This window comes from Limosilactobacillus pulli, from assembly GCF_947381555.1.
Lineage (GTDB): Bacteria > Bacillota > Bacilli > Lactobacillales > Lactobacillaceae > Limosilactobacillus > Limosilactobacillus pulli.
The window spans coordinates 1-57,671 of sequence record NZ_CANCWQ010000002.1; the positions used below are offsets into that span (position 1 = coordinate 1).

Below are 57,671 nucleotides of genomic sequence, written 5' to 3' on the forward strand. Positions count from 1 at the left end.
CTTTTTGTTTTTTGTCACTTATGAGTCTGACTATGTTGGGCTTTTTTTGTTAAATATTACGAACTAGCAATTCGCATTCTTCTTTTCAAAATTTATTTATTAAACGAAACTTTATAGAATAAAAAATTTTTCTTATTATAGTTAATCTTAAATTCCATAAATCATATAATTTTAAATTATGATTCAAAATAAATGTTTCTTGCAAAATGTCTATTTTTTCTGAAGGATATCCTATTTTTTCTAAAATTTGTATTAGCTCTTTTTCCGAGCTAAACATAGCTTGACTATTGCTAGATAAATTACCAAGAAACGTTGTTTTGTGATAGTAAACAATTTCTTCATTAACAGCAAATCTAGCACCTTTATCATAAAGTAATAACCATAGTAATAGATCATCAGCACCATTTATTTTCATAATGGAATTAATCCAGTCAACAGGGATTATGTTTCTTCTAATCAAGCATTGTCCTGGAGACGTAATCATATTTACATATTCTAATAAAGTTTTTTCTTTTATTGCATCTACCATTGCTTTTCTATTTCTGAAGACTTTTTTTTTCTTATTGTTAAAATCTATATATAAATTACCAACTACTATATCCGCACTCTTTATTTTATTTAATTGTGAGATATAGTTATCAACAATAAGCTCGTCGTCTTGGTCTAAAAAAATAATATAATCACCCGTTGACTCTTTTAAACCATTTACACGTGACTGTTGTATTCCCAAGTTATGATGATTTTCAATTAATTTAAATATAATTTCATGGGGCATTTTAAAATTTAATATATCTCCTGGTTTGTCATTTACACAAACAAGCTCAACTTCATAATCATATTTTTTTACATTAAAATTCAATTTTTTTGCATTTTCGATAATTGATTTAACAAATTTACTTCCATTATATAATGGAGTAATAATTGATATTCTTTTCATTTTTAGTCTCTATTCACTAATTTTTGTTTTCGTTGTATAAAAGATTTTTTTCAATATGTATATAGTAAAATAAATAATCGGCACTTCTATGAAACAAGCTAACATCCAAGAAGCTCTTCCATAATAAGCTGTTCTAAATATCTCAATAACAATTGGTATATAAAAATATCCCATATATTTTTTTGAACTATTATGTAATATCCATCCCATAATTATAAAAAATACAATGTTCATAATAACTGTGCCCACAAGGCCAAAATTCATCATGGGCTCTGCAAAAAACAACTGTCCTCCCATCGTTTCCGGATAAAGAAAATGTAACATAGTCTCTGAAGAATAATTAGAATGTATACCAGGAATTAATCTGTATAAATAATCCAAATAAGTTACTCCATTTACTTCCAACCCTTTTTTCCATAGATCTGTAGCACAGTTAAAAATATATGTTACATCACCAACAGTTCCTTGCGATAAAAAATTAACAAAAAAAGAAGAAATAGTAACCTTTGAATTTCCCATTCTAGTCAATCCTATATACATAGCAAGCAGTATAGTAATGATTATTATTACATAAAAGATTTTTTTCATTTTCTTATAAGTTTTTTTATTTAAAGAAAATTTATAAAAATTTATTGATTTTAAAACTATATATGATAAATATCCTAATACTTCCACACGTTCAGCATGGCCAAAGCTCCAAAAAATATTAAATGCATAGAATACATAAAGAATCTTATGTTGAAAACTTTGTTCAACCGTTAGACTACTTAAAACTAAAGAAAATAGTACTAAACCATACAAACTACTTAATCCTTGAGTTCTACGGGTTACTAGATTTGCGGTAAACGTTGGTAAAGATGGAAAAACTAAAACCATAAGTATCGAAGAAATCAATGACAGAAAAATTGCCAACCCTAAAGGAATTCCTAGATTTAATCTATATATATTTTTTTCATTTGAAATAATTTTAGTAAATTCTAAAAAAAATAATTCTATTAATAAAAACGAAATCGTAGCAATAGAAAGTTCATCGAAATAAAAAGGCATATGTGTTCCTGCCCATGATAAAGTGTTTCCTGTAACTCCAACCGTTTTTTGAATGACCCCCTCAAAAAAGGCATACCATAATAATACTGATAGTTCACTAAAAAAAGACCATCTTGCTAATTTTATTATTTTAAATAATAGAAAAGTAGCCAGTAATATTAATAAATATGGATCTTTTACAAAAACTATAAATATGCTTATTACAAGTAAGCTTAAGTATCGTAATATATTTAATTGGTTTTCTGCCATATCTTTTACCTATCATAAACATTATCAAGTAATCTAGCACTGTCTTTAATATCAAATTTGTTTTTTTTAAGGAAATTAATAGCATCTTCCCTTTTTTCACTAAAATATTTTTTTTCTATTAAAGTTTTCCATTCATTAATATCATTAACCGATAAGAAAAAACAATTTGGCGTTACCCTCACTTCTCTAGTTATATTTTTAGAAAGCAAACAAGGCAACCCATTTCCTTGTGCTTCTATAGCACTTACTGGTAATCCCTCAAATCTAGATGGTAATAAAAATATATCCATTGCGTTCAATAAATCTGAAACACTATCTGTCTTGCCATAAAAAATACAACTATCATACACGCCTAATTTTTTAGCATATTTTTCTACCCTATTTTTGTTTTCTCCATCCCCTACAAATAGCAATGTATATTTACTATCGGAATTAATTTCCTTTAATAGATCAATTAAAAAAAATGGATTTTTTTGATATGAAAAATTCCCAATGGTACCTATTACTTTTGTCTTTAAATCTAAATTTAGACTATTACGTACACTTTTTCTTATCACTGGATTAAAAGCATACTTTTTTAAATCTATTCCATTGTTGACCATAACTACTTTGCTTTCATCATCAAACATCCATTTCGAAGCCAAATTAGAACATGTAAGAAATTCATCTCCATAATTTTTCAAAAATGGTTTACATAATTTATGAAGAATTAGTTTTATATATTTATAATTACCATTAACCCCACTTGAATGAGAATGAATTATTATCTTTCTTACACCAGCTTTTCTTGCTGATATGGCATATAACAATTCCTTATATGCCACATCGGCATTAATATGTATTATCTCATATGGATTTTTCTTCAAAAATCTATAAAAATGCCATGGTAGTAGCATATGACCTATAATTTTATGCTTTCGTAAATTATCCTCATATATTCTACTTCCCATTTTTTCAAGTTCATACGATTTGGTAGAACGAATAAAACTTCCAGTCCAATAGTAATCAAAAATGTATTTACTTTTTAAATGTTTTTGCAGTTGGTACATTAATGAAAAAGCACCACCTGTACCATCTAAATTAACTTGTAATATTCTCTTTTTCATGTTTCTCACCCAATTTATTTTTTATAGCATCCTGAACTCCCTCATAAAAAGACAATAAATATTCTTTCTTATTATCAAATAGCAATATTATTTTTAACCACTTTATTACTAAATTTACATATAGATTTAAACTCCTATACCTTCTTGCCACCCACAGTAAATTGCGAGCTTGATAGTAATATCTTAGGGGTGAAGCAACTCCATACTTTAATTTATACGGTCCTATATATTTTTCTTTAGTTATTGCAGGCTGATGCTCTAATATAGCCCTGTTAATGCGTATTAACTCAAGCCCATATTTTTTCATGCGTAAAAAAAATTCCCAATCAACTACATCTATAAATAATCTTTCATCAAAATATCCAATTTTTTTAAATACTTCAACGTTAAAAAGAGTCCCAGACTGCATAGATAAAGAGACTTTCTTTGTTCTATTATCTTTCTTAATTTGACAACGTCCAGTATTATATTGAGGAGTTAGCGCAAACGTTCGCTTATGCTCATTTATATAGTTTTGATATGTCAGTAAAAGTTCAGAGTTCAACTTACTATCTTGATCCATAGTAATTATATAATCTACAGAATTTAAAATATCTTTAATACCAATATTTAGAGCATGTGCTATCCCCATATTTTTTAGCAGTGGTATATATGTAACACTCTCACTTAATATAGATTCAAATAATTTACTATTATTATTTGGTGAATTATCTATTAATACCAGTTTATATAGCTTTGGATATTTCTTAATGTTATTAACCACTTGATAATTAGGTTTATATAAAACAATAATACAACCTATCTTCACTATTTTTATCTCCTAATAATATCTAAATAAGCCAGACCATAGTCTGGCTTTTAAACATTTTATTTTTATTGACCATTTTTAGCGTACTTGGCTTCCACAGCGGCTTTTTCCGCTTCCCACCAATCACGGTGTTCGGTATACCACTTGATCGTGTCCTTCAAGCCTTCACGGAAGTCCGTATACTTAGGTTCCCAACCCAGCTCTGTCCGCAACTTAGTAGCGTCAATTGCATAGCGCAGATCATGACCAGGACGGTCCTTAACGTGATCATAGGCATCTTTAGGTTGATCCATCATTTCCAGAATCAGCTCCAGAACCTCTTTATTGTTCTTTTCGCCATTGGCACCAATCAAGTACGTCTCGCCAATCTTGCCCTTGGTCAAAATCGTCCAAACCGCCCGTGAATGATCATTGGTATGAATCCAGTCACGCACGTTCTTCCCTGAGCCATAAAGCTTTGGCCGAATGCCACTCAAGATATTGGTAATCTGCCGTGGAATAAACTTTTCAATATGTTGGTAAGGACCGTAGTTGTTCGAACAATTGGAAATAGTCGCCTTCAGTCCAAATGAACGAACCCATGCCCGTACCAACAGGTCGGAGCTGGCCTTTGATGATGAGTAAGGACTAGATGGTCGGTATGGAGAATCCGGCGTGAACTTTTCGCCAGGCCCCTCACCATGACCTGGCAAGTCTTCACGCAGTGGCAGATCACCATAAACCTCATCCGTAGAAATATGGTGGAACCGCACGTCATACTTGCGGCAGGCTTGAATCAGCGTGTAGGTACCGACAATATTGGTTTGAATAAATGGATCCGGATTCTGCAACGAATTGTCATTATGGCTTTCAGCCGCGTAGTGAACCACGGCATCAGCTTTTGAAACCAACTGATCAACCAGTTCTTTGTCACAGATGTCGCCGACTACCAGTTCCACACGATCAGTTGGCAGTCCCGCCAGATTGGCCTTATTGCCGGCATAAGTCAGCTTGTCCAATACCGTGATGTGTTCTACTTCCGGATGGTTGTTAACGACGTAGTGAACGAAGTTGGAGCCAATAAAACCACAGCCACCCGTTACGATAATATTCTTAAATTCTGTCATACTTGCATCTCCTAGATTTCACCGTAGACAAACGGATTGTCCTTTTCGAATTCCGTCAGGGTTGGCTGCTTGGCATCTTTTTCAGAAGTAATCGCCTTGTCAAATTCGATTGGCCAGTCAATGTTGAGTTCAGGCGTCTTAAACGAGATCCCGCCATCAGCTTCAGCATCATAGTAGTTGTCGCATTTGTAGACAAAGTTGACATTGTCAGTCAGCGTCAGAAAGCCATGCGCAAAACCGCGTGGTACCAACAGCTGACGATGGTTGCTGGCGGAAAGAATGTAGCCTTCCCACTGCTTGTACGTTGGTGAACCCTTCCGCAGATCAACAATGACATCCAAAACCGCGCCGGTAACCACGCGAATCAATTTGGTTTGCGCGGCCTGACCACGCTGAAAGTGCAAGCCGCGTAAAACACCGGCTTGGGTGGACAGCGACTGGTTATCCTGGACAAAGTCAAAATCAATGCCAGCAGCTTTAAAGTCACGATCGGAGTAGGTTTCCTCAAAGAAGCCACGATGATCGCCAAAGACGGCTGGTGTGATAATCTTAACGTCTTGTAATTTTGTCGTTTGAACGTTTAATTTACCCATAATTATTTCTCCTCTGCCAAACGCAATAAGTACTGACCATAATCATTTTTCTTTAATGGCTGTGCCAGTTTAATCAATTCATCCTTATTTATGTATCCCATCCGGTAGGCAATTTCTTCAATTGCAGCAACCTTCAGATTTTGCCGTTTCTCAATCGTGGCTATAAAGTTGGCTGCTTCAAGCATTGAGTCGTGCGTGCCAGTATCGAGCCAGGCATAACCGCGACCCATCAACTGCACGTCCAACTGACCACGTTTTAAGTACTCTTTATTGACGTCAGTGATTTCTAATTCGCCCCGTGCCGACGGCTGAATATGCTTGGCAATCTCAACGACATCATTATCATAGAAGTAAAGCCCAGTTACCGCGTAGTTGCTCTTAGGCTGTTTTGGCTTTTCTTCCAATGAGAGGGCATGCATATTTTCATCAAACTCAACGACGCCAAAGCGTTCTGGATCATTGACATGGTAGCCAAACACTGTTGCTCCGTTTTCTTTTTGTGCGGCATTTTGAACTAGTGTTGAAAGTCCCGAGCCGTAGTAGATGTTGTCGCCTAAAACGAGGGCAACTGAATCATTACCGATAAAATCTTCACCTAAAATAAATGCTTCGGCCAAACCATTGGGATGTTCCTGTACTTGATAGGAAAAGTTCATTCCGATTTTTGAACCGTCTCCTAATAGTTCTTCAAACAGTGGCAAATATTCTGGCGTTGAAATTACCAAAACATCACGAATCCCTGCCAGCATCAAAGTTGACAATGGATAATAAATCATTGGCTTATCATAAACCGGAATCAATTGTTTAGAAATACCACGTGTAATTGGGTAGAGCCGTGTTCCGCTACCCCCGGCTAAAATAATACCTTTCATTAATTTATGTATTCTCCTAACTCCTAATATTTAAATCTATTTAATATTGGCCTTACATACGCTTGTAAAAAACCAAATACTTCTAGAGATAACCATTTAGGAAACTTATAAAATAATTTGTAAGCCAATCTTAAATAAGCAGGTTTTCTTTCACTTAATAAAGATTTATTTTTCCATGGACTAATATTTTTATATTTTATCCATTCTGAAGCTCTAGGATGATTAGATTTTTCAAACCATGGACGTATAATATTAAAACCACTAGTAAAATGTATAATATTTGGATTGTTTACTGCATCCATAATTTCATCTTTAGTATAGTAGTCTACGGGTTTTCTGTATTTTATTAAATCTTCGTACTCCATTTCAAACATCAGTGATAGAGCATTAAAATTCGGTCTTAAAATTTTAGTTTTATCTGATAAAATTGCATTCAAAACACCCTGATCACCTTGTTGAACCCTACCTTTTTTCGAAGTAATAAATTTTAATAGTTGTTCCTCAACATTAAAATTTCGCCACTTCTCCAAGTCAATTAACATAACGCCCGAATTAAACATTAATGCATCTTTTTTTAAATTTATATTATTCCGATATAACTTACTAAATGCATCCTTAAGTGCCGCAATAATATTGCCTTCTAAATCTAAGTTCCATAATCTTTTTAATGAAGAAACAACAAGGGTATCACAATCTAAATAAAGCACACGCTTAGTATCTCTAGAATATATATCTTTCAAAAATAATCTTGAATATTGAGATAAAGATCCACGATCTGTCTTTACAGATATTGATAACCTATTCTCAATATTAACGGCAGGTATCCATCTTGGATTACGACGATTGTACCTTCTGCAAATATCCTCTATTCTTTTTTTATCACTCCTTGTAATGCCTGAATCCAATATTGTCAGATTAATTTCTTCTGCATCTTTATTATTTTCAAAAAGCGAGATAATACTGGTCCCCATAATTGGTGTAAATAGATTATCTGCTGCATAAATCACTTCATACTTATCTTTATGAAATTGTTGCATTACTTTTATTCCTTAGACTAAAACGCACTGTTTGGCTTAATCATTATCCACACTGTTTTTAATATAATATAAAAATCAATCCAAATATTCATCTTATTTATGTATCGAATGTCCAAATATACCATTTCATCAAAATTAGAATCATTGCGGATCGTAGCTTGCCAAAGTCCCGTACAGCCGGGCGTAACCAACAGCCGCTGCTTGTCGTAATCAGTATATTCGGCGACCTCGCTTGGCAGCGGCGGCCGTGGTCCAACCAGACTCATATCCCCCAAGAGTACGTTTACCAATTGTGGCAGTTCGTCCAAGCTGTATTTGCGAATCCACTTACCAGTCTTGGTAACTCGTGGATCTTCCTTCATTTTAAACATCGCGCCTTCAACCTCATTTTGGTCGAGCAGCTGCTGCTTAATCTGATCGGCATTCTGCACCATTGAACGAAACTTGTACATTTTAAACGGCTTTTCGTTTTTCCCAAGCCGCGTCTGTGAGTAAATTACCGGACCACCATCTTCAAGCTTGATCCGTACTGCAATCACCAAAAACAATGGCGAAAGCAGCAGTAAGGCAAGCAAGCTGGCAATCATATCAAAGTTGCGCTTGAAGACTGGATAAAACAGCTGCTTTTTTACGCGCTGCTGATTGACGTATGGTTTAGTTTTTGTTGCCATCATCACACGATTCCTCCTCCCTTAATCATCCTCTATAGTCGAAAAGCGGGGCGAGGTTACCCCCCCCTCGCCTAATTTTCTTAACTAAAAGAACCAAAAACGTTTCTTTTTAGGCAGTGGCTGCCAATCTAAATTAACCTGATCCCCATTAATAATGTCGCGCGCGTTTTGTTCATATGTATCGGCCAGCTCAGCGCCAAATTCGCCACGCAGTTTCTTCAGCGCTTCGCTGAGCTCATATTCGCGATGACTCAAGGCATGCGCGTCAGAGGCAAAGATGGCTCCCTGCCCGGCCTTGATCATGCTGGTCGTCACCTTTTCAATCTTTTTGCCGAACCGACCCAGATAGCTGCTGGACGTCAATTGGGTCAGACATCCCTGTTCCAAGAATGGCTGCAGTCTTTCCGGATGTTCCAGCAGCTCGGCGTTTCGTTCGGGGTGGACGATAATCGGCACGATACCTTGCTGCCGCAGCTTAAAAACCATTTCCTTCGCGTACTGTGGCACTTCTTGGCTGGGAAACTCCAGCAGCATGTAGCGCCCGCCTTCATCCGCGAACAAAATATCGTCCTTACGCAAGGCTTCCAACAGCTCGCCATTAATCCGAACTTCTTGCCCCGGAAAAACCGTTAATGGAATCGCGTTTTCCTTTAAGGTTTGTTGAAAGTCCGCCGTCAGCTGCAATACATCGGCTTTATGATTGAGATAGTGCCCATTCATATGGTGCGGCGTCAATAATGCGTGCGTTACGCCATCATTAACCGCGTCTTGGGCCAGTTTTAAAGAAGTCGCGAGGTCCGGTGAACCATCATCCACGCCTGGCAACAAGTGACAATGCAGATCGATTAAAACCATCCTGATTCACCCTTCCTGCTTTTAATACGACTAGTTTTCCGATTCCTTTTCATAGCCATAACCGTAGCCATAGCCATAACCGTAGCCGTAGCCCGCGTCATCTTCTGGTACGACGTCATTCATAACGTAGCCTAATAGATGTGCGTGACTCATCTTCAACAGTTCAACGGCCCGCCGCACGCCGGCTTTTTGCGTAAGACCTTGGCGAACGACTAGCACCACGCCATCCACGCTGCCCGCGATTGTTTGCGTATCGGTAACTTCCAGCATTGGCGGCACGTCTAATACGACCAGATCGTATTGGGCCTGCACGGCTTCCAAAAGCACCTTCATTCGTTGTGAGCTCAGCAGCTCGACTGGATTTGGCGGTACCGCCCCGCTTGGCAGCACATCTAGTCCTTCAATGCCGCTTTCTTGAATCACAGCGTTCAAGTTAACTTCTGCCTGATCACTGCTCAAGACCGTTGAAAGTCCTTCTTGACCGGTTAGATCAAAAGTCGAGTACAGCGTTGGGCGGCGCATGTCGGCGTCAATCAGCAGTACGCTCTTGCCCTCTTGCGCCCAGACAATCGCCAGGTTGGCCGCGACGGTACTTTTCCCTTCACTGACATTGGCGGAGGTAAAAGCAATCGTCTTTAAGCGTCGGTCCACGGCCATGAAGTGAATGTTGGTACGCACGGTCCGAAACTGTTCAGCAGCCACGCTCTTAGGCTTAGCCACCGTGATCAGCTTAGCACCGTTTTTCATCGTATTATTGTCGACTCGCGACTTGCGTTTGAAGATCCCCATCATAACCCTCCTTTAGACTCGACGCATCTGCGTGTTTTGCGAACGCCGCTTGATTGAGAAACCGTCATCCAAGTTGATGTGCGTGATCGTTCCTAGATTCGTCAAGCCAACTTCATCAACCATAAAGTCGTTGTCTCGAACACTGGTATCCATCAGATCCCGCATCAAGACGATCATAAAGCTGAGCAGAAGTCCCAAAACGGCCCCCGCCAGCGTAAACAGCTTAACGTTAGGCGATGATGGCTTATTTGGCGTTGCGGCTCGCGCGACGATCGTGACATTGTTGACGTTCATGATCTTCTTGATTCTGTTTTTAAAGACCTGCGCAATCGTATTGGCGGCCGCTGCCGACTTCTTAGGATTATCGGTTTCCACGCTAACGGAGAAAACCTGCGAGTTGGTCTGCGTCTTGATCGTGATCGCGTTTGACAGCTGGCTGGTCGTTATACTGTAGCCTTGACCTGTGTGTTCCACCTTTGCTGGTTTGGCCGCGCTGACCAATCGCTTGGTCCCATCGGCCAGCGTCTTGTACTTAGCTGGCTGGGCCTTGCGAATGACCTTAACTGGGTTGGCCAGTTCTTTTTTGGTTTCCTTTAAGATCACTGGACTGGTAATAATGTCCTTGTAGGTATTGATGACCTGAATGTCGGCCTGTTGGTTGTTGTAGGCCTGACCATTGGCATTATTTTCGTTCTTCTGGTTAACCAGTAATTGCGTGGTTGCCGTGTACTTCGGCGTCATAATAAATTTTGAAACGATAAAGCCGGCCAACGCCAAAACAATCGTACAGGTAATCAAAAACTTCAAATGTTTACGACACAGATTGAACAGGCGTCGCAAATCGATCGTATTGTTGCTGCTGTTTTCCACTTTTTTCCTCCTTTAATCAGTCACGCTGACGTGTTTAAGCTGCAGGGCATCGCGAATCTCATCCGACACGCGCTGCATTTCGCTGGTTGGCACGATTTCAAACGACTCGCCGCCTTCACTGTCGCCATGGCCCTGCGCGTGGTCAGAAACCACTTTGCCATTGGCCTTGCGATACTTCATGGCTAACGTTGTCATGTCACTGAACGTCAGATTGGTCTTGGACTGATCAGCAATTGAATTTAAGAATTTTTGGTTGAGCACTGACTTATATGAGGCAGCTTCCTTCATTAAAGCCGTGATGACCAGGCGCTGGCGTTCTTGGCGGCCATAGTCGCCTTGCGGATCATCATAGCGCATCCGACTGAAGGCCAGGGCTTTGGCACCATTCATGTGGTACGTCTGGCCCTTTTTAAAGCTGTAGCCTTCATAATCAAACGTCAATGGCGAAGTCACGCTGACGCCACCAACTTGATTGATGGCTTTTTCCAGACCGCCCATATTGACCAGTACATAGTAGTCAATTGGCACGTTAAAGTATTTTTGAACAGTATTGATGGTTTCTTTAACCCCACCATATGTATAAGCCGCGTTGATCTTAGCCGGTGAATATTCCGCGTAGCCAGACAGATTAACCTTCATATCCCGTGGCAGGCTGACAATCGTAGTCGTCTTTTTTTGCGGATTGAGCGTCATCATCATGATCGTATCCGTTCGCCCTTTATAGTCACGTCCCAGCGCCCCCGTATCGGTACCCAAAAGCAGGATATTGATCGGCTTGCCTTGCTTGAGAACTTTATCAGCATTTCGGTACGTCTTGGCGCCTGATTCGCTATACATATTATCTGTAGCAACGTGGACGTTTCGCCAGGCAACCCCCGCGAAAATCAAAGCGAGAATCACCAAAAGTCCAATGAATGACCACAAAATCTTCAAACCTAATCGTTTCCGACGATGGTGATGATGATGGTGGTGATGGTGGTGCGAATGTTGCACCGGTTGATTTTGATTCGATTCTTCATTCATATTTACATAGTCCCATTTTTAAAAAAATTTTTACATCTACATACCTTAAAATTATCTATGCTCAGCCCCCAAAAATCAAGGCGCCAACCCCCTTATATACTGCTATATCAGGGATTAACGCCTTATTTGTTAAGCTTTTCATTTATTGTTTTATATGCACAGATGCATTACATTACTGCTCTACGTACGGATTATTTATAATTTATAAATAATTTTATTAAATAAATTTATTGGATAAAATTTTAATAGATTATTGACTAATTCCACGCACTGTTAAGTCTTTATCAATGGTTTGGTCGCCGTTATGCGCAGTAACGTGGTACTTACCCGGTTTTTTAAAGTTATAGGTCTGATCAGCGCCTTGTGCGTTGCCGTTTAAGGTCGTCACCACGTTGTTATTGCTGTCCTTGATTTCAAACTGGGTATTAGCTGGTGCCTTAAAGCTGACGGTCGCGTCTCCCGTCTTATTTAATGAAACATCGGTCGGAAAATCAACCTGCAGCTGACTGCTGGAACTCGATAAACTGGATGATGAAGATAATGAACCAGACTGTGAACTGCTGGCAGCCAAAGAAGCCGCCTTGGCAGGCGTAGAACTGGACTGAGCCTTGCTGATCTTGGTTGAGGCATGTTCGGTTGCTGATTGATGCTGCACCGTGCCGGTTGTTTTGCCGTCTGGTGCTGTAAACGTGCCAACCAGGCCAATTGCAAACAGGATGATCAGTCCCCAGTTTATCATTACCTGTCCTTTGCTGATTGATGCTTGGGCATTTCGTTTCAAGCGCCGGGTCTGGTAAATCCATACGGTAACAAAACAAATTGCGGCTAAAATCATCAACAAAATGAACAGTTTCTTCATTATTATATTCTTCCTTTTTTGAAGTTTTACTAATTAATATCCTACCATATTATCAGATAGTTTTTGACTGATTCAGATAACTGAAACAATCGGTATGCAAGTTAGGCCGCGTATTGCCAAAATTCTAAAGCAACCGTTCACAGCAAGCAAGCATATCGTCCTAGCCTGCCACATCATCACTAAAGCATAGTATTTAAGACAGTAAAAAAGCGCCGGTCATCACTGACTCAGCGCTTTTATTAATCAGAACTGCTTATTTGTAGTTAGGAGCAGCCTTGGTAATTTGAACGTCGTGTGGGTGTGATTCACGCAGACCGGCGTTCGTGATTTGTACGAATTGAGCGTTGTCGATCAAGGTTTGGATGTCCTTGGCACCAACGTAGCCCATCCCAGAGCGCAGACCGCCGACCATTTGGAAGATCACGTCAGCAACGTCGCCCTTATATTCAACCCGGGCTTCGATACCTTCTGGAACCAGCTTGTTGGCTTCGTTGACCCCACCTTGGAAGTAACGGTCAGAAGAACCATGTGATTGAGCCATGGCAGCAACTGAGCCCATCCCACGGTAACCTTTGTACTTCTTGCCGTTTTCTTCAAAGACTTGACCAGGGGCTTCCGTCGTACCAGCAAACATACTACCCAACATAACGGCGTTACCACCAGCAGCCAGGGCCTTTACGATGTCACCAGAGTACTTGATCCCACCATCGGCAATGATGGCCTTACCGTATTCATGAGCCACGGAAGCCGCATCGTAAATTGCTGTGATCTGTGGAACACCAACACCGGCAACCACCCGCGTCGTGCAGATTGAGCCAGGGCCGATGCCGACTTTAACCACGTCAACGCCAGCGTCGAACAGCGCCTTGGTACCTTCACCAGTTGCTACGTTACCAGCAATCAGCGTTGCTTCTGGGAAGTGTTCGCGGATTTCCGCAATCTTGCGCAGCACCCCAGCCGAGTGACCATGGGCCGTGTCGATCACGATGGCGTCAACGCCGGCCTTCAGCAGTGCTTCAGCACGTTGGAACGTGTCGGACGTAACCCCAACGGCAGCCGCAACCAGCAGATGGCCGTTTTCGTCAACTGCAGCGCGGTTGAAGTTGGAGTTGGCAGGCAGTTCAACGCCTTTAACCGTGGCTACTTCGCCGGCTTGAGCATCGATGGACATGTTCTTATGAACGACCCCCATCCCACCTTGCAAGGCCATCGCAATCGCCATTGAGCTTTCAGTAACGGTGTCCATCCCGGCACTGATAAATGGCACGTTCAGTTTAATATTCTTTGCCAGCTGCGTACTCAAATCGACTTCATTTGGCAAGACATGACTTTCCGCTGGAATCAGCAGCACATCATCAAACGTTAAGCCCTTCTTGGCAAACTTAGTATCCCAATTCGACATCAATCTGCACTTCCTTCTTTAAATATTAGCTATTACCTTACTAGGTTTTTAACGATTGGTCAACGAATAATCGTGATTCTAACATAATTCTAATAATATTTTTCAGATTGTTCGGATTTAACGCCTTTTAATCACTGTTTTAGGACCAAATCACAAATCTGTCGACGATAAATTCTGACGATTTAAAAAAGCATCGCGTTTCACGTGGAACCGCGATGCTGATTTTTATTGCCGTTGTTGACGGCGTGGTGAAAAGGCACTGGTAATGTGGTAGCGACCCCGCAGCCAAATGTCGATTGCAAAGGCAGCCACACCCAAGATCAGGTAGAACCATTGATTCAAGAGTGGGTTGACGCTGTTTGGCATCATAGCCGTCAGAATGTAGATCAAAATCCACATTACCAGACCGCTGACCACCGTAACGATTCGTGCCCATAATGGCCGCTTGACGTACTTACCCTCGGCGTTTTTGACCGGCAGCATGTACTTAGCAATCCAGCCAAACAGAATCCCACCGGTAATAGCCACCAGAATAATTGAGGTGATCCCCATGTTACCATTGTGGGCTACCTTCATTGCTTGTGGGGAGATCCAGTCCATCAGCCCGAACATGAAGGTAAAGATCGCAAAGAACATGATCCCGTTATCCAGGGCCATCAGCTTCAATGAGGTTTGCGTCTGTGCCTTTTCCGTTGGTTCTGGATGCAGCAGAGCGTGGGCCCGCTGCGTTGGCGTACCAAATAAGCCACGGGCGGTTTGACCAGACTTTTGGCCTTCTTGCAAAGCTTTGATCGTTTCTTCAAGCATGGCTGGCTTCTTGGCCGGGTCGGCTCCTTGAGCGTCCAGCTGCTTGTTTAGTTGAAACATAAATTCTTCGTTTTTGCGCGTCAGATTATATTGCGTAAAGGCCCGTGCCGTTTCTTGACGTTGGTCTTTGGCATATTCTTTTTGTCGCTGACCGGCAGCGGCATTACGTGGTTGTTGTTCTTTTGATTCAGCCAAGATGTTCTTCCTCTCTAGTTTAATGATTCAATGATTAGACGTTGAAGCGGAACTCTACGATGTCGCCATCTTGCATGACGTATTCCTTACCTTCCAAGCGCAATTTGCCGGCTTCCTTAACGGCCTGCGCACTGCCCAGCTCGTCTAAGTCGGCAAAGCTCATGACTTCGGCCCGAATAAAGCCGCGCTCAAAGTCAGAGTGAATGATACCGGCAGCCTGTGGAGCTTTGGTACCCTTCTTAAAAGTCCAAGCCCGCGTTTCGGGACCACCAGCCGTAAAGAAGGTTTCCAGCCCCAACAGCTTGTAGGCCGCGCGAATCAACCGGTTTAAACCGGGTTCTTCAACGCCTTCCATTTCCAGGAAGTCAGCCTTTTCTTCTTCATCCATTTCGGCGATCTGTTCTTCAGCTGCTGCCGCAACCCCGATAACCTCACCATCGCCTTTAACGTGTTCTTTGATGGCATCCATATACTTGTTGGCATCCGGATCTGCCATGTCTTCTTCGGCAATGTTGGCTACGTAAAGCACTGGCTTGCTGGTTAACAAGAACAGCCCCTTAACGATTTTTTGTTCTTGATCGTTAAATTCGATCGAACGAACGCTTTGACCGTTTTCCAATACTGGCTTGATCTTGTTTAAGACTTCCAATTCAGCCAAGGCATCCTTGTCACGACCCTTGGCAGCCCGTTGAACCTTAGCCAAACGCTTGTTGACGGCATCCAAGTCAGCCATGACCAATTCCAGATTGATCGTATCGATATCTTCAATTGGATCAACCTTACCCGAGACACTGGTGATGTCCGTGTCGTCAAATGCCCGCACGACATGGACGATCGCATCGGTTTGGCGAATGTTTTCCAAAAATTGGTTACCCAGACCTTCACCCTTAGAGGCACCCTTGACGATCCCGGCAATGTCGGTGAACTCAAACGTGGTTGGCACGATCTTTTTTGCGGGAATCAGTTCTTGAATCCGTTCCAGGCGCTTGTCTGGCACTTCCACCATCCCCACGTTGGGTTCAATCGTGGCAAATGGGTAGTTGGCCATTTCGGCACCGGCCTTGGTAATAGCGTTAAACAGCGTGGACTTGCCGACGTTTGGCAATCCAACGATACCTGCAGTTAAAGACATAAAACTAATTGCTCCTTTTTACTTAGTCTTCGTTTTCGGCGTGTTCCAGCACCTTTTTTAGATGCTTTTCAAAGTTTTGCCGTGACATCATGACGATATGGCCACAGCCCGTACACTGCAGCTTAACGTCAATTCCCGTCCGGATAATCTGCCAGCGATTCGTGCCGCATGGGTGCTGTTTTTTCATCTGCACGATGTCGTTTAGCTCATAGGTCTTCATTCAAATCGCTCCTCTCTAGTCAAACTTGACTCCCAATAGCTCCAAAATCCGCGTCAGGTCGTCATCCGAGGCATATGGAATCTCGACTTTGCCGCCTCGTTTGTTAGCCGTCATTACAACCTTGGTGCCAAAGCGGCTCTGCAGCTGTTCTTCAGCTTCACGAACGTAGGCTGGCTTTTTGGCAGTCGCCTTTTTCTTCGCCGGCCTAGCAGGCTTGACGGTTTGATTTTGTTCGGCCACCAGCTGTTCAAGCTGCCGCACGGTCAGATTTTCCTTAACCGCGCGCTGCGCCAGCTTAACTAACGCCTGTTCATTTTTTAGCCCCAACAGCGTCCGGGCCTGCCCCATTGACAGACGGTGATCTTCCAACATGTCCTTGACCGGCTGAGGCAGCCCCAACAGCCGTAGATAGTTGGCGATATAAGGTCGGCTCTTGCCCAGTTTTTCGGCTACCTGAGCCTGGGTCAGCTGCAGGCGATCCATTAATGACTGGTAGGCCTGAGCTTCTTCTAGCGGTGTTAGATCCTCGCGCTGCAAGTTCTCCAAAACGGCAACTTCCATCATCTGTGAGTCGCTCATCGTCCGGACTATGGCTGGAATCGTCGTCTTACCTGCCAGCTTGGAAGCCCGAAAGCGTCGCTCACCGGCAATAATCTCGTAGCGCGTTAGGTTTTCATCTGGCTGACGCAAAATAATCGGCTGAAAGACGCCTGATTCTTTAATCGAAGCAGCCAGTTCCTGCAAGGCGGCCTCATCAAAGGTACGCCGCGGCTGATATGGGTTAGGCCGAATCGCCGTTAGTTCAACTTCTTCTACGCTTTGTTCTTGGCCTTGCTTAGCATCGTTATCGCCAAACAGCGCCGCGAGACTAAAGCTGTGTTTTTTTGCCATGTATCGCTAGTCCTCCCTTAGTGCTTCGGAATGCGAATGGTAATCTCGTATGAATCCTCAGTATCTTTTTCACTGACCTTGGCTGCCACGCCGCTGTCTTTAACCATCTTGATGGAATGCTTGATGGTGTTGACGGCAATGCGTGGGTCATTGACCTTGATCGATTTAGGCTGCTTTTTCTTGGTCCGCGTTTTTTTAGCTGGTGTCTTAGCAGTCTGCTTTGCCGGTTCAGATAAAGCTTGAGCCGGTTCAGCAGCATCACTAGCTTCAGCTGCCTGCTCAAGAGCCTGTTGAGCAGCTTTTTCGGCACTGGTTGGCTTACCCAAGAGTCTAGCCACGGCATCTTCGGTTTCACGAACGTTCCAGTGCTGGTTGACGATCTCCATCAAAAGCGTGCGCTGCTGATCTTCGTCTAATCCCAGCAAGGCGCGACCATGCCGTTCAGTGATGCGACCATCTAAAATTGCATTTTGGACGGGTTTGATCAGTTTTAAGAGCCGCAGCTTATTGGCCACGAACGATTGACTCTTACCCATTCCCTTGGCCAGGGCTGCTTGAGTCAGGTTGTTGAATTCCATCAATTGCTTATAGGCCTGGGCTTCTTCTACCGGACTCAATTGAGCGCGCTGCAGATTTTCGATCAGCGCCAAGGAAGCCGATTCAGCATCACTCATTTTTTCAACGATTGCCGGAATCTTTTCCCACTCCAGCAGCTTAACGGCTCTGAACCGCCGCTCGCCGGCAATAATCTCGTATTCGCCTGGGCGAAACTTGCGCACTACGATTGGCTGCAGCAGACCGTGCTCACTGATCGTCTGGGCCAGCTCCTGAATCTCGGTCTGATCAAAAACCTTGCGGGGCTGATACTGGTTGGGCACGATGGCGGCAACCGGAATCTCAACGACTTGATTTTTGGTTTCGCTGGCGGCTTGGTGCTTGCCAAGGCCAAACAGTGAAAATGCCATGTTTCAGTCCTCTTTTCTACTCATCTACTCAATTGGCTGCTTGTTGGGTAACCCTGGGCGCCGAGGGTATTTTTTCGGCGTGGCGGCAACTTTTTCAATTACGATCAAGTTGCGTTCCTCATCCGTACCAGGCAGCGTCAGCTTAGTCGTATGATCAACCTGACCGCCCAATGCTTTGACCGCCTTACCGCCCTTTTGCAGCTCGTCTTTAGCGGCACTGGCCTTATAAGCGATAAACTCGCCGCCGACCTTGACCGCTGGCAGACACAGCTCGCTTAAAACCGACAGTCTGGCTACGGCCCGTGCCGTTACCACATCAAAACTTTCACGATATGGGCTCTTTTTGGCGCTGAAGGTCTCAGCCCGATCATGAATCAAGTTGACGTTGTTTAGCCCCAGCTTATTGACCAAGTCGTCCAAGAATTTGATCCGCTTGTTCAATGAGTCCACGATCGTAATCTTTAACTGCGGAAAAGCAATTTTAAGCGGCAGCGATGGAAAGCCGGCCCCCGCGCCAATATCGCAAAGCGTTAATGCTTCAGTCTGCAGACGAGGTTCAGCTAAGGCTCCCGTCAACGAGTCATAAAAATGCTTGAGATAAACTTCTTTTTGATCCGTGATGGCCGTCAGATTGACATGTTCGTTGGTGGCCACCAGATCCTCGTAATAAGTCGCAAATTGAGCCATCTGAGAATCAGTCAGTTCAATGCCGTGATCCTGCAGTGCCCGTCGAAATTCTTCCGGTGTCATAAGTCCTCCTTTGTGAAACAGGAAGATGTTTCACATACTCCATTACTTTACCCCAAAAAAGCCATTGTTTCAAGCACTCCAACGATTTCCAGCGGATTTTTAAATGCCGTCGCGCTAGCTCGATAAACCCGCTGTCAGCCCCGTATCCAGCAACGGTAACGGACCATTTTCAACGTTGGTTCAAGATACACAAAAAGCCGGTTGAATCGCGTTTGGCGAATCAATCGGCTTTTGATCTGAAAACTGGTCAGCCTTCAGATGATTATTTGGTTTTAGCGCATCTTGCCGACTTCTTCAACAAACCACTTGTTAAAGGCAGCCGCGTCGATGTCAACACATACCTTGGCGTTAGTCTTGCCGTCATGGTAGGCACCACGAATGTCGCCAACCATGGCACCGATTGCCGGACCATCAGTTTGAATGTCAATCCAAACGTCCTTGGTCGTAAATGCTTCTGGGTGCAGCAGGTAGAAGATCGTGTTGACGTCGTGCATTGGGTGACCGCCAGTTTCAGCGCTGACGTCGTTGTAGTGGCTGATCAGACCGTAAAGCATCTTACCAGTTTCATTCATGTCCTTGATGGCGTTCAGACTGTCCTGCGTCAGCAAGGCCTTGAGCGTAACGTCCAGACCAACCGTTACGATTGGCACGCCAGACTTGTACATGATTTCAGCCGCATGAGGATCAGTGAAGACGTTGAATTCAGCAACGCTGGTCATGTTACCGCCAGTCAGGGAACCACCCATCGCAACGATTTGCTTGATGTGGCTCTTAACTTCTGGGAATTCCTTGAACAGCAGCGCAATGTTGGTGTAGGAACCAGTTGGCACCAGCGTGATTTCGTCTTCGGCCAGGATGGCATCGCGCAGGGCTTGTACGGCGCTCTTTTCAATTGGGGCACCGTAGTCATTGCCAAAGTCGTAGCCTTCCATCCCCGACGCACCGTGGATCCGCGCGGCGTCTTCAAAAGGCTTAATCAAAGGTTCCTTGGCCCCTTCCGCAACCGGAATCTCGGCTTGCTTGCCAAAGAAGTTAACGATCTTCAAGGCATTGGCCGTCGTCTTGTCAACTGAAACGTTACCAGCAACCGCCGTAATCAGCTTCAAGTCAAGTTCTGGGCTGTTGATTGCCATCGTCAAAGCAGCTGCGTCATCAATACCAGGATCAGTGTCCATAATAATCTTCGTTGTCATCACGAATTCCTCCTTAAAATTACGATCAAGTGTCAGTAAGCGCTTTTACTTTTCTAGGAAACAAAAGGGCCAACCGGAATGGACGGCCAGCCCCCTTTTGACTGGCAAAACGCGTTAGGCGCATGCAGTCGTAGATCTTACCAAACGAACAGACCAACAAAGGCTGCAGACAGCAGTGATACCAAGATACCAGACAGCAGCAGGTAGCCAATGTTTTGAGCGATGTAGTCGTTGGTTTCCTTGTCGGCGATACCCTTGAAACAACCAATGATCATACCAAGCGTACCGAAGTTGGCAAAGGAAGTAACGAACGTGGTCAGAACGGCTTGCAGGTGGTGTGGGTAGGAAGCAATCTTGCCCGTAACTTCACCCATAACAACGAATTCGTTCGTAACCAGCTTCATCCCCATGTCTTGTGACAGCATCCATGCTTGGTGAACAGGCAGACCCAGCAGCCAAGCAAATGGGAACATGATGACACCCAGGATGCTTTCCAAAGACAATTGCTTCCAGAACAGAGCCAGGATGGCATCGATCAAAGCAGCCAGAGCAACGAAGGCAACAACGTTAGCAACGATGATCAGGATCAGCTTACCGGCACCCAGGATGGAGTCGCCCAGGAAGCTGAAGAATGGTTCCTTCTTACCGTCTTCAGAACTACCAACTTTTTCAATCGTGTCTTCTGCTTCAGTAACCGTAACTGGGTTCAGCAGGCTGGTAGCAACCAGTGAGTTAACGATGTTGATTGGAACGGCAGTCAGGATAAATTGACCAGGCATCATTTGGATGTAGGCACCCAGGATCGAAGCCGTAACACAGCTCATGGACATCATGGCGATGGTCAGGTTACGAGCCTTGGTCAGCTTACGGATTTGCATCCCGGAAACGGCCAGAACTTCCGTGTTACCCAGGAACATCATTTCAACGGCAAAGAATGATTCGAACTTTGGCTGACCCGTGATGAATGACAGACCTTTACCAATCCACTTGATGATCCATGGCAAGAAGCCGATGTAAGTCAAAATGTCGAACAGTGGAACGATCATCAGGATTGGCATCAACGCAGAACAGATGAAGTTCAGGTTCTTAACATTGTACCAGGCACCCAGGGCAAAAACAGTACCCTTAGCAGAAATATTGACGATCCAAGCAAAACCGTCGGCAGCGGCCTTAACGCCGGCACGACCAGCAGCTGAACCAGTCAGGAACCAGGCCAGGACCAGGTTCAATACGATCATGATAGCAATTGCTTTCCAGTTGATCGCTTTTTTGTCCTTAGAGAACAGAAAACCGATACCCAAGAAGACAAGCAACCCAAGAATGTTAATTGCAAGATACATGGATATAACACCTTTCTTAAAAACTGAATCTAACTTTTTCTCAATCGCAATTTCTTGGCATCTCAGAATAGCGGAATAATTGCAGTCGAACCAAGAAATCTTGCGTGCCATAATAATATACCCATCTTTTGTAAAACTGTAAACCGCATACATTTGCCAACTTTGTGAAACTATGAAACCGTTATCAGCAATGTTCGTAAGTAAATCGTTTTAAAACAAGGCAAAACTTAAAAGAATGTTAAAGAAGTGTGATTTAAATTTCACAAACTTTTTTCTGATTTCCTCGGTAAAACGTTTAAAGTTTCATATGTTGTTTGCTAGACCATTTAACCAGCCAAAAGAAAAACGAGACTGTAACCACTTACAATTAAGTGGTTATCAGCCTCGCTGCCCCTGCCAAGGATCTTTAGTATACCACGTCAAAATATCTTGATTGGCAAAAAATTAAACACTTAGTGAAAAATGCAAACGTTTGAAATTGAACAAAGTCCGTTATCAGTCGTATTGATGCAAGGCTTTTGAAAGTCGTTTCAACCCTTCTTTAAGCGTCTTTTCCGGCGCACAGTAGCCCAATCTGACGTGTCCCGGCGTATCAAACGCGTCCCCCGGCACCAGCAATACGCCCTGGTCAGCTAGCAGCTGCTCACAGAACTGGTGAATATTAACTGGTACGTCCAGCTTGGGAAATGATGTCGAAACTGCTTGTGGTATCACCACGCTGGCCCGTTCTTCATGTTCAATCCAGTCTTGATAGATCTTCAAATTACCTAAAACCAGCTTGCGATTGCGTACCAGCACCTGCTTTTTATGCCGCAGTATATAGGTCGCCAAAAGATCATTAAAGACTCCACCGCAGATCATCGTGTAGTCGCGATATTTACGAAAACGCTCGGCCAATGCGGCATTGGTAGCCGTCCAGCCGATTCTGATTCCCGGTACCGAATACGTCTTAGAAAGTGAGTTGGTAGCGATTCCTTTATCATACAGATCCACGATGGAAACGAACTTTTCGGGCTGATCCAATGGTAAATAGACCTCATCAACCAAAATGTAGGCGCCTACCTGGCTAGCCAAATCAACGACCTCTTGCAAAAAATCACGATCCAAAACGGTCCCGGTTGGATTGTTGGCATTATTTAGACAGATCAGCTTGGTATCTGGCCGTAGCAGTTTTTTTAGCTCATTGATGTCTGGATACCAATCAGCTTCTTCATGAATGTGCCAGTATTCAACCTCGGCCCCTAGCGACTTTGGAATGTCGTAAAGCTGCTGATAGGAAGGGTATTCGGCAATTACATGGTCACCAGGCTCTACCAGAGCATACAGTGCCAATAAATTGGCTCCCGTTGCGCCATTGGTCTGAAGAATATTGTGCGGATCTACGTGGCGATAGAGCTTGGCAACTTCGGTCTTAAAGCTGGGGGAGCCTTCAATCCAGCCATAGTTCATCTTTTGGGCATTAAGCATCTCATAAAATTCTGCGCCGTGATGACCGTCCAGATTCATCAGCTCATCCATCGTCATTGATGCAATCGTGCTCTGCGAGATGTCATAGCGGGCGCTTTTTTCCCACTTGTTTAACCAGGCTTCTACGCCAAATGGTGCAATCTCAACCATAATCCTTCCTCCTATTCAATTGGAATCGTCTTGTTTAATATCAAAATCAATGAAACAACGGCCAGAATACTGATTAAAGCCATTGTCAGCCACTCGCCTTTGGTTAATCGCTGCTTATGCAAACGGCGCGCCTGCCAATAGATCAAAAATCCCAGCAACAGACTCAACGACAATACCATCACTTGTCGCCAACCCGCCAAGGCTAGTGAAAGCAGCTCAAAAATCGTCAGCAAAATGCCAATAATCAATTGTCCGTAGTCATGCTCTTGCAGACTGTCTTTAATCTGATCCAGCCCCACGAAAAAGTAAACGATCAAGCCGGCTGCCGTACCCAGTGTATAGGCAAAACGATATGCATAAGTCGTAAACAGCAGTGAGAACAAGAACAGACACTGTACGATGGCCGTGACCCAAAGCCCAAACGTTGGGGCACGATGCGAATTAAGCCTGCCAAACACGCGCGGCAAGACCTGATCTTTTTCCATCATCAAAAATGCCTCGGCTGGCAGCATGGTCCAAGAAAGCCAGGCCACCAGCACTGAAATAATCAAACCAGTGCTGATTAAAGCCGCGCCCCATGGTACCACCAGCTGACTTAAAATCGTGCCCATAGCAGGTTGGGAAGCACCAGACAACTGTGATCTTGTCATGACCCCATAAGGCAATAATGAAACCAACAGATAGACAACCAATAAAATCAGCCAGCCGCCAAATGAAGCTGCTACGGCATCATGATGACGCTTGGCGCGGCGGGCCATGACCGAGGCACTCTCAACGCCCATAAACAGCCACATCATTACCATCAGTGAATTTTTAACTTGATGATAGATGCTCAGCGTCGGGTTGTCGTTTGATTGGGCAAGGCACCAAAAGTTATGAATAAATGTCGGCCAGTGAAATGCCAAAATAGCGAAAACTACAAAAATCAAAAGTGGGATCAACTTGGCAATCGTCCCCAATAAATTAAGCAGTGCCGTAGTCTCAACGCCGTAGCTGACAATTACGGTGAAAATGATCGTTAATAAAATCGCCAGCAAAATTGACGGCAGATTCTGACCACCCTTAAAAACCGTCCAAAACGTCCCCAACGCACTCATTACAATCGTAGCAAAGGCCAGGTTGCCCAGCCAAGAATCCAGCCAGTATGCCCAACCCGAGATGAATTCGCCTAACGGACCAAAGACCAGCCCCGCATAGGCAAAAATGCCAGCATCTTGTTTAGGATGACGGACCAAAAGATGATTCAACGAGGCAATCAGACACCAGACACCCAATCCCACGATCAGCCAGCCTAAGATTGCCGGTCCTGGTGCGGCAGCATTGGCCAGATCGCTGCTGATGCCAAAGATTCCCGAGCCAATCGTAGCCCCAACAATCAACGCCGTCAGCTCAAAGCGGCCAATCGTCTTTGTATTTTCCATTGCGTCCCCCTTAGTACAGTTTTGCCTAGATTCTGCACAAATTATCAATTTTAGGCAAACAGTTGCTGATGATTGATGTCAGTTTACCGATTTCTGGGCTGAATCTCAAGCGCTTACACTTAGACAAAATAAAAGACCCGGTGATGATCACCAGGTCTTTTGGGAAGAAGCGCTTGCCGTTGCCATACTAAATATCAAAACTCGATTATTTACCTTGCTTACTTAATTCGGTCTCTTTATGCCAAGAGATCTTATGCAACTTCAATTGTCGACGTTCTCAAATAAGGTTGTACATTAGATACGGCCACTAGATTTAGTTAGTTAACAAGCTTTCTTCAGGAAATTCAATTTATATTGTGTGATGTGGGATGTGTTATGCTGCCATCGCTCCAGCTATAGGCGATTGCTGGATACATTTACAATTTGCAACGGATGAGGTTTCTTCCATGCTTTTATTATAAAATCTCCACAGTTAAAAGTCAACTTAAACCGTGTCACCAAGGCAATGGAAGCGTTATCTTAATTATACGATTTTCCAATTTTTTTCGTTTAAATCAAATGATCTAAACAGGCTTTTTGATTTGGTATAAAATCTTTTTAATCTTTAGCCTGCTTACGTTTATCAACGACCGTATAGCCAACAAACAGCGCGATAAACCAGACAAAACTGATCAGCAATGGCAAACGAGTTGACTTAACAAAGAACAGAATTACCAAAATGGCAATAAAGAAGATAATCGTCAGCCAGCTGGTAAATGGGAATCCTGGCATGTTGAAAGCAGCCACGCCTTTAGGATGCTTTTTGCGATAAGCAATGTGACACCACAAAATGATCAGCCAGACAAAGACAAAGTTGATCGTTGAGACCCCAGAAACAATGTTAAAGATTCCGGCTGGCATGATGTAGTTCAAGATAACAACGATAAATAAAATCAATGACGAGAACTGCAAAGCGTTGTTTGGCACCGCTTGATTGCTTAATTTGGCAAATTTAGCCGGTGCGTTGTGGCCAGTTGCTAAAGCATACAGCGAACGGCTGGTACTAAAGATTGAACTGTTGGTTGCTGACATGGCAGCCGTCAATACCACGAAGTTCAAGATGGCAGCCGCCCCTGGAATCCCAACTGCTTGAAACAGCTGAACAAATGGGCTGGAGGTTGTCTTAATCATGTTCCATGGATAAACAGACATCATGGCAATCATCGAGCCAATGTAGAACAATCCGATCCGTACTGGCAGCGTGTTGATTGCCTTAGGAATGTCGTTGTTGGGATCCTTAGTTTCCCCAGCCGTCAGCCCAACCATTTCAATTCCGACAAAGGCAAAGACAACCATTTGAAAACTCATCAGAAAACCAAGGATACCTTTCGGGAAGAACCCGCCGTGCGACCACAGATTGGTAAATGATGCCGGATCAGCACCTTTGACTGGGAAGTGAACGAAAACCATAATCAGCCCGATAACGATCAAAGCCAGAATAGCAATCACCTTGATCATTGCAAACCAGCTCTCCATTTCACCGAACAGCCCCACGTTGATCATGTTGACCAGCATCAATAAGACGATGATGACCAACGGACCGATCCATTGCGGCAGATTAGGGAACCAGTAGCGCAGGTAGATCCCAGTTGCGGTCAGATCGGCCATTGCCAGACTCAGCCAGCATGACCAGTAAGTCCAGCCGGCCACGAATTCCATGCGGTCGCCCAGGTATTCCTTGACCGAATCAATGAACGAGTGCTTGGTAGTATCAGCTAAAATCAGTTCACCCAAGGCCCGCATCATAAAGAAGCAGAAGATCCCCACGATCAGGTAAGATAAAATGATCGAAGGACCCGCAGCGTGAATGGCCGAACCCGAGCCTAAGAACAGCCCGGTCCCGATTGCCCCACCAATGGCAATCATCGTGATATGACGGCTTTTCAGCGCCCGCGATAGTTTTTGTTCTTGTTGTTCATCCATACTTTCTCTCCTGTAAAACTCTCAATGACAAATATTCCTGTACAGGAGGGCGGCAACACTGACGCAAATAAAAACGTCCCTGACACTAACTTGTGTCAGGGACGTTTTTCAACGCGGTTCCACCCATCTTGCAGACATCTTATATGCCTGCCGCTCTAGCAGTCGATAGAGGAACCACCCTTTATTTCAACGTTGATGCCATAAGATCGATCCCGTGCTTGCAGCTGAGCAGCGGGTCTCTGTAAATCGACCAATAATTAAAAGTTACTAATTATTATAATGATTTTGCAACGTTTGTCAAACCTAAAATCCAGAAATATCGAACAAATCCTTAAACATTTAAGACTTTGTTAAGGAAATTCTGGGTATCTGGGTGCTGTGGATGGTCAAAGATTTGTTCTGGCGTACCATCTTCGCGGATCTTGCCATCATGGAAGAATACCACGCGATCAGCCACCCGCTTGGCAAAGCCCATTTCGTGGGTCACAACCATCATGGTCATTCCTTCTTTGGCCAGGTCCTGCATAACGCCCAAAACATCACCAACCATTTCCGGGTCAAGGGCACTGGTTGGTTCGTCAAACAGCATCACGTCCGGCTTCATGGCCAGAGCACGGGCAATTGCCACCCGCTGCTTTTGCCCACCAGAAAGCGTCTGTGGATTAACATTGGCTTTTTCTTTCAAACCAACGATATCGAGGTAGTGCAAGGCAGCTTCGTGGGCTTCTTCCTTGCTCATCTTCTTGAGTTCCACTGGTGCCAGCGTGATGTTATCAATCACTGACATGTTAGGGAACAGATTGAAGTGTTGGAACACCATCCCGATGTTTTGCCGTACCAGGTTGATGTCAGTCTTCGGGTCGGCAATGTCGTAGCCATCAATATAGATATGACCGCTGTTTGGCACTTCCAAGCGGTTCAGGCAGCGCAGAAACGTACTCTTACCCGAACCAGAAGGCCCAATCATGCAGACAACCTCACTTGGCTTAATGGCTAGATCGATCCCTTTTAAGACCTCATTTTCGCCATAGCTCTTGTGAAGGTCCTTGACTTGTACCTTGTATTGCTTGTCCATGCTATGCCTCCATTCTCTTTTGAACGTAATTCGACAGCCACGTCAGCAGCGTAATGATGATCATGTATATTACGGCAATGATCAGCCACATCTTGAACCCTTCCATGTTCCGGGCAATGATGACCGTCCCTGTCTGCGTCAGTTCCATGACCCCAATTGCTGAAAGAATCGAGGTGTCCTTCAGCGTAATGATCAATTGGTTAACCAAGGATGGCACCATGATTTTCAGTCCTTGCGGCGCGATAACCTTAACCAGCGCCTTGGAGTATGGCAGCCCCAGACTGCGGGCAGCTTCCCACTGACCAACGTCAACGGCTTCAAAGCCACCACGGACAATGGCACCAACATAGGCCCCTTCATCGAGCATCAAAGTCAAGACCCCAGCCGTAAACAGCGGAATCTTTTGGCCAATTACGTTTGGCAGCCCAATGTAGATAAAGAAGGCCAGCACCATCATAGGAATGCCACGGAAGATGTAGATAATCGTGCTGGAAAGGCCCTTCCAGAACTTGCCTTCTGCGATTCCCATAACCCCTAATACCAGACCGAACGCCAAAGCGCACAGTGAACCAATGATTGTCAGCTTAATTGTTTCCCACAGACCAGTCAGCAGGGCCTTGCGGTTGTTCTTGATTAAGCCAAAGATCGTGCGGTCCTTGCTGCTTTCCGTCTTGGTAGCACTGCCCTTGGTGTACTTGTTAATCAGCTTCTTCATGCGGCCAGTTTCTTGCATCCACTTGATCCCATCGTTGATCTTGGCTTGCAGTTCCTTGTTTTGCCCCTTCTTAAAGCCGATTGCAATTGGCGTAGCGTTGATCTGCTTAGTAACGATCTTCAAAGCCATCCCGTTGCGGATCCCGTATTGCAGCACCGGACCGTCATCAAACGTAGCCGCCCCGTTGCCGCTCTTAACATCGTTCCACATTGAGTTGGAAGTCGTAAAGTACTTAATCTTAAAACCGTACTTATCCTTGATAGATTCAGCATACAATGCCCCGGCCGAACCAGACTTAACGTCAACGGTCTTGCCCTTTAACTGGCTCATCTTGGTGATCTTGCTGTTCTTGCCGACCGCCATGACAATCCCGTCTTTGTAGTAGGAAGTTGAAAAGTCGATTGTTGCCTTTCGTTCGTCGGTAACACTCATCCCACCCATACCCGCATCGATCTGACCAGACTGCATGGCCTGCAGAATGGCGTTAAAGCTCATGATCTTGTATCGATACTTGAAATGCTCGTGCTTAGCGATCATTCGAATCATTTCTGGTTCAATGCCGGGATTCTTGCCGGTATAAGTCCCTTGTTTGTTCTGAATTTCAAAGGGAGCAAAGGTGTCGACAACCCCGATCGTGTATGTCTGTTCGGCATGCGCCACCTGCTTGTTGACAAATAATCCAGCGAACGTTGCCATCAGCATTACCGTGCAGCTGATGATTGTGCGTTGCAACCATGACTTCTTCAAATTCCTCACTCCTTTTTACTTATTTTTTAACCATTTACTAATATTCGCGTACTGAATACTTTATCATCTTTTTAATATAAAAAGAAATATAATCATGTCAAAACCATGAACAATTAACATTGTAAGGCCATAATAATTAATTAAAGAATGTAACTATTCCAAAAAACTTAATTAAGTAAATCTAAAATTCAATTAACCAGTTTTTTGGCAACTATTAACTTTTAATTTTGAAACCGCTGTCGATTTAACATTCTTAAGTGACTTGACTTTTTGCACAAATTCATGTTTAAATACCTCTAACTAAGACGCGCAGGAACTCAGTAGGCAGCGACTCCCTGTTCAAAGAAAACCGGCCCAGCTGAAAACCGGCACACAGTCGTTTGGCGAATTACAATCCTGCAGCAACGTCGCTGAACTGAAGTCAATGAGGTGCGTCATGCACGAAGATGGGTGGTACCACGAGCAATTCGTCCCAGAGCCGTTAAGCGGTTCTGGGACGTTTTTCGTTCCTCATGACATTTTTTGGAGGTATTTAAATGAATATTATTGATGAACTGACCTGGCGCGGTGCCGTTAATCAGGTAACTGACGAAGAAGGCCTGCGCGAACTGACGGAAAATGAAAAGATCGGCCTCTACTGCGGGACCGACCCAACCGGCGACAGCCTGCACATTGGCCATCTGATTCCGTTTATGATGCTGAAGCGATTCCAGCTGGCCGGCCACCATCCCGTTATCATCATCGGGGGCGGGACTGGTGCAATTGGGGATCCATCCGGGCGCAAAACCGAACGGACCCTGCAGACGGAATCACAGCTGGAGCACAACGTTAAGTCCCTGACCAACCAGATGATCAAGCTGTTCGGGACGGAAAACTTCACCATCGTCAACAACTATGACTGGCTGTCCAAACTGAGCATGATCGACTTTCTGCGCGACTACGGCAAGCTGTTCAGCGTAAACACGATGCTGAATAAGGAAGTCGTAGCCAGCCGTTTGGAAACCGGGATCTCCTACACCGAGTTTACCTACCAGATCCTGCAGTCCATCGACTTCCTGCATCTCTACCGGCATAATGACGTTCACCTGCAGATCGGCGGGGCTGATCAATGGGGCAACATTACTTCCGGGATTGATCTGATTCATAAGATTGAAGGCCCCGACGCCAAAGCCTATGGACTGACGATTCCGCTGATGCTCAAAGCAGACGGCACCAAGTTCGGTAAGACAGCAGGCGGCGCAGTCTGGCTGGATCCAGAAAAGACGACGCCATACGAATTCTACCAGTTCTGGATCAACCAGGACGACCGCGATGTCATTAAATACCTGAAGTACTTCACCTTCCTGAGCAAAGAAGAAATCGATGCCCTGGCCGAAAAGGTCAAGACCGAGCCATGGAAGCGCGAGGCCCAAAAGACGCTGGCACGCGAAGTTACCAAGTTCGTCCATGGCGAAAAGGCCGTTGAAGAAGCCGAACGCATCACTAAGGCCCTGTTCTCCGGCGACGTTGCCGATTTAACGGCCAACGAAATCGAACAAGGCTTTAAGAACATGCCTTCAGTTGAGGTTGCCAACCAAAAGCAGAACATTATCCTGTGGCTGGTTGACGACACCAAGATCGAGCCTTCCCGTCGTCAAGCCCGCGAAGACGTCAAGAACGGTGCCATCCGCATCAACGGCGAACAAATCACGGACGAGAATGCTGAAATCGATCCAAGCACGCATTTTGACGGCAAGTTCGTAATCGTGCGCAAGGGTAAGAAGCGCTACTGGCTGGCACGGGTCAAGAAGTAGTTGACCCAAGCAACGGTTTTCGCGTTATAATGTAGCTAATATGTACCGTGCGTTAGTAGCAAAACCACTGACAGAGAGATTCCAACTGCTGAGAGGAGTCGCGGCTAAGCGAAATGGAGCGGTGCCAACAACTGAATCAAAGCATTTAAGTGAGGGGCTTTCCCCTAAATTAGGTGGCACCGCGGTAAAGATCGTCCTATTCTCATTTGGAGAGGGCGGTCTTTTTTGGTGCTGAAAGGAGTTTTTCTTATGAAGTTTGATCCTAGCAAAAAAGTCGTTTTGAGCGGCGACCGGCCAACCGGTAAGCTGCACATTGGCCATTACGTTGGCTCACTAAAGGAACGCGTGCGAATGCAAAACAGCGGCAACTACAACATGTTCATCATGATTGCCGATCAGCAGGCTTTGACCGACAATGCCCGTGATCCCGAAAAAATCCACAACAGTCTGATTCAAGTCGCCTTAGACTATCTGGCAGTTGGTCTGGACCCAGCCAAGTCAACGATATACATTCAATCACAGATTCCTGCTTTATCCGAGCTCAACATGTACTACTTGAACCTGGTTACGTTATCACGGCTGGAACGCAACCCAACCGTTAAGGCCGAGATTCAGCAGAAGAACTTTAACCGTTCAATTCCGGCCGGCTTTTTAACTTATCCTGTCAGCCAAACCGCTGATATCACGGCATTTAAGTGTGAGCTGGTACCGGTTGGCGATGACCAGGAGCCAATGATGGAACAGGCACGGGAAATCGTCCGTTCATTCAATAATATCTATGGCGACATTCTGGTTGAGCCAAAAGGGATTTTCCCGCCCAAAGGACAAGGACGGATTCCTGGTCTGGACGGCAACGCCAAGATGAGCAAGTCTTTGGGCAATGCCATCTACTTAAGCGATGACGAAAAGACGTTGCAAAAGAAGGTCATGTCCATGTACACTGATCCAACCCACATTCACGTTGAGGATCCTGGCCATATTGAAGGTAACGTCGTCTTCACCTACCTGGACATCTTTGATCCCGATAAGGAAAAGGTGCAGGAATTAAAGGAACAATATCAAGCTGGTGGCCTGGGCGACGTTAAGATCAAGCGCTACTTGTTTGAGGTCTTAAACAACGAGCTTAAGCCAATTCGCGAGCGCCGCGCTGAGTTTGCCAAGGACATTCCTGCCGTCTACGACATGCTCAAGCAAGGCTGTGCCGATGCCAATGAAGTAGCCAACCAAACGCTGGCTGAAGTCCGTCACGCTATGGGCCTGGACTACTTTGCCTAATTGAAAAAGCTTTGCGCAGATTTTGCGCAAAGCTTTTTTGATACTCATTTAGTGGCCCAGTGAAAGCAGCGTCATAAACGGCAATCACGATAATCACGGCAGCCAAAATCTTTTCCGCATGCGTAAAGATTTGTTGACCATACTGACGACGAGCATACAGATACATCGGCATCCCAATTAAATAAACGATGAATTCGGCCACGGTATACTTTAAGCCCGCCGAAATTCCCATCAGCATTGTGTAGACAAAGGCCAGGCCCGCAACAATCATCCCCCGCTTAGGGTTGTGCTTGCCGCCGTATTCGCGATGCAGCGCGATCTTAAACAAGTAGGCCTCAGCAACCAGATATGGTGGAATCGTTGTCGCAGCACTGATTAAAAGCAGTTTTTCATAAGCTTGGCCATCATAATGTGCCATCAGAATAATCGCTTGAATCGTAATGGTTGCTACCAAAATAGCAAATACTGGCTGATCATTGGCATTGGTCTTGGCAAACGCCTTTGGGAAGGCACCATCTTGTTTAGCGGCATGCTGTGGCAGCTCACAAATCATTTCCAGCCAAGAGATCCAGCTGGCCAACACCGTTAAGATCAATGTCAGACTGATGATGTTGCGGCCCCAGATGTTATGCCAGATGCTGGTCAGAATCGCAGCCGTTGAAGGCGAGGCCAGACGTATCAACTAAGCATATGAGAATACCCCCAGCGACAGCAGACTGATCAAAATATCGATCGTAATGCAGATCAGAAATCCGACCATCGTAGCCATTTTTAACCTGGCTGCGCTTTTTGGCTCGACCGGCCATGACTGCTGCTCCTTCAATGCCGCTAAACATCCACAGCGTAACCATCATCGTTGCCAGCGTCTGCTTTGATACGCTGCCCAGATTCAGATTATGTACGGATGGCATTACCACGTTGGCCTGCATGTCCGTCGTGAATTTCTGCCAGCTGAAGTTGCCCATTAAGGAGATGATCAAGACGGTGATTACGATCATTAAGAAAATCATGGCAATTTTTTGCATCCGGTTGGAAGATTTAGTGCCTTTTAACGTCAACCCCATCATCCCCCAAGTCAAAAGCGAGGCCCCGATCATCGACGGCCAATTGTTGCCACCGGCAAACGTACCAGGGAAAAAGTAGTTGAGTGTATTCATGACCAATACCGCGAACGCTGCATTGGTCGCACAGTTGGACACAAAATATCCCCACGCGGTCAAAAAGCCGACAAATGGTCCAAACCCTTCGACGCCATAATCATACATACCGGCCGTCAAATCAGGCTTTACGGCACTTAGAATCATAAAGACCTCAGCAGTCAGCCACATGCCAATCCCTGTCGTAATCCAGGCTAGAATCTGCGCTGTTGCCCCCGCAACCGTCGCCATGTTTTTGGGCAGATCAAAAATTGCCGAACCAATCATGGCACTGACACAGATTGCGACCAGCCCGGCAAAGCTTAACTGATTATCCCGTACCTTTGAATTCGTCATTACAATCGCCGTCCCCTCTAAATATCCACTCCTTTTTTCGAAAACGATTTCATTTCTACATATATTATGGTCTTGGCTATCTGCAGGCGGCGCATTAATTTTCGATAGCCATTATCATCTATGCCAAAATAACGCAGAAATTAAAAAATGGCCTGCCACAATTGACAGGTCATTTTTACTTAATAATCTTGACTGAGCGTCTTGAAACCATGATCGCGTACAGCCAGGTAACCAGCATCATGAAAAAGACCGAGACAAACAAGAAGTTATAGCCGGCCTGGTCAACCATCCAGCCGCCATACACCGGTCCCAGCGCCCGGCCAATCGACATGGCAACGTTGGGCATGCCTTGATACTTACCGGTTTCCTCCGCGACGGTCAAGACATCGATATAAGCCGGCACGGAAGGAATCCCGACCATTTCTCCAATCGTCAGAATCACAAAGTCAACGACAAACATCGCAAAACTGTGCACCCAGATCAGCAGCGGAAACGAGATGGCAAAGATCGCAATCCCAATAATGATTTGCCGCTTAACCGACAGATAGTCTGCCAGTCGGGTAACCAGCGGCTGGCCCAAAACGATGACCGCGCCATTGATCGTCCATAATAGACTGTAGGCAAAGAACGGAATATGCATATCGGTAATGTGCACCGACATGACGCTTTCCCATAAAGCATAGCTCAAATAGACCGTTACCAGACACAAACAGTAGGCATAAACGATGTGGACGTTATGACGCGGACTCTTAACCGCCGCGGCCTGCTGGTTCTTAACCGCTGATTTGGGCCGCACGTCAACGTTAAAATGCAGCACTGTGATCAAAAGGTAGGCGCCATAACAGATGCTGGCCACGATAAAGACAATCTCGATCCCCAGGTCCAACAGCGTTCCGACCAGCAGCGTTCCAACTACGACCCCCACATTAAGCGCCATATACAGCATATTATAGACGTAGCGGGCAGTGTGTCCCGTGACGGCTGAGCCATAGGAGTTGATTACCGTCAGTCCTGAACCGTCCGCAAAGCAGATCACCGCCAGCAGAATCGGAAACATCGGCCAGCCATGAAAGAAAATCATCAAAATATTACCCACGGTGGCGACCGTTACGGTAATCACAGCAGCCGCATATGGCTTCCAGTTGTCAAACAGCCAGCCGCCCAGGTAATTGCCAAACATCATTCCCATGGAGCTGAAAAAGATTACCAAGCCCGCGACTGTCATGGATTTATTCAAGTACTCATGCACGTAGATCGTCGTTAGTGGCCACAGCATCGCGGCGCCAGCATTATTGAGCAGGCTTGCCATGAATAGCCACTTGAGCTTGATGGATTGGCGTGGCATAAATATGCACCCTTTCTAAACATTAAAGCCCCTTGCCGTGCAGCAGGCTGACACGGCAAGGGGCTTTATTTTTCCGTGTCTGGCTTGGTTGAAACTTTCTTTGTCTCTAGTTTACCAGACATCAACAGCAGACTCCAAACGCGACCGCTGCTTGGATTTTACTTGTGCAGATAATTAAATGGCACTGCGTTTTCTGGCGTGATCTTGGTAATACCGTGCATGTAAGGTACCAGCACTTCTGGAACCGTGATCGTACCATCGGCATTTTGGTAGTTTTCCAAGATGGCAGCTACCGTCCGACCAACCGCCAAACCAGAGCCGTTCAGCGTGTGTACCAGCTGCAGCTTGCCATTTTCGTCACGGTAGGTAATGTGCATCCGCCGTGCCTGGAAGTCGGTACAGTTCGAGCAGCTGGAGATTTCACGGTACTTGTCTTGGGCTGGCATCCAGACTTCGATATCGTGCGTTTCAGCCGAAGTAAAGCTCATGTCGCCAGTCGACAGCGTGATAACGTGATATGGCAGACCAAGCTTTTGCAAAATGTTTTCGGCATTCTTAGTCATCTTTTCCAGTTCGTCAAATGAGGTTTCCGGCTTAACGTACTTAACCATTTCTACCTTGTTAAACTGGTGCATCCGGATCAGACCACGTGTATCACGGCCGGCCGAGCCAGCTTCAGAACGGAACGATGGCGACAGTGCCGTTACGTATACCGGTAGCTTGTCGGTTGGGATCTCCTCACCAGAGAAGTAGTTGGTCAAAGGAACTTCCGCCGTTGGAATCAGCGTCATGTCCTCACCGTTAACCTGGTAGACGCCTTCCTTAAACTTAGGGAATTGACCAGTACCATACATGGATTGTGCCTTAACGATGTATGGTGGCAGAACTTCCGTGTAGCCTTCTTTCATGTGTTCATCCAACATGAAGTTGTAGACGGCGCGTTCCAATTGAGCCCCCAGACCAACGTAGTAGACAAAGCGGGCACCCGAAACCTTGGCAGCCCGGTCAAAGTCCAAGATACCGAGCTTTTCGCCCAGATCCCAGTGGTGCTTAGGCTCAAAGTCAAACTTAGTTGGTTCGCCAACCTTGTATTCTTCGCGGTTGCTGTCTTCATCAGGACCAACTGGCACACCATCACGCGGTACGTTTGGCAAGTGGGCCAGCTTGTCATTTAAGATCGTGTCGTTTTCTTCAACTTCGACATCTAATTTCTTGATGTCTTCGCCAACCTGACGCATCTCAGCAATGGCCTCATCAGCTGATTCGTGATTGCGCTTAGCTTCACCGATCTTCTTGGAGGCCGCGTTGCGCTTAGCCTTCAGCGTTTCGGTCTGCTGCAGCAGTTCACGCCGCTTTTCATCCAGGGCCAGCACTTCATCAATGTCCTTTGGATCAACGTTGCGCGTCGCCAGCTTTTGCTTAAAGAATTCAGGATCTTTGCGAATCTTCTTGATATCGAGCATCTAAAATTCCTCCTAGGTATATAAAAAGAGCCACTTCATCCTTATTTTGGGACGAAATGGCTCTGGTTCCGCGGTACCACCCAAGTTTGACAAATATTTGTCACGCTCTGCATGGATAACGGTCATGATTCCGTGCGGCATTACCCGCCCACATTTAACGACACCGGAGTTTCGATCGCCGACTTGCACCAACCGCCAGCTCTCTTGGGATCTACTTTAAAATGTCTTCGTGTTTTATATCATCGCTATCTTATTACATCCTGATTTATTTGGCAACATTTTCGACTAATTTACCGCAAAGTCATGCTGATAGCTGACGTGACTCTTGCCCTCTTTTGAGCTGACCTTAAGCTGGTCGGGAATCCGTTCTTCCAACTCAGCAACGTGACTGATGATCCCAACCATGCGCGAATTACCTTCCAAAGTCTGCAAAGCATTAAGTGCCTTATTCAATGCATCGGGGTCCAATGAGCCAAACCCTTCATCGACAAATAAAGCATCAATTTGAATCCCGCCAGCCTGCTGCTGAATGATCTCCCCCAATGAAAGCGCCATTACCAGCGAGGCTACAAACGTCTCTCCACCAGATAAGGTATGCACGCTGCGCACCTTACCGACATCACCATCTCTGACGCTGACCTCCAAGCCGCTCCATTTGGTATTGGAGCCGCTATTATCATCCAAAACAAATTCATAGCGGCCATTGGTCAGATCATACAGCCGCCGATTGGCATTTTCCAAAACCGCTTTAAAGTAGTGGCGCAAAACATAGCGTTCCAATGACAGATTCGAGTTATTCTTACCGTTCATAGTATTGACCAGATCAGCCAATCGATCCAGCTCAGCCTGCTGATCACCATGCACTTTTTGCAGTTCTTCAACTTGATGCACCGTTTTTTGCTGTTGGCCAAACTGTTCTTTTAACTGGCCTAGCTCACGCTGTTTTTGGTCGCGCTGCTCAGCTGCTTTATTTAATGCCTGTTGAGTAGCAGCTATTTGTGGTCTTGGTCGATTATTGATTTCTTTTAGAAGATGCTGGTAGCGATCAAGATTGACCTTAATGGCCTGCTGATAGTTATTGACGGTTTGCTGCAGACTTTCCAGTTGATTCAACTGTTTAAAGTCAGTTTCAAACCTTGACCATTCTGCTTTAGAGTCATGGTTTTGCAAAGCCTGCTGCAGCGTTTCCTGCAACTGTTGCGCGCGCTGTAATTGCTCAGCCAGACTTTCTTGATCCCGCTTGATGGTAGCCTGAACAGCAGCTGCCTGTTTTTGATAATCTTGTAATTCAGCTTGAGTCTGCTCGGTTTGCTGCTGATATTTTTGCAGCCGATTTTGCCAGACTTGAACCTGCTGTTGGGCCGCATTCAAATCAGCAAACTCATTTGGCAGCTGCTTTAATTTGGCCGTCAGCTCACCATTAAGCTCAGCCATTTTTGCCGCCTGCTGCTGACGCGTTTGGTCTAGTTCTTGTTGACGTTGGGTCAATTGATCTAATTTTTGCTGTTCAGCTTGCTGTTGCTGCTGGATTGTCTTTAATTCTTGGATCGCCATCTGTGTTTGGGCATAATCTTTTTCAGCCGTTTGAGCACGCTGCCGCAGTTCTAGAGTCAGCTGATCAAAATCTGCATCTGGCAGCTGACTGGCATCTTTTAGCTGCGTTAGCTCGTCAGTATAGTCTTGAACTTGATCTTTCAGCTGTTCTTCTAAACCGTACTCTTTTTCCTGCGTCTTGGCCAGTTGAGCCTGTGCATCATCCAGTTCCTGGCGTGCTTGTTTTAAAGCACTGCCGGCAGCTTGAATCTCATCCAGTGAAACTTGAGCAACCAGATTGCCGGGCTGTGGATGCTCGATTGAGCCGCAGACTGGACAAGGATAGCCAGGCTTTAAATGTGTAGCCAGTTCAGCAATCTGTAAGGCCGCGTGTTTTTGATCAGCAGTTTGAAACTCAGTCAGTGCCGCCCGGTAATTTTGAGTCGCTTGTTTTTGAGCCATCTTAGCCTGCTGCAGACTATTTTGTTGTTTGACGATTACTTGATGATGCTGCTGCAGCGTTTGGAGTCGTTCCAATAATTTTTGGCTGACATTGCGTGCTTCAAGCTGCCTTTCAATCAAGCGGCTGTCAGTCTGCTGCTGCAGTTTTTGAGCTTGTCTTGTTAATTGGTCTACCTGATTTGTCTGCTGCTGGGTAGTAGTCTGGGCGGACTGTACCTCATCAGTCAAGTGCTTTAACTGTTGTTGTTCAGTTTGAATCTGCTGCTTGAGGATCGCCGTTTCCTGGTAGCGCGGCAATTGATTTTCCAAGGCAATTTTTTGTTGATTGATTTGATCGATCAGTGGCTGCTGAGCTTGCAGCGCTTGACTGGACTTTTGTAAATTCTGCAGCTGTTGATCAAGACGTTCGGCTTGACTTTTGCGCTGTTTCAAACTATTTTTCAGCCCCAGTACCGTCGACTGGGCCAATTGCCAGGCATCATATTCACTTTGTTGCTGACGAGCCCACTGCAACTCATCAATCAGATACTGCTGACTTTGAATCATTGGCAGCTGCTGATCCAATTCTTGTTTGGCTGCCTGGCTTTTTGCCAGTTCATTATAAGCCTGCTGCAGATTTTGTTCCACGTGAAACTGCTCATTCAGTTTCTCAGCTTTGGCTTGTGCTGCTTTGGCATCCTGAGTCTGTTTTTCAAGTGCTTGTTGACGCTGCTGCATCAGTTCTGCAGCTGTTTTCAGCCATTGCGCAGGTTCTTTTTGATCAGCCAGCTCGGTAATGCCCATCATCAGCTGTTCCATCTGTTTTTGACTGTCATGGCTGGCCGTCTGCATTGTCGTCAGCTGATCTTTCATTTTTTGCGTCCAATCAGCATACAGTTGCGTACCAAACAATTCAGCCAACAGCTCGTTTTTGTTATTGCTGTCTGATTCCAAAAACTCACGAAACTTTCCTTGCGGCAGCAATACAATCTGACGAAACTGCTCAGCGTTGATGCCTAAAAGATCTTCAATAAAGTGGTTGGCATCAGTAACCTTGGTAATTTCTTTTTTTTGCCCATTTTTTTCATAGAAAAGATTGACCTTTTGCGTTTTATGGCGATCCTGCTTGGGTTCGCGAACAACCTGATAGTTTTTTTTCTGATGCTCAAACCAAAACGTTACCCGGGTCAATTCTTTAGCGTCGGCAAAGTCAGAGCGCAGTTTTTCCGCCGTCCGACCATTACGATTGTCATCATCAGTCGTTGAACCAAACAGGCTAAAACACATTGCATCAAAAATCGTTGTCTTGCCACTGCCCGTTTTACCACTGATCAAAAAGAGCGGCACTTCATCAAATTCAGTAAAATCAATGGTTTCATCGACATATGAGCCGAAGTTTTCTAATTTGAGCTTTAACGGCTTCATTTTTACCCCTCCTCAATTTCGGTTAAAGCATCTTGTGCCCATTGACGCTGCTGATCATCAAGCTTTTGATCAGTATGAACCATGCCATAAAACTCGTTTAATAATGACATCGGATCCATTTTGGCCGTCTGCATCGTCTTAAGATCTGCATTGCTTTGCTGATTGGGACGATTAATTTCAATAATTTTTGGATAGTGAATGCGCAGTCGATTCATCAAATCATCGATCAGCTTTGTATCGGTCAGTTGAATAGCTACATAGTCTTGTGTCTGATCGTATTTAACGGCCAGATCACCCGTTGTCAGTTCTTTAAACGATCCCTTTAAAACCACCAGATCATGCAATGGCTGCAAGGGTACCCAAGTTAGTTTGAATGGGTCAGTATCAACGATCCAGACTCCTTTTTGAATATTGGCCTCAGAAACCGAAAATTTGAGCGGTGAGCCACTATAGCGCATGCGTTCTTCATTTAAGGCCCGTGGATTATGCAAGTGACCCAGCGCTACATAGTCAAAATCTCTTAACAATGAAGTTGGCACGGCATCCAAGCCTCCAACTTCAACTTGAATTTCAGAATCAGTATGTGAGCTGCCGGCCGCAAAAAAGTGCGCCACCAAAACGTGTTTTTTGTCTGGTTCAAACAAATGCTTCATTTTTTCAACAATTAAAGCCATCGCCTGACCAACTGATTTAACATCTTGATCAAAATAGTTGCGGACCTCTTGCAGATTAAAAAACGGCAGCAAGAAAAACTGCGTATCAGCAATCACAACTGGCTCAAACGCACTGGCCAGCGTCGTATGCAGGTAAAAATCGGTTGTCTCGAACCATTCACTGCCCGTTGCAAGGCGTGCGGCCGAATCATGGTTGCCACTAATGGCCAAAAGCGGTAAATGATCATTTAGATTCAGCTGTTTCAACATGCCATTAAGCTGGGCCACCGCTGCCTCGCTGGCCATCCCGCGATCATACAGATCACCGGCAATCACGACAGCATCGACTTGATAATCTTTAGCCAGCTGTTCAATCTGATCAAACGCCGCGGCCTGCTCTTCAGCAAGCGAAAAATCATGCAGTTTCTTACCGATATGCCAATCGGCCGTATGTAAAAATCTCATGAGACCTTCCTTTCCATCGAACAAGCATTCGCATCGTCAACATTATATCATAATGCCAACTGAAACTTAACTTGGTTCAAATTCAAAATTTCTTCGTATTTTGTTAATATTTTCTAGCGATTTATTTCTTGGATAATGGTTAATAAATAGCGATATTAAGACGTTTTTGGCATAAGTAATAAGGGATTCGTTTGTAAAACCGTTAGTTTTCTTAAGCAAGGCTTAACATTTGAATTTCGCTATTTGGTATATAGTAAGGTGGTACCTTTCCAAGAAAATATTAGGCAAAGGAGTTGATTAGTGAATGTTGGCAGCTCTCAAACGCCACCCTGTTGCTGGATTTCTGCTTAAAACGTTCTTTTATTTTATCGTCTTAATGCTTTTGATCTATTTATACGGATACTATGGCGCTGGACAGGCACCATTTATCTATAATGAATTCTAGCGGAGGAAAAAATGATTTCTAACATCGTTCGCGAGTTTGACCGCGTGGCAAAAGAAAATGCCGATCGCATCGTCTATGACGAAATGGGTCAGACTCACACATATCAAGATTTATTGGCTGACTCCAATGCGTTTGCCGCTTGGCTTGACCAAGAAAAAATCGTTCCCGAAAATGGTCCCATCATGTTTTATGGCGACCATCAATTTGAAATGGTGGCTGGCTTTGTTGGTGGCCTAAAAGCTGGTCATGCTTACATTCCTGTCGAGGTTGGCTCAGCTCTGCCACGGATGCAGTCAATTATTGATGCCGCTAATCCGCGCTTGGTTGTGGCCATCGACGACTTTCCCGTTGAAAGATTAAATTATGATGGGGCCGTAATCGACAAATATGAGCTGGAACAGATCTTTGCCAAAAAAACGCCTTATGAGATTACCCATGAGGTCACAGGCGATCAGCCATTCTACGTGCTGTTTACGTCTGGTACGACTGGCTCACCAAAAGGAGTCGAGATCAGCCACGATAACATCTGCTCATTTGTTAACTGGATGCGTGGCGACAGTTTCAATATCCCGGACCATCAGATCTATTTAGGCCAGGTGCCATTTTCATTTGACGTCTCACATATGTACTGGCTGACGGGACTGCTTTCGGGCAGTACGGTCCAGACCTTGCCATTGTCAGTCGTCCAAAACCTGGGCCAATTATTTACCACGCTGCCAAAACTTGACATCACGGTCTTTGTCGGTACGCCTTCTTTTGGTGACATGGCATTGCTTAGTCCACAGTTTAATCATGAACAGATGCCTAACCTTAAATATTTTGTGTTCTGTGGCGAAGAATTGACGACCTCAACCGTTAAGCGGCTGTTCAAGCGTTTCCCGGATGCCCATGTTTTCAATACCTATGGGCCAACGGAAGCTGCCGTAGCCGTTACCAGCATGGAGATCACGCCAGCCATGGCCAACAGTCACGAACGGCTGCCAATCGGCTATGACAAGCCTGGCGTTACCACCACAATCTGGCAAGACGATCACCCCGTCAGCGAACCCAATGCGCGTGGTGAAATCATCATCAGTGGTGACAGCGTAGCAAAGGGCTACATGAACAATCCAGAAAAAACGGTTAAAAACTTCTTTAAGTACAATGGCGTTCAATCATACCGTACCGGTGACGAAGGATTCATCGATCAAGACGGTATTCGCCACATCATTGGCCGGATGGACTTTCAGATTAAGCTGCACGGTTTTCGCGTTGAGCTGGATGAGGTCCGCAACAGTCTGGAACTAAGCGAATACATCAAACAGGCCGTAGCCGTACCTAAGTACAACAAAAAGCACCAGGTCAGCCACCTGATCGGCTACGTGATCGCCCAGCCAAACGACTTTAAGGATGAAAAAGAGCTGACGCAGGCCATTCGCCAAAGCCTGACCGGCAAGATCATGGACTACATGATGCCAACCCAATTCGTCTACGTTGACAGCTTCCCTAAGTCGGCCAATGGCAAGATTGCGGTTAAGCAGATGATCGCGGAGGCCAACCAATCATGAGCTGGCTTGAAAGTCTTCCCAACTATACCGCTTATGGCACGCCGTCTTACTTCATCTACCTGCTGATTGCGATTTTGCCAATGGGTATCAGCCTGTATTTTGGCAAGCGTCTGGTCTGGTATGAAGCAATTATCAGTTTTCTTTTTCTGTTCTTTATGTTTGATGGCTCCAGTGCCCCACAGATGCTTTCTTTGATCGGCTATGTGATCTATCAAACGATTCTGGTCATGTGGTACTTCCACTATCGCCAGCAAAAGAACGCGGCCGGCGTTTTTTATCTGCTGACCTTTTTATCGCTTTTGCCGATCATCATCGTTAAATTCACGCCAGCCATGGTTGGCCACAATTCGCTGTTGGGCTTTTTGGGCATCAGCTATCTGACGTTTCGGGCGGTTGGTACAATTATTGAGACGCGTGATGGTGCCGTTAAAGACATCAATTGGTGGAAGTTCATTCGCTTTTTGCTGTTTATGCCAACCATCACTTCTGGTCCAATTGATCGCTACCGGCGCTTTTCCAAGGACTATCGCAAGGTCCCAAGTCGTGAAAAATATCTCGAGATGGTCAATAAAGCCGTTAAGTATCTATTCATCGGCTTTTTGTACAAATTTGTCTTAGCCTACCTGTTTGGTCAGGTCTGGCTGCCAGCCGTTGAGCATCAGGCCTTAATGTATGCACCGCACTTGAGCTGGTGGGTTGTTGCCGTGGCCTACGTCTATGCCGGTGATCTATACTTCGACTTTGCCGGCTACTCGTTGTTTGCCGTGGCCATCAGTTACTTGATGGGCGTTGAAACGCCAATGAACTTCAACAAGCCGTTCGTTGCCAAAAACATCAAGGAATTCTGGAATCGTTGGCATATGACGCTGTCGTTTTGGTTCCGTGACTACATCTTCATGCGCTTTGTCTTTTTGGCCAGCAAGAAGCATTGGTTCAAGAACCGCAACGTCTTATCATCGGTTGCCTACATGATCAATATGCTGGTCATGGGCTTTTGGCACGGGGTTACATGGTATTACATTCTTTATGGTTTCCTGCACGGGAGCGCGCTGGTCATTAATGACTGGTGGCTGCGTTACAAGCGCAAGCACCTGCACATCAAGACCAATGCCTTTACCAAGGGCGTGGCCATGTTTGTTACGTTTAACTTTGTCGTCTTTACATTCTTGATCTTCTGCGGCTTTTTGAACACGCTGTGGTTTGTCAAACATTAATCTGAGTACTTATTTTTTGGAGGTTATATCATGCAAGAACAAATTCAACAACTTTTAGCCGAAGCTACCGGTCGCGACGCCAGCGATTTTGCCGATCCTCAAGAAGACCTGTTTGCCGATGGTCTGTTGGACTCAATGGCAACCGTTCAATTGCTGCTGGCACTGCAAGATGAGTTCGACATTCAAGTTCCCGTTTCGGAATTTGACCGCAGTCAATGGAATACTGTCGAAAAAATCATTGATCGGGTAAAGGAACTGGAAAATGAATAACCGTCGCAAACTGTGGTCAATCTTTGGCCCGGTGATCGTAGCCTGCCTATTGGTACTAGTTTTTTTTGCTTTACCCTGGGGCAGCTCGCATTCCCAGGCAACCCTGCAGAAAGCTGCCGACTCGCTTAGCCCCCGTGTTTTTAAAAACAGCTCGATCAAAGTGGAGGCCATGCAGGATAAAAAGAAAAACTACATTCCCTTCTTTGGCTCCAGCGAGTTGAATCGAATGGATCGCTATCATCCCGCAGTCATGGCGGCTCGCTACCATAACTACACGCCGTTTTTGTTCGGATCGCGTGGTACACAGTCGCTACCACAGCTGTTCAATATGACCATGATGGCATCCGAGATGAAAAACGGTAAAGCCGTCTATATCATCTCGCCGCAATGGTTCGTTAAAGAAGGCGTAATGCCATCAGCCTTTAAATACTACAACGGCACCTACGCAAATCTGACCTGGCTGAAGCAGGCCAACCCTGATTCGCCATACGATCGCTACACGGCTAAGCGCTTGGTAAAACTGCTGGGTTCAGAAGGGTCTGTGGCCAACTATGCCAAAAAGATCGCAGATGGCAAGTCACTCAGCTCCTGGGACAGAACTCATATCGACGTGGAGTCAACTCTACTCAAGCATGAAGATGACCTGTTTTCGGGATGGTTCTTAAAGGACAACTATGCCAAGCGCATTCAACCGCGCATTAAAAAACTGCCTAAGCACTATGACTATCAGGCACTGACCAAGGAAGCCATCAGTGATGCTAAGCGTTCCAGCAGCAACAACCGCTTTGGCATTCTCAATCAGTTCTATGATCGACGCGTTAAAGGTCATCTCAAGGGCGTTCCTGGCAGTCAAAAGCACTACAGCTACCTCAAATCGCCCGAGTATGCTGATCTGGAAGTGGTATTGAATCAGCTTAAAAAGACCAACACCAACGTTGTCTTTATGATTACACCGGTTAATGTCAAGTGGGAAAAGATGACTGGGCTGCCAATGTCGATGTACTATCAGACAGCTGACAAGATCAAGTACCAGCTGCGCTCGCAAGGTTTCAACAATATCGTTGACTACTCACACGATGGCGGCAAGCCAGGCTTTATGGAAGATACTATTCATATTGGCTGGGCTGGCTGGGTCAACTTTGATCACCGCATTGCGCCATTTTTGGAGCAAAAGCAGCCACAGCCGCACTATCACATGAATAAGGCCTTTTTATCAAAACAATGGCAAAATCTTGATCCAACAACAACCAATTTGAATCAGTTCACCAAGGAACATCTTGATAAATAGGCAAAATAAAAAGAGTTCGCAGAAAGAATTAATCTGCGAGCTCTTTTAGTATGCGGTTATTTTAGTTTTCGGAAGCACCCGTCATCGCATCAGCATCCGTTTCTTCCGGATCATCAGCAGCTTCAGAAGCACCCGTGTTGGCATCGGATTCAGCCTGTTCAGCACGTTCTACGGCAGCTGACATGACAGGAGCAGCTGGTTCGCTTGGCGTACTTGGTTCATCGTTGGAGTCTTCTGAGGCACCCGTTGTTGCATCCATGGCTGGAGCTGGTTCTGCAGCTGGTGCCGGTGCAGCATGGCCATGAGAGGCACTGGACGTTGCATCAGCGCTCCAGGCACCATTTTCAGCCAGGCTCAGGATATCATCAACTGAACCCGTAAATTCAATCGTACCCAGGTAGTGGCCGTCAACATCACGCAAAGCGTAGTAGCGGATCAAAACCCGGTGGCCATTCATCGTCAATGGACGCGCAACTACGTCTTTGGTGCCGTTCTTAAAGCTGTCGATGATCGCCTTAACAGCAGGAACAGCCTTTGGTGGATGACATTCACTGTAGGTTTCACCAAGCTGGTTGACGTTACGGATGTGTTCACGGTTTGGCTTGTCTGAGTAATAGGCAAAGCGATCCGTAGCATCAATCAGGTCAATCTCAAATGGAATCGTGTTGAAGATGGCTTGAATCTCACGCAGCGACAGACGGCCGGTTGGGAAGTTGACATAAGCATCTTCAATCATTGGACGTTTAGCAGACATCAGTTGTTCACCTCGAGAAGCATTCTTGAAAAGTTCGGCATATTCAACAAAATTAGTAAAGCATTTTTCCAGATTATCAACGCAGGCCTGGTCGATCAAACGGCCATCCTTGCTAAAGACCTTGGCAGCATTGCCGATCAAGACTTCGTTACCGGAAAGCAGGTTGGCATTGCAGTCTGGGCTCAAAAGCATTTTGCGCATTTGTTGCTGAGCACGTGCTGAAGCCTGCCGACCATAAGAAACCCCTACGATCATAGCTGGCTTGCCATGCAGCACGGCTGACTTGTATGACAGCCATTCCATTGCACTCTTTAAGGCTGCAGGTACGGCATGGTCATATTCAGGCGTAGCAAAGATAACCCCATCGGCAGCATTGATTTGTTGTTTAAGCTTCCAGACCGGCGTGGTTTGATCAAAAGGCACATCCTTGCTGAAGGCCGGCAGATCCTTAATTTCAGCAATTTCAATATCAGCCATGCGCCAGAAGTGCTTCTTCATGAAATGCAGCAGAATCCGGTTGTAGGAAAAATCGGCGTTCGTACCGACGATTGCAACAAACTTCATTATTTAGCAGCCTCCTTTTCCGCTTTGGCCAAGGCTTCTTCTTCCATTTTGACTTCTTCATCATTGGCAATGGCAAAGCATTCAAAGTCACGCAGACACTTGTCCAAGAACTTGATCGTGCTGGGATCGGTAATGTCGCCATTTTCGTCAAACAGATTCTGGGCAAAACTCATAAAGAAGTCTTCTTTTTGGAACACCCGAGCGTTGACCCCTGGTGAGATCATGACGTCACGCAGGTCGACTTGAGCCCGCGAAGAACCTTGCGCATCAGTTGAAGCCCCCACCAAAAGCACCGGCTTGTTGGTAAATGGATGCAGCTGGTAAGACAGCCACTCGATGATGCTCTTTAAAGAAGATGGGACTGAGTGGTCCGTTTCAGGGCACGCAATCACTACGGCATCGGCGGCTTCGATTGCATCAGACATTTCCTTGATGGCAGCTGGCGTTTCCTTGGCACTTTCATTGAACAGTGGAATATTGCGAACGTCAACGACCGTCATGTCATGCTCATAGGCCTTGCTCATGTATTCGAGCAGCATTCGGTTGTACGAATGGTTGGCATTGGAGCCGGGAATTCCAACAATCTTCAAATTCATTCACTCCTTATTAATGATGATACTCTCCATACTTGGCATTATTGCACTAGCCTATTTTAATATAAATTTTGGGGAGATTGTATAGATCCGCACAAATTTTGTGAAACTAATTTCAAAATGTAAAATTAATAAATTTATCAGCGATAAAAAAGCCGTTGTCTAAAGCTTTAGACAACGGCTCAGTTTGTGATTTAATTAGTTTTCCTCACCGGCAGCTAACAAACTGTGCTCACGATACCAGTGTACCGACAGACCAATTGCTAGTCCAACCAGTGCCGGTACCAGCCAGGATAGGCCATATGATGCCAATGGCAGAGCAGCTCGCCAGCCAGCAACCATTTTACCAAAAGCACTGGCACTAACCACACTTGGGAAAGAGACTACCATATCACCCAATGCCGGTACGATAGTCAACAAGACAACAAAGAAGTAGACTACGCCATCCCGCTTGAACAACGGTGAGGCAACCGACAGCAGAATCAGCACCATTGCCAATGGGTACAAGAACATCAGCATTGGCGTCGACCAGGCAATGATCTGTTCCAAACCAAAGTTGGCAACCAAAAATGAGGCCAAGGTCGTTAAAAACAGCCAGGCATGATAGCTTAGTTTAGGAAAATGCTTGTGAAAGTCTTGCGCAAAGGCAGCTACCAGACCAACCGCCGTCGTCAGGCAGGTTACAGTAATCAAAACAGCTAATACGGCTTGCCCTAACCGACCTGCATAGGCATTAACCAGCTGAGTGAAGGCCACGCCACCATCAGCCGAAACCTTAAAATGGCCCAGCGTCATGGCCCCAACCACGATCAACAGCACGTAGATCAGCGCTACGGCACTCATTGCGATAATCCCGGACTTAGCAACCACTTTAGCAACGTCGCTATCACGCTTTTGCCCCAATTGGCGCACCGCCGTCACGACTGTAACCCCAAAGGCCAGCCCGGCCAAGGCATCCATCGTGTTGTAGCCTTGCAAAAAGCCGTTGACAAACGAGCCATGTACATAAGCCGTCGTTGCCTGCGTGTGAAATGGATTGGCAAAAGGATTAACGAAAGCAACGGCAAAGACAACGAACAGCAGCACCAAAAAGACCGGATTCAAAACTTTACCGACGTTGGTTAAAATGTCATTTTCACGATAGGCAAATGCATAAGCCAAGGCAAAGAAAACTAAGGAGAACAAGAACAGCGCCAGCGTCTGATCAGCTTTGGGTACGAACGGTGCCACCCCAACCGTGTAGGAAACCGTTGCCGTCCGTGGCGTTCCAAACAGCGGTCCGATCGTAAAGTGAATCAGTACCATAAAGACCAGTGCAAAACCAACGCCCAATGGCCGACCGATGTCAAAGACCCCTTCAGCGCGCGTAACGGCAACCGCCAGGACTGAAAGCAGCGGCAAGGCCACCCCAGTTACCAAAAAGCCAACTGCTGCGCCAACCCAGTGGCTGCCGGCCAATTGACCCAGATGCAACGGAAAGATTAGGTTGCCAGCCCCGAAGAACAGGCCAAACAGCAGTGATGCCACAACCAGATACTGTCTGGTCGTCAGTTTTTTCGATGTGTGATATTCCATTTTTAATGCCCCCGAATAATTGATTAGAAATCACTCATATCGAATACTGGCTGCACCGTAAATAAAAAAGCCCCTTAACCGAAATTAATCGGTTAAGGGACGCAAGCGCGTGGTACCACCCTGATTCACCATGCCATCGCTGACACGGTCTTTTACGTACGGCTCCCTAAAGAAGCGATACGCGTGCACGGTAATGGGTGCGACCATCCGTCCTTACTAGGTTTAAGGATGAAAACTGGAAAGTGATTTTCGTCCAAGACTTTAACCGATCCCCTCTCACCTAACGGGACTCGCTGGCGGTGGCCAAAGACTACTCTTCTTTCTTCATTGCATTCGATATGATTAACTTTAATAATATACTAATGCTAAGCTCATTTTTAGTCAATGCATTTTTAATAAAAATCATAAATAATTTTTGGCCATTCTGCCAATGTGATAGAATAGGACCACTGAAACGCAACAGAACGGAGAAATAAATCAATGGAAAAAAATCACGCACGCTTTAACCATCGTCGTCTTCAAAAAACATCTCAGCCGCCAGTCGAGGTCAATATCGGAGATCGATTCCCACTAACTATTCGCAAGCTGGGAATCGAGGGCCAGGGAATTGGCTATTTCAAGCACAAGGTCTGCTTTGTTCCTGGTGCCTTGCCAGATGAGGTCGTTGTTGCCGAAGTCACTGCCGTTCATCCCCGCTACCTGGAAGCCAAGCTCCACAAGCTGCGCAAGCCCAGTCGCTTTAGAGTCGAACCGCGCGACAGCTATGCCAGTCAAGCAGGCGGCTTTGAATTTGAGTGCCTAGCCTATCCAGAGCAATTAAAGTTCAAGCGCCAGGTCGTCTTGGACAGTCTGGCCAAGTTTAAGCCGCGGGGCTGGCAAAATTATGACGTCCACCCAACAATTGCAGCACCAGAACAATACGGCTACCGCAATAAGGCTCAGTTTCAGATCCGCGAACGAGACGGTCATCTGATTGCCGGACTTTACCGTGCCAACAGTCATGACGTGGTCGACATGGAAGAATGTGCCGTCCAGATGCCAGGTACGATGAAGGCCATGCACGCAATCGTCAAGATGTTGGACGAACTCAAAATCCCAGCCTATAACGAAAAAAACAACAGCGGCATCATCAAAACAGTAGCCATTCGTGAATCACTGGCCACCGATGAGCTGCAGGTAACCTTGATCACCAATACTGCCAAGCTGATTCATAAAGCCCAGCTTTTGGACATGATCAAACAGCAATTGCCTGAGGTCAAGTCGGTCGAGCAAAACGTCAACCCTGGTGACACGCCGCTGGTCTGGGGTAATCAAATGATTCATCTGACAGGTCAAGAATACATTACTGAATCATTAATGGGACTTGATTTTCATCTGAGTGCCCGCTCATTTCTGCAGCTGAACCCAGCTCAGACCGAAACGCTCTATGAACAGGCAGCCCAGGCTATGGAATTGGGACCTGATGACGTATTGGTCGACGCCTATGCCGGAATTGGCACGATTGGTCTTTCTCTGGCCAGCCGCGTCAAAAGCGTGCGAGGCATGGAAGTTATTCCCGAAGCCGTTTTAGATGCCAACAACAACGCTAAACTCAATAACATCCACAATACCAGCTATGAGGTCGGCACCGCTGAAGAAGTCATGCCGCGCTGGCAAGCAGAGGGCTTTAAATTTAATGCCTTGGTCGTTGACCCGCCACGGACTGGTCTGGATGAGGCTTTGATCGAACAGATTCTCAAGGCCAAGCCAGCCAAGTTTGCCTACGTTTCATGCAATATGTCGACAATGGCCAAGAACCTGGCTCGCCTTTCCAGCGTCTATCGCGTTGACTGGATCCAGCCGGTTGATATGATGCCACAGACTCCACGCTGCGAAGCCGTTGTTAAGCTCAGTTGGCGCTAAAATTCAATTAAAACAAAAACTGCAGCCGCCTGCCGACTGCAGTTTTTTTGATGAGCCCAACTTCAAATTCGCTACCTGACTGCCTGCCATTGCTTCCAGGTGGCTGCGGCACTTATATTGGCCAGTTCCTCATAGGCATGATCACTCATTTTCTGCAGTCGAGCTGGATCGTTGAGCAGCTCAACAGCAGCCTTAACCATGGCATCAGGATGATTTAAAGCAATCAAACGCCCATTTTCATAGTTGGTGATCATCTCATCAGGGCCATAAGAGAAGTTATAGCTGATTACCGGCACGCCATGACCCAACGCCTCCCCCAGCGCCAGGGGCTGAGCATCAATCCGGCTGGCGTTGAGCATCAATTGGGCGTGATCAAAGGCTGCCGCCAGTGGGTATTGATAGTCGGCAAACTCAACGGCATCGCCTAATTTAAGATCTTGTGCCAGTTTTTTAAAGCTGGCTACGTCATTAGGCGCACCATAGCCATAAAGCGTCAGGTGTGCAGTCGGAACGGCCGCCTTGATGCGGGCAAAAATCTGGAGCAGCTGATCGGTCTGTTTGTCATAACCCAAACGGCCGACGCTGATCAGCTGGTTAGGGGTGCGATCAGCCATCTTAACGCGCGTAGTAGCCTTTTTAACCGGTGTACCATTGATCGTCAAAATACGGGCTCGTTTACCCAAGCGCTGCTGCAAAATCCGTGCTTGAGCTTGGGTCATCACGATAATCCCATCCCATTGCGACAAACTTTCAGTTAGTGCATTTTGTAAAAGACCGTTTAATGGTGCCTTCAATGGATCCTGACCATCGTTAACATGACTCATCGGCAGCCATAAATAGCGATGCGCCTTGGATTGCATGTGCAGAATCGGATCAATCGCTACGGCTGGACGATCCGCGATAAAGACGTTATTTTCGCCATTGACACGATTCAGTTCATCCAAAAAGAAAGCAAACAGCTCATTTTCGCTGGCAAACCAATGATCTTGACCATACCAGTTTTTTAAGATGTTAAGCGAGTTGATCGGCGTATTTTGTACCGATTTGACAAAATAACGCTCCAAATACATTTGGCCATCGGGGCGATAGTAGCGCGCATTAAACTCATGACCATCTTGACCAAAAAACTCATCAACTGCCTTAAAACCGCGAATGTCATAGGTGTTGCGCATAGTCAGGCTGCCGGATTGATCATACCAATCGACATGATGAATCTGACCAATTGTACCGCCAGCAAAATAGATCGTTGCTACCAGCCGACCGCCATCTCTGACCTCGCGAAAATTACTGCCCATACCGACCTGATAGTCGATTGAAAGATTTAAATCTGCGGTATGCATTGGCTGGCCTTGATAATCAACGGTCTGAGCAAAAAAGTCATATAAATTGACCAGCTGATTATTAGCCACGCCAAAACGCTGCATTGTCCGATGAAGTACCGGATCAAAATCGCGCGTAACCAGCTTTGCCGGCGTCTGATGATCCTTAAACAGCTGCAGCCGCTTTAATTCGGCATGCTCGACGCTGGAATTTTTTCCCAGCAGATACTGATTAACAAAAAAATCCATCAGTTATTGGCCCCCTTTTTCATATCATCAAGCAGCCCGTTCCATAACTTCATGACGTTGACAGCCGAGTAGCGGGCACTGTCTTGATAGGCATGCTCGCTGAATTCAGCCAGTTTTTGCTGATTGGTCAACAGACTGATAATTGCCTGAGCCAGACCATCAATATCGCCATTTTTAGTCAATAATCCATCTTGATGATCGATCACAACGTCAGCTGGGCCATATTTGATGTCATTGGCCACAATCGGCAGCCCGCGTGACTGCGCCTCAACCAAAGACAATGGCAATCCTTCCGCACGGCTGGGTAAAATCAGCAGCTGAGCCCGCTCATAAACCGCATTGACATCGGTTGTATAGCCACAAAACGTTACTGAGTTTTCTAGATGCTCGGCTTTGACCTGCTCTTTTAATTTTTGATCAAAGTTGTCGTTAGCATAGCCCCAAAGCTCCAAGTGAGCATTAGGAACGGCTCTTAAAATCTTAGGCCAGGCCGAGAGCAGATGATCCTGCTGCTTTTCTGGTGAAAGCCGGGCTACCATTACAACCAGATCACGCTCTCGTTTCTTAAAGTCGACATGTGGCGCGTTTAAGACGGCATCACTAACGATCGGTCCGGGAATTCGATAGATCTTGACGCCTTGATTGCCAAAGCGTTCTTCAACGTCAGCCTGCTGCTGCGGCGTCAGAGCAATCACGCCGTCCCAATCCTTTAAGTGATCCAGTCCCCACTGATAGTTATAGTTTAAGGTTGAGTGCAGCATATCACTGGGATCGTTAACGTGATCGTTATGCAACTGCATGACGCGAAAGACGCGGTGATGCATGTTTAAGACGGCCCAGCCCAGTTCATAGACACGATCCACAACCAACCCCAGTGGACCATTACCGGCAGACTCAAGATCCTGGATTAATTGATCATAGAAAAAGCGCGTCAGCTCATCAAAGTTAGCAAACTGCCAGTCCTTGCCATGCCAGTCAAACAAATGATAGCTGGTCAGCTTTTGTTGGCGACGATCCTTAAAGTTGACCTTCTGCAGTGCCAGCTGACCATTGGGACGCAGATAATTTTCAACGGCAATCTGACCTTCCCAGTCGTATAGCTGTTCCACAGAAGCAAAACCACGGATATCGTACCAGATAACCTTGAGTAGCTTGCCAAAATGGTCAAAATACTGCAGATTAATGATGCTGCGATCGCGATCATTGCGCCGCCGCACGTACATGACCCGTGTTTTGCCATCATAATAGTTATAGCTGATCCCGTCTGCCTTGCGCTTCCACTTAGGATTTAAATGTAGATCTTGGAGCTTGACGATGCGGTGTGGAACCAGACAAGCATCTTGAAAATAGTCAAATAGGTTGATAAAATCCTGATCCTCAATTCCAGCCTCATTAACGATCATATGCAGCTCGTTTGAATACTGTCGCGTCACGATCTTGGCTGGCTCTTGAAATTGTTTAAACAGATTAAGCCGCTTGATCTGGGCGTGTTCAATCCCCGATTGGTTACGCTGCAGATTATCATTTAAAAACAACAGCATTGTCTCACGTCACTTTCTTTTTTACTCATTCTTACCTGATCAAGTGTAACATTGGAATGTGAAGAAAGCATGATTGAGCTGTTGACATTATTAGGTCAGCAACTACAGTTATGTTATGATTGATAGATAATAAACGTACTAAGGGAGGCCGGGCCGGATGCAGAATCCATTTGGCAACAACAATCAAAACAATCAAGACTTTTTCAACAATCTGCCAATACCGCCAAACTATGCCAAAATCAAGAATGCAGAAGGCGATATGCGCATTGCCAAGGTAGGATTTTCCTGGACCATCTTTTTGTTTGGTCCTTTTCCAGCCCTATTTCGCAATGACTGGTACAATTTCTTTTTAATGATCGTTTTGGATCTGGACTATGTTTTGGTCGCCTTATTCTTTAAGTGGAACTGGATGCTTGATTTTCCATGGCCAACGCTGTTCTTCTGCTTCTTCTACAACATGATGTACTTCAGGCATCTGTTCACTAAAGGATACTATCCAGCCGATGAGCATTCCAAGGAGCTTTTGACTCAATCCGGCTACTGGAAGGAAAAATATCGTCAATAAAAAACGATAGCGAATTCGCTATCGTTTTTTTTGAATCAAAATTAGCCAAAATTGGCATGTATTTTAGTTAGATCTTTAGTGTCGGGCTGACCAGGCTGCTGGATCCTTGCGCCATTCATGCAGGTCCTTCATCTGGTTGCGATCGATCAAGTCAGTCTTTTCAGCTGTTTCAATCAAAGTCGTATAGTTGGTTACCGAGTAGTATGGAATACCAAACTGGGCAAAGTTGTCATCGGCAGCCGGCAGTTCGTAAGTAAAGACGGAAACTACGCCAACCACGTCTGCACCTTCTTTTTCTACGGCTTTAACGGCTTTTAAGACACTGCCGCCAGTCGAGATCAAGTCATCAATAACGACCACGCGCTGGCCTTCATACAAAACGCCTTCCATCTGCTTGCCTTGACCATGATCCTTTGGCTTAGAGCGTACGTAGATCATTGGCAGGCCCATTTCTTCAGCAACCCAAGCTGCATGGGGAATCCCAGCCGTAGCAGTCCCTGCAATCACGTCAACATCTTCAAAGTGTTCGTTGATCAGTTGTACCATGCCTTCATAGATGTTGCGACGAACAGCTGGATAAGAGATCGTTAACCGGTTGTCGGTGTAGATTGGTGAATGCAGTCCGCTGGCCCAGGTAAATGGCTTGTCGGGGCTCAAGGTAATTGCTTGAATGTCCAAAAGATCCTTGGCAACGATTTCGGCTTGTATTGACATATTTAGTCTTCCCCTTCCATAAATGCATGACGAATAGCCTTGTAGGCACTGATTGGATCTTCAGCCAACGTGATTGGCCGACCAACAACGATCCCATTGCTGCCCAGTTCACGAGCCTGCTGTGGCGTTACGACCCGCTTTTGATCATCATGAACCTGTAGATTGGGCCGAATCCCTGGCGTTACGCATAAAAAGTCAGGACCGGTAACCTCACGAATGGCTCTGACTTCTTGTGCGGAGCAGATTACCCCATCCAGACCGTTCTTTTCCGAAAGCTGAGCATAGTTTTGCACGGCCTCAATCAAGCTGAAGTCAACATGCTGCTCTTCATGTAAAATCCGGTCGTCAATCGAAGTCAGCTCAGTAATTGCCAACAGCTTGGGCATCGGATAGTCAGCCTGTGCGGCACCTTGTTTTAGACCTTCTTTGGCTGCCTGCAGCATCTCACTGCCACCAGCAGCGTGCGTGGTAACAAATGAAACGCCCATTTTACCAATTGCAATCATGGCCCGCTTAACGGTGTTTGGAATATCGTAAAGCTTCAGATCCAAGAATACCTTAAAGCCGCGCTGCTTGGCTTCCTTAACGATGCCGGGACCAAATGCATAGTACAGCTCCATACCGATTTTAACGATCGGCGTATGATCGGTGTCATTAGAGAGTTCATCAAAAAGCTTTAATGCGGCCTGCTTCGTATCAACGTCGATGGCCACCATAGGTTCAAATCGTTCCATTAAAATCGTACCTCATTCAGATCTGTCAGTTTTTCAATACCATAATAATCCATCACCGTTGGCAGCTGGTCAATAATTTTTGGACAAGCCAGTGGATCATGGAAACTGGCGGCTCCAACCTCAACCGCATTGGCACCGGCCATCATAAATTCCAAAACGTCTTCAGGACTTTCAACTCCACCAACACCAATGATTGGAATATTGGAGAACTCACGCACCTGGTGAATCATCCGCAGAGCGATTGGCTTTAAGGCAGCACCAGAAAGACCACCCGTTACATTAGCCAGTTTGGGTTTGCGCGTCTTGAGATCAATTGCCATCCCGGTCAACGTATTAATCATCGTCAGACCAGCTGCACCACCATTGATGGCCGCCTTAGCCAGAGGAACAATATCGATAATATTAGGTGTCAATTTAACGTATACGGGCACGTTGGAAACTGCCACGCAGCGCCGCGTCAGTCGTTCCAGCAGCTCCGGATCGGTCCCCATTGCCAGACCACCATGCTTAACATTAGGGCAGGAGACGTTTAGTTCCATAGCGCTGACATAAGGCGAGGTACCAAGCTTGGCAGCCACCTCTTCATATTCTTCCTCGCTAAAGCCGGCCGCACTGGCAATCACCGGCAGTTCAGGATAGTTTTGTGCCAGCCATGGCAGCTTTTCGCTGACTACGTTATCAACACCGGCATTGTTCAGACCATAGGCATTCAACCAACCTGCCGACGTTTCACAGGCCCGTGGCGCTGGATTGCCCTTACGCGGGTTCTTGGTGGTTGATTTGATAACCAGTGATCCCAACTTGTTTAAATCATAGTTGCGTGCAATCTCTTGACCATACCAGCAGGTTCCGCTGGCTGGGATGACCGGATTTTTCAAATGCAGCCCTGGAAGTGAAACTGATAAACGACTCATAATTTTCCCCTTTCAAAAAAAGCATCAGTGACTCACTTCAGGAGAGCACTGATGCTTTTTTAGGGTTGGTTAAAAACCTCACCGCACCGTTTGACCCTCTCTGGAGTTCATTAAATGGCAACGCTAAGTTGGATTATTCAATTGAGATATCTTCGTGACCGTCGTATTCTTCAACCGCCACGTGTACCGTTTCATTAGTTGACGTTGGAATGTTCTTACCCACAAAATCAGGCCGGATCGGCAGCTCACGGTGTCCGCGATCAACCAAAACCGCCAATGAGATTCGCTTAGGGCGTCCCATGTCCATCAAGGCGTCTAAAGCAGCTCGTACCGTCCGTCCCGT

52 protein-coding genes (1 of these 52 running past the window's edge) are annotated in these 57,671 nt (G+C 45.7%); 9 read left to right on the plus strand and 43 right to left on the minus strand.

What is annotated here, in order from left to right; all coding sequences use genetic code 11:
- Positions 1-85: 85 nt before the first annotated feature.
- The 28 genes from QOS03_RS00820 to QOS03_RS00955 all read right to left on the minus strand — a co-directional run bounded on the left by QOS03_RS00820 (position 86) and on the right by QOS03_RS00955 (position 29,209).
- Complete coding sequence (locus tag QOS03_RS00820) at positions 86-937, minus strand: glycosyltransferase family 2 protein (RefSeq protein WP_283575032.1); 852 nt, start codon at positions 935-937, stop codon at positions 86-88.
- A 9-nt stretch (positions 938-946) separates the two neighbouring features.
- On the minus strand, positions 947-2,233 hold the full coding sequence (locus QOS03_RS00825) for a hypothetical protein (RefSeq protein ID WP_283575033.1): 1,287 nt from the start codon (positions 2,231-2,233) through the stop codon (positions 947-949).
- Positions 2,234-2,238: 5 nt separating this feature from the next.
- On the minus strand, positions 2,239-3,339 hold the full coding sequence (locus tag QOS03_RS00830; protein WP_283575034.1) for a glycosyltransferase: 1,101 nt from the start codon (positions 3,337-3,339) through the stop codon (positions 2,239-2,241).
- Positions 3,314-4,147 (minus strand): glycosyltransferase, encoded by an 834-nt coding sequence (locus tag QOS03_RS00835; RefSeq protein WP_283575035.1) that lies wholly within the window; start codon positions 4,145-4,147, stop codon positions 3,314-3,316. The genes QOS03_RS00830 and QOS03_RS00835 overlap by 26 nt, the downstream gene beginning before the upstream one ends.
- 65 nt (positions 4,148-4,212) lie before the next feature.
- Entirely contained in the window at positions 4,213-5,253 is a 1,041-nt protein-coding gene (gene rfbB, locus QOS03_RS00840) for a dTDP-glucose 4,6-dehydratase (RefSeq protein ID WP_283575036.1), read from the minus strand.
- A gap of 11 nt (positions 5,254-5,264) precedes the next feature.
- On the minus strand, positions 5,265-5,846 hold the full coding sequence (gene rfbC, locus QOS03_RS00845; RefSeq protein WP_006499898.1) for a dTDP-4-dehydrorhamnose 3,5-epimerase: 582 nt from the start codon (positions 5,844-5,846) through the stop codon (positions 5,265-5,267).
- A 2-nt stretch (positions 5,847-5,848) separates the two neighbouring features.
- Positions 5,849-6,718, minus strand: a complete 870-nt coding sequence (gene rfbA, locus QOS03_RS00850) for a glucose-1-phosphate thymidylyltransferase RfbA (RefSeq protein WP_283575037.1) — start codon at positions 6,716-6,718, stop codon at positions 5,849-5,851.
- A gap of 23 nt (positions 6,719-6,741) precedes the next feature.
- The gene (locus QOS03_RS00855) at positions 6,742-7,755 is read right to left on the minus strand and encodes a glycosyltransferase family 8 protein (protein ID WP_283575038.1); all 1,014 of its coding nucleotides are present in this window, start codon (positions 7,753-7,755) and stop codon (positions 6,742-6,744) included.
- Between the two features lie 17 nt (positions 7,756-7,772).
- On the minus strand, positions 7,773-8,426 hold the full coding sequence (locus tag QOS03_RS00860) for a sugar transferase (protein ID WP_408612054.1): 654 nt from the start codon (positions 8,424-8,426) through the stop codon (positions 7,773-7,775).
- 84 nt (positions 8,427-8,510) lie between these two features.
- Positions 8,511-9,281 carry a tyrosine-protein phosphatase gene (locus QOS03_RS00865; RefSeq protein WP_283575040.1) on the minus strand — a complete coding sequence of 257 codons (771 nt, stop codon included), beginning with the start codon at positions 9,279-9,281 and terminating at the stop codon, positions 8,511-8,513.
- Positions 9,282-9,311: 30 nt separating this feature from the next.
- Positions 9,312-10,070 (minus strand): CpsD/CapB family tyrosine-protein kinase, encoded by a 759-nt coding sequence (locus QOS03_RS00870; RefSeq protein ID WP_283575041.1) that lies wholly within the window; start codon positions 10,068-10,070, stop codon positions 9,312-9,314.
- A 12-nt stretch (positions 10,071-10,082) separates the two neighbouring features.
- Positions 10,083-10,940 (minus strand): YveK family protein, encoded by an 858-nt coding sequence (locus QOS03_RS00875; RefSeq protein ID WP_283575042.1) that lies wholly within the window; start codon positions 10,938-10,940, stop codon positions 10,083-10,085.
- 12 nt (positions 10,941-10,952) lie between these two features.
- Entirely contained in the window at positions 10,953-11,963 is a 1,011-nt protein-coding gene (locus QOS03_RS00880; protein WP_283575043.1) for an LCP family protein, read from the minus strand.
- Between the two features lie 250 nt (positions 11,964-12,213).
- On the minus strand, positions 12,214-12,822 hold the full coding sequence (locus QOS03_RS00885) for a flagellar hook assembly protein FlgD (RefSeq protein WP_283575044.1): 609 nt from the start codon (positions 12,820-12,822) through the stop codon (positions 12,214-12,216).
- Positions 12,823-13,075: 253 nt separating this feature from the next.
- The gene (gene guaB, locus QOS03_RS00890; RefSeq protein ID WP_283575045.1) at positions 13,076-14,224 is read right to left on the minus strand and encodes an IMP dehydrogenase; all 1,149 of its coding nucleotides are present in this window, start codon (positions 14,222-14,224) and stop codon (positions 13,076-13,078) included.
- Between the two features lie 225 nt (positions 14,225-14,449).
- A complete protein-coding gene (locus QOS03_RS00895) occupies positions 14,450-15,226 on the minus strand; it encodes a DUF1129 domain-containing protein (RefSeq protein ID WP_283575046.1) in 777 nt (258 codons plus the stop codon).
- 34 nt (positions 15,227-15,260) lie between these two features.
- Positions 15,261-16,358 carry a redox-regulated ATPase YchF gene (gene ychF, locus QOS03_RS00900; protein WP_169461809.1) on the minus strand — a complete coding sequence of 366 codons (1,098 nt, stop codon included), beginning with the start codon at positions 16,356-16,358 and terminating at the stop codon, positions 15,261-15,263.
- Positions 16,359-16,380: 22 nt separating this feature from the next.
- The gene (locus QOS03_RS00905) at positions 16,381-16,578 is read right to left on the minus strand and encodes a DUF951 domain-containing protein (protein WP_169461810.1); all 198 of its coding nucleotides are present in this window, start codon (positions 16,576-16,578) and stop codon (positions 16,381-16,383) included.
- A gap of 15 nt (positions 16,579-16,593) precedes the next feature.
- Positions 16,594-17,469, minus strand: a complete 876-nt coding sequence (locus tag QOS03_RS00910; protein WP_283575047.1) for a ParB/RepB/Spo0J family partition protein — start codon at positions 17,467-17,469, stop codon at positions 16,594-16,596.
- Positions 17,470-17,486: 17 nt separating this feature from the next.
- The gene (locus QOS03_RS00915) at positions 17,487-18,434 is read right to left on the minus strand and encodes a nucleoid occlusion protein (protein WP_283575048.1); all 948 of its coding nucleotides are present in this window, start codon (positions 18,432-18,434) and stop codon (positions 17,487-17,489) included.
- Positions 18,435-18,458: 24 nt separating this feature from the next.
- Positions 18,459-19,184, minus strand: a complete 726-nt coding sequence (rsmG, locus tag QOS03_RS00920; protein ID WP_283575049.1) for a 16S rRNA (guanine(527)-N(7))-methyltransferase RsmG — start codon at positions 19,182-19,184, stop codon at positions 18,459-18,461.
- A 272-nt stretch (positions 19,185-19,456) separates the two neighbouring features.
- Positions 19,457-20,377 (minus strand): ribonucleoside hydrolase RihC, encoded by a 921-nt coding sequence (gene rihC, locus QOS03_RS00925; protein WP_283575050.1) that lies wholly within the window; start codon positions 20,375-20,377, stop codon positions 19,457-19,459.
- A gap of 137 nt (positions 20,378-20,514) precedes the next feature.
- The gene (locus QOS03_RS00930; protein WP_283575051.1) at positions 20,515-21,717 is read right to left on the minus strand and encodes a NupC/NupG family nucleoside CNT transporter; all 1,203 of its coding nucleotides are present in this window, start codon (positions 21,715-21,717) and stop codon (positions 20,515-20,517) included.
- Positions 21,718-22,212: 495 nt separating this feature from the next.
- Entirely contained in the window at positions 22,213-23,334 is a 1,122-nt protein-coding gene (locus QOS03_RS00935; RefSeq protein ID WP_283575052.1) for an aminotransferase, read from the minus strand.
- 11 nt (positions 23,335-23,345) lie between these two features.
- Positions 23,346-24,755 (minus strand): basic amino acid/polyamine antiporter, encoded by a 1,410-nt coding sequence (locus tag QOS03_RS00940; RefSeq protein ID WP_283575053.1) that lies wholly within the window; start codon positions 24,753-24,755, stop codon positions 23,346-23,348.
- A 597-nt stretch (positions 24,756-25,352) separates the two neighbouring features.
- Positions 25,353-26,717 (minus strand): amino acid permease, encoded by a 1,365-nt coding sequence (locus tag QOS03_RS00945; protein ID WP_283575054.1) that lies wholly within the window; start codon positions 26,715-26,717, stop codon positions 25,353-25,355.
- A 331-nt stretch (positions 26,718-27,048) separates the two neighbouring features.
- On the minus strand, positions 27,049-27,792 hold the full coding sequence (locus QOS03_RS00950; RefSeq protein WP_283575055.1) for an amino acid ABC transporter ATP-binding protein: 744 nt from the start codon (positions 27,790-27,792) through the stop codon (positions 27,049-27,051).
- A 1-nt stretch (position 27,793) separates the two neighbouring features.
- A complete protein-coding gene (locus QOS03_RS00955; protein WP_283575111.1) occupies positions 27,794-29,209 on the minus strand; it encodes an ABC transporter substrate-binding protein/permease in 1,416 nt (471 codons plus the stop codon).
- Positions 29,210-29,790: 581 nt separating this feature from the next.
- Here QOS03_RS00955 and tyrS point away from each other — a divergent pair.
- Together tyrS and trpS are read left to right on the plus strand one after the other, a co-directional pair.
- The gene (gene tyrS, locus QOS03_RS00960) at positions 29,791-31,047 is read left to right on the plus strand and encodes a tyrosine--tRNA ligase (protein ID WP_283575056.1); all 1,257 of its coding nucleotides are present in this window, start codon (positions 29,791-29,793) and stop codon (positions 31,045-31,047) included.
- A gap of 249 nt (positions 31,048-31,296) precedes the next feature.
- Positions 31,297-32,322: a tryptophan--tRNA ligase gene (trpS, locus tag QOS03_RS00965; RefSeq protein ID WP_169461820.1), complete on the plus strand. Its 1,026-nt coding sequence runs from the start codon at positions 31,297-31,299 to the stop codon at positions 32,320-32,322.
- Here the strand turns inward: trpS and QOS03_RS00970 are convergent.
- The 6 genes from QOS03_RS00970 to QOS03_RS00995 all read right to left on the minus strand — a co-directional run bounded on the left by QOS03_RS00970 (position 32,297) and on the right by QOS03_RS00995 (position 41,140).
- Positions 32,297-33,004, minus strand: coding sequence for an amino acid permease (locus QOS03_RS00970; RefSeq protein WP_283575057.1), 708 nt, complete (start codon positions 33,002-33,004; stop codon positions 32,297-32,299). The genes trpS and QOS03_RS00970 overlap by 26 nt on opposite strands.
- Entirely contained in the window at positions 32,949-33,815 is an 867-nt protein-coding gene (locus tag QOS03_RS00975; RefSeq protein WP_283575058.1) for an amino acid permease, read from the minus strand. Before QOS03_RS00975 ends, QOS03_RS00970 begins: the two co-directional genes overlap by 56 nt.
- A 175-nt stretch (positions 33,816-33,990) precedes the next feature.
- A complete protein-coding gene (locus QOS03_RS00980) occupies positions 33,991-35,160 on the minus strand; it encodes an MFS transporter (RefSeq protein WP_283575059.1) in 1,170 nt (389 codons plus the stop codon).
- Positions 35,161-35,318: 158 nt separating this feature from the next.
- Positions 35,319-36,623, minus strand: a complete 1,305-nt coding sequence (gene serS, locus QOS03_RS00985; RefSeq protein ID WP_169461823.1) for a serine--tRNA ligase — start codon at positions 36,621-36,623, stop codon at positions 35,319-35,321.
- 285 nt (positions 36,624-36,908) lie between these two features.
- Positions 36,909-40,022, minus strand: coding sequence for an AAA family ATPase (locus tag QOS03_RS00990; protein ID WP_283575060.1), 3,114 nt, complete (start codon positions 40,020-40,022; stop codon positions 36,909-36,911).
- A gap of 2 nt (positions 40,023-40,024) precedes the next feature.
- Positions 40,025-41,140 (minus strand): exonuclease SbcCD subunit D, encoded by a 1,116-nt coding sequence (locus tag QOS03_RS00995; protein ID WP_283575061.1) that lies wholly within the window; start codon positions 41,138-41,140, stop codon positions 40,025-40,027.
- Positions 41,141-41,444: 304 nt separating this feature from the next.
- Between QOS03_RS00995 and QOS03_RS01000 the strand changes: the two genes are divergently transcribed.
- The 5 genes from QOS03_RS01000 to dltD are packed head-to-tail and all read left to right on the plus strand — an operon-like array spanning position 41,445 to position 45,904.
- Positions 41,445-41,585, plus strand: coding sequence for a teichoic acid D-Ala incorporation-associated protein DltX (locus QOS03_RS01000; RefSeq protein ID WP_006499288.1), 141 nt, complete (start codon positions 41,445-41,447; stop codon positions 41,583-41,585).
- A gap of 11 nt (positions 41,586-41,596) precedes the next feature.
- Positions 41,597-43,132, plus strand: a complete 1,536-nt coding sequence (gene dltA, locus QOS03_RS01005; RefSeq protein ID WP_283575062.1) for a D-alanine--poly(phosphoribitol) ligase subunit DltA — start codon at positions 41,597-41,599, stop codon at positions 43,130-43,132.
- Positions 43,129-44,346, plus strand: coding sequence for a D-alanyl-lipoteichoic acid biosynthesis protein DltB (gene dltB, locus QOS03_RS01010; RefSeq protein WP_408612050.1), 1,218 nt, complete (start codon positions 43,129-43,131; stop codon positions 44,344-44,346). Before dltA ends, dltB begins: the two co-directional genes overlap by 4 nt.
- 30 nt (positions 44,347-44,376) lie before the next feature.
- The gene (dltC, locus tag QOS03_RS01015) at positions 44,377-44,616 is read left to right on the plus strand and encodes a D-alanine--poly(phosphoribitol) ligase subunit DltC (protein WP_283575063.1); all 240 of its coding nucleotides are present in this window, start codon (positions 44,377-44,379) and stop codon (positions 44,614-44,616) included.
- Positions 44,609-45,904 carry a D-alanyl-lipoteichoic acid biosynthesis protein DltD gene (gene dltD / locus QOS03_RS01020; RefSeq protein ID WP_283575064.1) on the plus strand — a complete coding sequence of 432 codons (1,296 nt, stop codon included), beginning with the start codon at positions 44,609-44,611 and terminating at the stop codon, positions 45,902-45,904. The genes dltC and dltD overlap by 8 nt, the downstream gene beginning before the upstream one ends.
- Before the next feature lie 61 nt (positions 45,905-45,965).
- On the opposite strand, the gene QOS03_RS01025 is transcribed toward dltD, so the two are convergent.
- The 3 genes from QOS03_RS01025 to brnQ form a co-directional block, all read right to left on the minus strand.
- Positions 45,966-47,222: an NAD(P)H-dependent oxidoreductase gene (locus tag QOS03_RS01025; RefSeq protein ID WP_283575065.1), complete on the minus strand. Its 1,257-nt coding sequence runs from the start codon at positions 47,220-47,222 to the stop codon at positions 45,966-45,968.
- Complete coding sequence (locus QOS03_RS01030; protein WP_408612051.1) at positions 47,222-47,818, minus strand: NADPH-dependent FMN reductase; 597 nt, start codon at positions 47,816-47,818, stop codon at positions 47,222-47,224. The genes QOS03_RS01025 and QOS03_RS01030 overlap by 1 nt, the downstream gene beginning before the upstream one ends.
- Before the next feature lie 195 nt (positions 47,819-48,013).
- Positions 48,014-49,390 (minus strand): branched-chain amino acid transport system II carrier protein, encoded by a 1,377-nt coding sequence (brnQ, locus tag QOS03_RS01035; protein WP_283575066.1) that lies wholly within the window; start codon positions 49,388-49,390, stop codon positions 48,014-48,016.
- A 480-nt stretch (positions 49,391-49,870) separates the two neighbouring features.
- On the opposite strand from brnQ, the gene rlmD reads away from it, so the two are divergent.
- A complete protein-coding gene (gene rlmD, locus QOS03_RS01040; RefSeq protein WP_283575067.1) occupies positions 49,871-51,292 on the plus strand; it encodes a 23S rRNA (uracil(1939)-C(5))-methyltransferase RlmD in 1,422 nt (473 codons plus the stop codon).
- A gap of 71 nt (positions 51,293-51,363) precedes the next feature.
- Here the strand turns inward: rlmD and asp1 are convergent, their stop codons facing one another.
- On the minus strand, positions 51,364-52,860 hold the full coding sequence (gene asp1, locus QOS03_RS01045; protein WP_283575068.1) for an accessory Sec system glycosyltransferase Asp1: 1,497 nt from the start codon (positions 52,858-52,860) through the stop codon (positions 51,364-51,366).
- On the minus strand, positions 52,860-54,401 hold the full coding sequence (locus QOS03_RS01050; protein ID WP_283575069.1) for a glycosyltransferase: 1,542 nt from the start codon (positions 54,399-54,401) through the stop codon (positions 52,860-52,862). Before QOS03_RS01050 ends, asp1 begins: the two co-directional genes overlap by 1 nt.
- Positions 54,402-54,558: 157 nt before the next feature.
- On the opposite strand from QOS03_RS01050, the gene QOS03_RS01055 reads away from it, so the two are divergent.
- On the plus strand, positions 54,559-54,966 hold the full coding sequence (locus QOS03_RS01055) for a hypothetical protein (protein WP_283575070.1): 408 nt from the start codon (positions 54,559-54,561) through the stop codon (positions 54,964-54,966).
- 75 nt (positions 54,967-55,041) lie between these two features.
- Here QOS03_RS01055 and pyrE read toward each other — a convergent pair whose 3' ends face one another.
- From pyrE to pyrR, 4 genes are all read right to left on the minus strand, one after another.
- Positions 55,042-55,680, minus strand: coding sequence for an orotate phosphoribosyltransferase (pyrE, locus tag QOS03_RS01060; protein WP_283575071.1), 639 nt, complete (start codon positions 55,678-55,680; stop codon positions 55,042-55,044).
- Positions 55,681-55,682: 2 nt separating this feature from the next.
- The gene (gene pyrF / locus QOS03_RS01065) at positions 55,683-56,414 is read right to left on the minus strand and encodes an orotidine-5'-phosphate decarboxylase (RefSeq protein ID WP_283575072.1); all 732 of its coding nucleotides are present in this window, start codon (positions 56,412-56,414) and stop codon (positions 55,683-55,685) included.
- The gene (locus QOS03_RS01070) at positions 56,414-57,328 is read right to left on the minus strand and encodes a dihydroorotate dehydrogenase (RefSeq protein ID WP_283575073.1); all 915 of its coding nucleotides are present in this window, start codon (positions 57,326-57,328) and stop codon (positions 56,414-56,416) included. The genes pyrF and QOS03_RS01070 overlap by 1 nt, the downstream gene beginning before the upstream one ends.
- 133 nt (positions 57,329-57,461) lie before the next feature.
- Positions 57,462-57,671, minus strand: partial view of a bifunctional pyr operon transcriptional regulator/uracil phosphoribosyltransferase PyrR gene (gene pyrR / locus QOS03_RS01075; RefSeq protein ID WP_006500912.1) — the final stretch only. 321 nt of this gene lie beyond the right edge of the window; the window shows 210 of its 531 coding nt (coding positions 322-531); its start codon lies beyond the right edge, outside the window; the stop codon is at positions 57,462-57,464.

What these genes read in the sequence shown, in the direction of transcription:
- asp1 (WP_283575068.1), bottom strand. Translation starts at nt 52,860, where the DNA reads ATGGATTTTTTTGTTAATCAGTATCTGCTGGGAAAAAATTCCAGCGTC.
- QOS03_RS00825 (WP_283575033.1), bottom strand. Translation starts at nt 2,233, where the DNA reads ATGGCAGAAAACCAATTAAATATATTACGATACTTAAGCTTACTTGTA.
- QOS03_RS00865 (WP_283575040.1), bottom strand. Translation starts at nt 9,281, where the DNA reads ATGGTTTTAATCGATCTGCATTGTCACTTGTTGCCAGGCGTGGATGAT.
- QOS03_RS00940 (WP_283575053.1), bottom strand. Translation starts at nt 24,755, where the DNA reads ATGGAAAATACAAAGACGATTGGCCGCTTTGAGCTGACGGCGTTGATT.
- pyrF (WP_283575072.1), bottom strand. Translation starts at nt 56,414, where the DNA reads ATGGAACGATTTGAACCTATGGTGGCCATCGACGTTGATACGAAGCAG.
- QOS03_RS00975 (WP_283575058.1), bottom strand. Translation starts at nt 33,815, where the DNA reads ATGACGAATTCAAAGGTACGGGATAATCAGTTAAGCTTTGCCGGGCTG.
- rihC (WP_283575050.1), bottom strand. Translation starts at nt 20,377, where the DNA reads ATGACAACGAAGATTATTATGGACACTGATCCTGGTATTGATGACGCA.
- rlmD (WP_283575067.1), top strand. Translation starts at nt 49,871, where the DNA reads ATGGAAAAAAATCACGCACGCTTTAACCATCGTCGTCTTCAAAAAACA.
- QOS03_RS00980 (WP_283575059.1), bottom strand. Translation starts at nt 35,160, where the DNA reads ATGCCACGCCAATCCATCAAGCTCAAGTGGCTATTCATGGCAAGCCTG.
- QOS03_RS00935 (WP_283575052.1), bottom strand. Translation starts at nt 23,334, where the DNA reads ATGGTTGAGATTGCACCATTTGGCGTAGAAGCCTGGTTAAACAAGTGG.
- dltB (WP_408612050.1), top strand. Translation starts at nt 43,129, where the DNA reads ATGAGCTGGCTTGAAAGTCTTCCCAACTATACCGCTTATGGCACGCCG.
- dltC (WP_283575063.1), top strand. Translation starts at nt 44,377, where the DNA reads ATGCAAGAACAAATTCAACAACTTTTAGCCGAAGCTACCGGTCGCGAC.
- rfbC (WP_006499898.1), bottom strand. Translation starts at nt 5,846, where the DNA reads ATGGGTAAATTAAACGTTCAAACGACAAAATTACAAGACGTTAAGATT.
- QOS03_RS00910 (WP_283575047.1), bottom strand. Translation starts at nt 17,469, where the DNA reads ATGGCAAAAAAACACAGCTTTAGTCTCGCGGCGCTGTTTGGCGATAAC.
- dltD (WP_283575064.1), top strand. Translation starts at nt 44,609, where the DNA reads ATGAATAACCGTCGCAAACTGTGGTCAATCTTTGGCCCGGTGATCGTA.
- QOS03_RS00820 (WP_283575032.1), bottom strand. Translation starts at nt 937, where the DNA reads ATGAAAAGAATATCAATTATTACTCCATTATATAATGGAAGTAAATTT.
- QOS03_RS01050 (WP_283575069.1), bottom strand. Translation starts at nt 54,401, where the DNA reads ATGCTGTTGTTTTTAAATGATAATCTGCAGCGTAACCAATCGGGGATT.
- QOS03_RS00945 (WP_283575054.1), bottom strand. Translation starts at nt 26,717, where the DNA reads ATGGATGAACAACAAGAACAAAAACTATCGCGGGCGCTGAAAAGCCGT.
- QOS03_RS01000 (WP_006499288.1), top strand. Translation starts at nt 41,445, where the DNA reads ATGTTGGCAGCTCTCAAACGCCACCCTGTTGCTGGATTTCTGCTTAAA.
- brnQ (WP_283575066.1), bottom strand. Translation starts at nt 49,390, where the DNA reads ATGGAATATCACACATCGAAAAAACTGACGACCAGACAGTATCTGGTT.
- QOS03_RS00950 (WP_283575055.1), bottom strand. Translation starts at nt 27,792, where the DNA reads ATGGACAAGCAATACAAGGTACAAGTCAAGGACCTTCACAAGAGCTAT.
- trpS (WP_169461820.1), top strand. Translation starts at nt 31,297, where the DNA reads ATGAAGTTTGATCCTAGCAAAAAAGTCGTTTTGAGCGGCGACCGGCCA.
- QOS03_RS00870 (WP_283575041.1), bottom strand. Translation starts at nt 10,070, where the DNA reads ATGGGGATCTTCAAACGCAAGTCGCGAGTCGACAATAATACGATGAAA.
- guaB (WP_283575045.1), bottom strand. Translation starts at nt 14,224, where the DNA reads ATGTCGAATTGGGATACTAAGTTTGCCAAGAAGGGCTTAACGTTTGAT.
- QOS03_RS00880 (WP_283575043.1), bottom strand. Translation starts at nt 11,963, where the DNA reads ATGAATGAAGAATCGAATCAAAATCAACCGGTGCAACATTCGCACCAC.
- rfbB (WP_283575036.1), bottom strand. Translation starts at nt 5,253, where the DNA reads ATGACAGAATTTAAGAATATTATCGTAACGGGTGGCTGTGGTTTTATT.
- QOS03_RS01070 (WP_283575073.1), bottom strand. Translation starts at nt 57,328, where the DNA reads ATGAGTCGTTTATCAGTTTCACTTCCAGGGCTGCATTTGAAAAATCCG.
- pyrE (WP_283575071.1), bottom strand. Translation starts at nt 55,680, where the DNA reads ATGTCAATACAAGCCGAAATCGTTGCCAAGGATCTTTTGGACATTCAA.
- rfbA (WP_283575037.1), bottom strand. Translation starts at nt 6,718, where the DNA reads ATGAAAGGTATTATTTTAGCCGGGGGTAGCGGAACACGGCTCTACCCA.
- tyrS (WP_283575056.1), top strand. Translation starts at nt 29,791, where the DNA reads ATGAATATTATTGATGAACTGACCTGGCGCGGTGCCGTTAATCAGGTA.
- QOS03_RS00955 (WP_283575111.1), bottom strand. Translation starts at nt 29,209, where the DNA reads ATGCTGATGGCAACGTTCGCTGGATTATTTGTCAACAAGCAGGTGGCG.
- QOS03_RS01025 (WP_283575065.1), bottom strand. Translation starts at nt 47,222, where the DNA reads ATGAAGTTTGTTGCAATCGTCGGTACGAACGCCGATTTTTCCTACAAC.
- QOS03_RS00930 (WP_283575051.1), bottom strand. Translation starts at nt 21,717, where the DNA reads ATGTATCTTGCAATTAACATTCTTGGGTTGCTTGTCTTCTTGGGTATC.
- ychF (WP_169461809.1), bottom strand. Translation starts at nt 16,358, where the DNA reads ATGTCTTTAACTGCAGGTATCGTTGGATTGCCAAACGTCGGCAAGTCC.
- QOS03_RS00915 (WP_283575048.1), bottom strand. Translation starts at nt 18,434, where the DNA reads ATGGCATTTTCACTGTTTGGCCTTGGCAAGCACCAAGCCGCCAGCGAA.
- QOS03_RS00855 (WP_283575038.1), bottom strand. Translation starts at nt 7,755, where the DNA reads ATGCAACAATTTCATAAAGATAAGTATGAAGTGATTTATGCAGCAGAT.
- serS (WP_169461823.1), bottom strand. Translation starts at nt 36,623, where the DNA reads ATGCTCGATATCAAGAAGATTCGCAAAGATCCTGAATTCTTTAAGCAA.
- QOS03_RS00885 (WP_283575044.1), bottom strand. Translation starts at nt 12,822, where the DNA reads ATGAAGAAACTGTTCATTTTGTTGATGATTTTAGCCGCAATTTGTTTT.
- QOS03_RS00995 (WP_283575061.1), bottom strand. Translation starts at nt 41,140, where the DNA reads ATGAGATTTTTACATACGGCCGATTGGCATATCGGTAAGAAACTGCAT.
- QOS03_RS01055 (WP_283575070.1), top strand. Translation starts at nt 54,559, where the DNA reads ATGCAGAATCCATTTGGCAACAACAATCAAAACAATCAAGACTTTTTC.
- dltA (WP_283575062.1), top strand. Translation starts at nt 41,597, where the DNA reads ATGATTTCTAACATCGTTCGCGAGTTTGACCGCGTGGCAAAAGAAAAT.
- QOS03_RS00990 (WP_283575060.1), bottom strand. Translation starts at nt 40,022, where the DNA reads ATGAAGCCGTTAAAGCTCAAATTAGAAAACTTCGGCTCATATGTCGAT.
- QOS03_RS00860 (WP_408612054.1), bottom strand. Translation starts at nt 8,426, where the DNA reads ATGGCAACAAAAACTAAACCATACGTCAATCAGCAGCGCGTAAAAAAG.
- rsmG (WP_283575049.1), bottom strand. Translation starts at nt 19,184, where the DNA reads ATGACACCGGAAGAATTTCGACGGGCACTGCAGGATCACGGCATTGAA.
- QOS03_RS01030 (WP_408612051.1), bottom strand. Translation starts at nt 47,818, where the DNA reads ATGAATTTGAAGATTGTTGGAATTCCCGGCTCCAATGCCAACCATTCG.
- QOS03_RS00830 (WP_283575034.1), bottom strand. Translation starts at nt 3,339, where the DNA reads ATGAAAAAGAGAATATTACAAGTTAATTTAGATGGTACAGGTGGTGCT.
- QOS03_RS00905 (WP_169461810.1), bottom strand. Translation starts at nt 16,578, where the DNA reads ATGAAGACCTATGAGCTAAACGACATCGTGCAGATGAAAAAACAGCAC.